Below are 55,646 nucleotides of genomic sequence, written 5' to 3' on the forward strand. Positions count from 1 at the left end.
TCCGGCATCGTCCTGCCGCCGCTGAAGATCGAGGGCCGCATCGACCCCCGGCTCTTCATTGGCGACGATGTGTCACCTGAGGGAGAGGGTCCGTTCAAGGCGTCGGACTACAAGATCTCGCCGTTCGAGCTGGAGAGCGCCCTGCTGGAGCACGAGGCGGTGGCCGAGGCCGCGGTGGTCCCGGCCCCCGATCCGGTACGGCTCGCGGTACCGAAGGCGTACGTCGTGCTCGCGGAGGGCTGGGAGCCCGGACCCGACACGGCGAAGGTGCTGTTCGAGCACTCCCGCGCGGTTCTCGCCCCGTACAAGCGGATCCGGCGGCTGGAGTTCGCCGAGCTGCCCAAGACCGTCTCCGGCAAGATCCGCCGCATCGAGCTGCGCGAGCGCACGGCCCGCGGCACCGGCACCGAGTACGACGAGGGGGATCTGCGATGAGCGAGCTGTCCTACGCGCACGGCACCGGGACCACGGAGCTGCTCGACGACACCATCGGACGCAATCTCGACCGCGCCGTCGAGGCGTTCGGCGAGCGTGAGGCGCTCGTCGACGTCGTGTCCGGACGGCGTTGGACGTACTCGGAATTCGGCGCGGCCGTCGGCGAGCTGGCCCGTGCGTTGATGGCGTCGGGGGTGGCCAAGGGGGACCGGGTCGGCATATGGGCGATCAACTGCCCCGAGTGGGTGCTGATGCAGTACGCCACCGCCCGCGTCGGAGCCGTCATGGTCAACGTCAACCCGGCCTACCGGGCGCACGAGCTGGAGTACGTCCTGAAGCAGGCCGGGATCTCGATCCTGGTCGCCTCGCTCTCGCACCGCAGCAGTGACTACCGCGCGCTGGTCGGGCAGGTCCGTGCCAACTGCCCCGCCCTGCGCGCCGTGCACTACATCGGCGACCCGAGCTGGGACGAGCTGCTGGCCACGGCGGGATCGGTCACGGTCGAACAACTCGCCGCCAGGGAAGCAGAGCTGTCCTGCGACGACCCGATCAACATCCAGTACACCTCCGGTACCACCGGCTTCCCGAAGGGTGCCACCCTCTCCCACCACAACATCCTCAACAACGGCTACTTCGTGGGGGAGCTGGTCGCCTACACCGAACAGGACCGGGTCTGTCTGCCCGTCCCCTTCTACCACTGCTTCGGCATGGTCATGGGCAACCTCGGCATCACCTCGCACGGTGCCTGCATCGTGATCCCGGCCCCGGCCTTCGAGGCAGCCGCCGTGCTCGCAGCCGTTCAGCAGGAGCGCTGCACCTCGCTGTACGGCGTCCCCACCATGTTCATCGCGGAGCTGAACCTCCCCGACTTCGCCTCCTACGACCTCTCCTCGCTGCGCACCGGCATCATGGCCGGGTCGCCGTGCCCGGTCGAGGTGATGAAGCGGGTCGTCGCCGAGATGCACATGGACGAGGTGTCCATCTGTTACGGCATGACGGAGACCTCGCCGGTCTCCACCCAGACCCGTCGCGACGACGACCTGGAGCGCCGCACCGGCACCGTCGGCCGGGTCATGCCGCACCTGGAGGTCAAGGTCGTCGACCCGGTGACCGGCGTGACCCTGGAGCGTGGTTCGGCGGGCGAACTCTGCACCCGCGGCTACAGCGTGATGCTCGGTTACTGGGAGGAGCCCGAGCGCACGGCGGAGGCGATCGACGCGGGCCGCTGGATGCACACCGGGGATCTCGCGGTGATGCGGGAGGACGGCTATGTGCAGATCGTCGGCCGGATCAAGGACATGATCATCCGCGGGGGCGAGAACGTGTACCCGAGGGAGGTCGAGGAGTTCCTCCACCGGCACCCGAAGGTCGCGGACGTGCAGGTGGTGGGTGTACCGGACGACACGTACGGCGAGGAGGTCCTGGCCTGCGTCATCCCGAGGGACCCGGCGAACCCGCCGACCCTGGAGGAGGTGAGGGACCACTGCCACGGACAGTTGGCGCACTACAAGATCCCGCGCCGCCTGCGGATCCTGGAGAGCTTCCCGATGACGGTCAGCGGGAAGGTCCGGAAGATCGAACTGCGGGAGGTCTACGGCCGCCAGGCCCCACCGCCCGGATCAGGGCAAATCAACGAGGGGCACGAGAGCCCGGCCCGACCCTGACGGCGGGCCCCGGGACTGGGCCATGCGCGCGGAGATCCCCCCGCCGCATCGTCAGGCGGCCTCGATGATGTCGCCGGCGACGCCCCGGGTCGCCGCCGCCCATTCGATCAGCAGTACCTCGTAGGCGGCGGACTCCACGGAGGACCAGTCCTGGCCGGCTCGCGCGTCGACCAACGCCCGTATCGCCTCGTTCGCCTGGGCGGCGGACGGGGACACAGGTCGGGTGGTGTGCAACGGGTCGGTGGGTGGCATATGCCGTGGAGTTAAAGCCATGCCCCTACCTTAAGGCCCGCCACCGACAACCGACCGAACATTTGTGGCCCCCGGCCCGAACGTGACCGATCGCACTCACTGTTGCCGGTCGGTTCCGCTGGGGAGCGGTCCGTGCGCGGCGTGCGGGATCTCGCGCCGCATGCAGACCCTGGGCCAGCGGTCCAGGCCGTGTTCGGCCTCCTCCGCCCTGATCTTCCGCAGGCCGTCGGTGAGTTCGGCGTCCATGAGCACGCGGAAGCCGAGCCGGGTGTAGTACGGGGCGTTCCACGGGACGTGGGAGAAGGTCGTCAGTGTGAGCGCGTCCAGTTGCCGGGCGGCGGCCCACCCGGCGAGGTGGTCGATGAGTGTGCTGCCCAGACCGCGTCGTGCGGCGGAGGGATGGACGGACACCTGCTCGATGTGGGCCGCGCCCTCGACCGGGTCGGCGATCAGATAGCCGACCGGGCGGTCGCCGGCGTCGACGGCCACCCAGGCGCGACCGGCCCGGCGGTAGTCGTCCAGCAGGTCGAGCGCCGGCGGGTCGTCGTCCGCGATGGCGGACATGCCGAGCGCGCGGAACGGTTCACCGGCGGCGCGCTCGATGTCCTGCAGCAGTGGAAGATCGGAGCGGCGGGCGGTACGGATACGCATGCGGCCAGTATGGCGCTCCGGAGAGGGCGCGGACCCACCGGCGCATGGGGGGTGGTGCGCCCGGTGCCGATGGGTCTCAGGCGCCGGTGCTGATCAGCTCGTCCGCGGGGCTGTTGACCGGCCGCGGCGTTCCCGCGGGGTCCAGCGCGAAGAGCGGCATGCCGAGGCCGTCCGCGCGTGCCCGGGCGTCCTGTGCGTAGCCGGCGAGTGAGAAGAACACGCTGGTGACGGACGCGGTGAGTGCGTTCAGCCAGAGGCACTCGACATCGCGCAGAGCGGTCGGGAGGGGGGCGGTGTCGACCTGGACGATCAGCCCGGTGGCCCGCAGGTCTATCCGGTCCGGGGAGCGGTCCGCGGGCCGCAGGACATCGTGGTAGCCCAGCCACTTCAGGTACCGGGCGGCGCTCGCGACCGCCTCGTGCGCCGTACGGATGGGCAGGGGCCGGAACGCCGGCCGGGGCGGCGGCGCCGTACGCGGCAGCGGAATGTGTGCGGGACGGCAGGGCCGGGACCGGTCGTCGGGGGCGGGGCCGTCGCCCTCGGCCGCCGGACGCACCGGTATCCGCAGCACGGCCCCGCACGGGCAGCACAGCTCCGGCTGCGGCCACTGGTCGTGGCGCCCGCAGGTACGACAGCGCACCGTCACCCAGTCGTCGATCCACGTGCGGTGCGTGATCGGTACGACCGGGGCGCCGTGCAGCACGGGCGGTGAGGTCGGCGCACCGCACGGGCAGGGGTAGGCCGGCGGGCCGTACGTGTGGTCGCGGCGGCAGGCCGGGCAGCGTACCGGCACCGACTCCACCATGTCTCCCTCCGGCCCGCGCGCCCCTGCGACCGGGCACCTCGGCACACCGGAACGCGCCGACGGCGACCGATACGGGCCGGCTCCGCTCCGTCCCCCCATGGTCCACCAGGAGCGAGGTCCCGGGGAGCGACTTGGGCGACTTCGCTGCTCTGCGCGCGCACGGGTCCCGCCGTCCGGACTCCCTTGACGGTCGCCCGACCGCGCTTTAGATTTACTTCCGTATAACAGAATCAAATTTCCGCAATGCGGAATTCACGCGGAATTGGTGCTCTCAGGTGGCGCGACAGAGCCCGAATCCACCAGGTCCGAGCAGGAGCACTCAATGCCTCGAATGACCGCTGCCCGAGCGGCAGTTGAGATCCTCAAGCGCGAAGGCGTCAGCAACGCCTTCGGTGTGCCGGGTGCGGCGATCAACCCCTTCTACGCGGCCCTCAAGGCCTCCGGCGGGGTTCATCACACGCTCGCCCGCCACGTCGAGGGCGCCTCCCACATGGCGGAGGGCTACACCCGCGCGCGGCCGGGCAACATCGGCGTCTGCATCGGCACGTCGGGACCGGCCGGCACCGACATGATCACCGGCCTCTACTCCGCCATCGCCGACTCCGTCCCGATCCTCTGCATCACCGGCCAGGCCCCGACCGCCGTCCTTCACAAGGAGGACTTCCAGGCGGTCGACATCGCCTCGATCGCGGCGCCCGTGACCAAGGCCGCGACGACCGTCCTCGAAGCCGCCCAGGTCCCGGGCGTCTTCCAGCGGGCCTTCCATCTGATGCGCTCCGGCCGTCCCGGCCCGGTCCTCATCGACCTGCCCATCGATGTCCAGCTCACCGAGATCGAGTTCGATCCCGATCTGTACGAGCCGCTGCCGGTGCACAAGCCCGCCGCTACCCGCAAGCAGATCGAGCGCGCGGTGGAGATGCTGAACGCGTCCGAGCGTCCGCTGCTCGTCGCGGGCGGCGGCGTCATCAACGCCGACGCGTCCGAACTCCTCGTGGAATTCGCCGAATTGACCGGAGTGCCGGTCGTCCCGACCCTGATGGGCTGGGGCATCGTCGCCGACGACCACGAGCTGAACGCGGGCATGGTCGGCCTGCAGACCTCGCACCGCTACGGCAACGCGAACTTCCTGGAGTCCGACTTCGTCCTCGGCATCGGCAACCGCTGGGCCAACCGCCACACCGGCAAGCTCGACGTCTACACCCGGGGCCGCACCTTCGTCCACGTGGACATCGAGCCGACCCAGCTCGGCAAGATCTTCGCGCCCGATCTCGGCATCGCCTCCGACGCCAAGGCCGCGCTGGAGCTGTTCGTCGAGGTGGCGCGCGAGCTGAAGGCGGCCGGACGGCTCAAGGACCGCTCGGAGTGGGCCGCTTCCACCCAGGAACGCCGGGCCACGCTGCAGCGCCGCACGCACTTCGACGACGTGCCGCTGAAGCCGCAGCGGGTGTACGAGGAGATGAACCGGGCCTTCGGCCCCGAGACCCGGTACGTCACCACGATCGGCCTCTCCCAGATCGCCGGTGCGCAGATGCTGCACGTCTACCGGCCGCGTCACTGGATCAACTGCGGCCAGGCGGGCCCGCTCGGATGGACCATCCCGGCCGCGCTCGGCGTCGCCACCGCGGATCCGGACGGGTCCGTCGTCGCACTCTCCGGCGACTACGACTTCCAGTTCATGCTGGAGGAACTGGCGGTCGGCGCGCAGCACCGGATCCCGTACGTCCATGTCCTGGTGAACAACTCCTACCTGGGGCTGATCCGCCAGGCACAGCGCAACTTCGACATCGACTTCCAGGTCAACCTGGAGTTCGAGAACCTCAACTCGCCGGAGCTCGGTGTCTACGGCGTCGACCACGTCAAGGTCGTCGAGGGCCTGGGATGCAAGGCCATCCGCGTCACCGAGCCGGACCAGCTGCTCCCGGCCTTCGAGGAGGCGAAGAAGCTGGCCGCGGAGTTCCGGGTGCCGGTGGTGGTCGAGGCGATCCTGGAGCGCGTGACGAACATCGCGATGAGCGGTACGGACATCGCGTCCGTCAACGAGTTCGAGGACATCGCGACGGAGCCGTCCCACGCCCCGACCGCGATCCGCCCGCTCGCGGCCTCCTGACCGCACGCCGGTCCGTCTGTGGCCCCCGCCCCCGGGACTCGGGGACGGGGGCCACAGGCATGAGACCCGGCTCGTCGGCCGGCGCGCGGGAACGGAACCCGCCGCGGGCGGGGGCCGGCGGGCCGGGGGACCGGGAAGTGAACGGGCGTGCGGGGTACGGGACCGGGGCGTGGCCGAGTCCGAGTCCGAGTCCGGGGCCGGCACGTGGAGAAGGGCGCGTGGCCGGCGGATCGGAACACGAGGAAGGGCGCGGAGTACGGGACCGTATCCGTACTCCGCGCCCTGGCACGGGTGGAGCGAAACAGGGGTCGCGGCGGCGGCGATCGGGCCGGAGGGCCTCGTCTCCTTCAGGTCAGGAGGCGGGACACCCCTGCCCTCACCACCGCACTGGCATCGCACGGCCGCCGCGACCTCGTCCTGCCCGCACCGTACGAGACCCCTCATCCAGGTACGCGGCGCGAGCAGGGCTCAGTGGGAGGCTCAGTCCTCGCGCAGGGCGCGGACGGCCTCCTCCACGCGCTTGCCGTAGTCGGCGTCGGCGGCGTGGAAGTGGGCGAGGTTCTTCTCGATCACGTCGTCGCGGGTCACCTGGGACAGTCCCCCGGCGATGTTGGCGACCAGTCGGCCCTTCTCGTCCTCGGACATCAGCCGGTACAGCTCACCGGCCTGGAAGAAGTCGTCGTCCTTGGTGTGGGCGGGTGCCGCGTGGGTGCCGGTCCAGCCGTGGATCGCGAGCGGGGCGGAGAGCGCCGCGTCGGTCTGGGCGGGGCCCGCGTACGAGTTGGGCTCGTAGTTCTTGTCGTGGCGCCGCCCGTTGCGCGTGGCGTGCAGCCCGTCCCGGCCGTAGTTGTCGACGACCGCGGTGCGCGGCGCGTTCACCGGGAGCTGGGTGTGGTTGACGCCCAGCCGGTAGCGGTGCGCGTCCGCGTAGGCGAACAGCCGGCCCTGGAGCATCTTGTCCGGGGACGGGCCGATGCCGGGCACGAAGTTGTTCGGGGAGAACGCGGCCTGCTCGACCTCGGCGAAGACGTTGTCCGGGTTGCGGTCGAGAACCAGTCGGCCCACCCGCCGCAGCGGGTAGTCCGCGTGCGGCCACACCTTGGTCAGGTCGAACGGGTTGAAGCGGTAGTCGGCGGCCTCGGCGGCCGGCATGACCTGCACGTACAGGGTCCAGGACGGGTTCACCCCGCGCTCGATGGCCTGCAGCAGGTCCGTCTGGTGCGAATTGCCGTCCTTGCCCGCGAGTTCGGCGGCCTGCTCGCTGGAGAGGGAGCGCACCCCCTGGTTCGTCTTGAAGTGGTACTTGACGAAGAAGGCCTCGCCCTCGGCGTTCGTCCACTGGTAGGTGTGCGAGCCGTAGCCGTTCATGTGGCGGTACGAGGCGGGGATGCCCCGGTCACCCATCAGCCAGGTGACCTGGTGCGTGGCCTCGGGGGCGTGGGCCCAGAAGTCCCAGACGTTGTCCGGCTCCTGACGGCCCGTGAACGGGTCGCGTTTCTGCGAGTGGATGAAGTCGGGGAACTTGATCGGGTCCTTGATGAAGAACACCGGGGTGTTGTTGCCGACCAGGTCGTAATTGCCCTCGTCCGTGTAGAACTTGAGGGCGAAGCCGCGCGGGTCGCGCACCGCGTCCGCGCCGCCCAGCGAGTCGGCGACGGTCGAGAAGCGGATGAACGTCTCGGTGCGCCTGCCCACCGCGGAGAGGAAGTCGGCGCGGGTGAAGGCCGTGATGTCGTCGGTCACTTCGAAGTAGCCGTACGCGCCGGAACCGCGGGCGTGGACCACGCGCTCCGGAATGCGCTCCCGGTTGAAGCGCGCCAGCTTCTCCAGGAGGTGCTGGTCCTGGAGGAGGATCGGGCCACCGACGCCGGCGGTGGCGGAGTTCTGATTGTCGGCGACCGGGGCGCCTGACTCGGTCGTAAGCACACGCTGCGTCATGGTGTCGGGGCGACCTTCCGTACGGGAGCTGCTGAACTGCGACGGTTCAGGGCTCCAGGAGCGTAGGTACGCCCCGAACCCGACGTCAACAGTTTGTTGAAAATAGGGGTCTGGTGTTCCGGATGGCGTCGACGCCTGGGCGCGACAGGACAGGTGTCAGCGCCGACGCCATCCGGAAGTCTCTGGTTGCCGGGCCCGGCGGGGCCCGGCCGGTCAGGCCTGGACCGGCCGACCCGACAGGCGCTCGACCGAGCGCAGCAGTGCCGAGTGGTCCAGGCCGCCGTCGCCCTGGGCGCGCAGCGAGGCGACCAGTTGGGCGACCACGGCGCCGACGGGCAGCGCGGCGCCGACGTTGCGAGCGGCGTCCGTGACGATGCCCATGTCCTTGTGGTGCAGGTCGATCCGGAAGCCCGGCGCGAAGTCCCGCTTCAGGAAGTTGTCCTTCTTACGGGTCAGGACCGTCGAACCGGCCAGTCCGCCGTTGAGTACATCCAGTGCGGCGCCGAGGTCCACGCCGGACTTCTGAAGGAAGACGACCGCCTCGGCGCACGCCTGGATGTTGACCGCGACGATCAGCTGGTTGGCGGCCTTCACCGTCTGGCCCGAGCCGTGCGGACCGCACAGCACGATGGTCTTGCCGAGTGCCTGGAGGATCGGCTGCGCGGCGTCGAAGTCGGCCTGCTCGCCGCCGACCATGATCGACAGCACGGCCTCGATCGCGCCGGCCTCACCACCGGAGACCGGGGCGTCCAGCACCCGGATGCCCTTGTCCTTCGCGTTCTTCGCCAGATCCACGGAGGTCTGCGGCGTGATCGACGACATGTCGACCAGCAGCGCCCCGCGCTTCGCGTTCTCCAGGATGCCGCCGGGGCCGTACGCGATGGCCTCGACCTGAGGGGAGGCGGGCACCATCGTGATGACGACATCGGCGTCCCGGACCGCCTCGGCGATCGAGCCCGCGCCCGTGCCGCCGGCCGCGACCAGCCGGTCGATCTTGTCCTGCTCCAGGGTGTGACCGGTGACGTCGTACCCGGCCTTGATCAGGTTCTCGGACATGGGGGAGCCCATGATGCCGAGTCCGATCCACGCAACCTTGGGGAGGTTGTTGCTCATGAGGGTGCCTTCCGATAAGCGTGTGTACGAGGGAGAGTTCGCCGCCCTCAGCGGGCGGCCCGCGCGGTGACCGGCAGCCACTCGAAGGCCTCGGCGCTCGGCCGGTCGCCCGGCTTGTACTCCAGGCCGATCCAGCCGTCGTAACCGGCCTTCGTCAGCTCGTCGAGGAGCTGCTCCAGCGGGAGCGAGCCGGTGCCTGGCGCGCCGCGCCCCGGGTTGTCGGCGATCTGGACGTGGCCGGTCCGGTCGGCGTATTCCGTGATGACCCGGCCGAGGTCCTCGCCGTTCATCGACAGGTGGTACAGGTCGAGCAGGAACTTCGCGTTCCCGAGCCCTGTCGCCGCGTTGACCTTGTCGACGACCTCGATGCCGGCGGGCGCGCTGACCAGGGGGTAGCGCGGCGATTCCGGCTTGTTGAGGGTCTCGATCAGCAGGATCGCCCCGATCCGGTCGGCCGCGCGGGCGGCGACGACCAGGTTCTCCAGGGCGAGTTCGTCCTGCGTGGCCGGGTCCACGCCGTCGACGCGGTTGCCGTAGAGCGCGTTGAGCGCCTTGCAGCCGACCGAGGCGGCGAAGTCGGCCGCCACCTCGATGTTGGCGCGGAAGCGGTCCGACTCCGTGCCGGGCACGGAGAGCGCGCCGCGGTCGGGGCCGGGCAGCTGCCCGGCGTAGAAGTTCAGTCCCACCAACTGCGTGCCCGCGTCGTCGAGCGCCTTCTTGAGGGCGTCGAGCTCGGCCTGCGGCGGAGTGGGGGTCTCGATCCAGGGCCACCACAGCTCGACCGCCGTGAAGCCCGCCGCGGCGGCGGCCGCGGGACGCTCCAGGAGCGGGAGTTCCGTGAAGAGGATCGAAAGGTTCACATCGAAGCGCTGGTCCGGGTAGCCCATGAGGGTTTCGGCGCTCCTTCCGTATTGCGGAAGTTAGTTTCTACGTAACGGAAGATTGCCTGGCGTTGAGAGGCCTGTCAAGGGGGTGCCCGGAATTCGGGCCGGGTGACTTCGTGCGGGTTCTGCGAGGTGGGGCCGGAATTGCGCCGGTTGCCGACGGGGCCCGGGGCGGGCCAGGGTGGCAGGTGCGTCCGATGCAGCCGACCCCCCCCACACGAGGTGCCTCGCATGAACCACGCCACCAGCCGGCGCACCGTCCTCGGAGCCCTGATCGCCGGTGCCGCGCTGTCCGTGGCCCCCGCCCCACCCGCCCCGCCCGGCTCCTCCAGGCCTCCGGGGGCCGCGCCGGATCCCGCGCCCGCGGTCGGTTCGCGCCCGGGCGCCGTCCGGCGGCTGCTGCTCGGCACGTACACCTCGGCCGAGGGCGGGGGCAGGGGAATCGGCACGGCCTCGTACGACGCCACCACCGGAGCGATTTCTGCCGGCCCCGTCATCACCGGCGTCGACAACCCCTCCTACCTGGCGATGCATCCCTCGGGAGCCACCGTCTACGCGGTCGACGAGCAGGACCGGGGCGGGGTGACGGCCGTCGCCCTGTCGGCGGATGGCACCCATCGGGTGCTCGGAACCCACGGCACGGGCGGGGCGGGCCCCACCCACCTCTCCGTACACCCCACGGGAAGGTGGCTGCTCACCGCGAACTACACCTCCGGCAGTGTCGCGGTGCACCCCATCGGGGACGACGGCTCACTGGGGGAGCGCACGGACCTGATCGCCCACACGGCGCCACAGCCGGGCCCCGGCCAGGACGGGCCGCACGCCCATCAGATCGTCACCACCCCCGACGGCGGCCACGTCCTCGCCGTGGACCTCGGCAACGACGCCGTGTACACGTACCGGCTGGACGAGGAACGCGGCACGCTCGCCCAGGTCTCGTACGCGGCCCTGCGCCCCGGAGCCGGGCCGCGGCACCTCACGTTCCACCCGGGTGGCCGCCATGCCTACCTGGCCTGCGAGGTCGACAACACCGCCGTCGTCTGCGGGTACGACCCGGCCACCGGCACCCTGTCCCCGGGTGCCCCGCAGTCCACCGGGACCGGTGACGGGAGCAGCTATCCGGCGCAGTTCCTGGTCACCGGCGACGGCCGGTTCGCCTACCTGGCCAATCGGGGGCACAACAGTCTGACGCGCTACGCCGTCGAGGACGACGGGGCCGCGCTGAGGCTGCTCGGCACCGTGCCGGTGGGCGGCGACTTCCCTCGGCAGATCGCCTTCTCGCCGGACGGAGGGCTGCTCTTCGCGGCCAACCAGAAGTCGAGCACGGTGACGGTCTTCCGGGTCGGCGGGAAGGACGGGAAGCTGACCCGCACCGGTGGCGCCTTCCCCGCGCCGGTGGCCGTCTGTGTGCTGCCGTACCCGGGGCCGGGCCCGTCCCGCGGCTGAGAGCCTGTCGGGTGACCTCCGACCGGGCGGCCACGCCCCGGTGCGCACGTTTCCCGCGTTGTCGTCGGTCGCCGACGCTCCGCGTCGACTCCCTCCTCCGCCTGGGAATCGCACGCACCGGACCGCGCCCGCCATCCGATCCGAGGTCACCCAGGCTCTGAGGCGCATCGTCACCGGACGCCCCCCGCCCCTGTCCGTTAAGGTCGGCCCCGAGTCGTGGCCTCACCCGGGCGCGGCGAGAACATGAGGGAGGCACAGTGCGCTTGAGAGTGGAGTTCACCACCGAGCCCTTCGATCTCGACGAGGCGCCCGCCCACGCGGTCGTGGCCCGCGAGGTCATCCAGTCGGCCGACCTGGACGCCGTGGACGTCGGTCCCTTCGGCAACACGGCGGAGGGCGGCGCGGACCAGGTGCTCACCGCGGTGGACTCCCTGCTGCGCAGCGCGCTGGCATCGGGTGCCACCCGGGTGTCGCTCCAGGTCAACGTCATTGGGGAGGAGTCGAAGTGACCGAACCGGCGGACCACCCCCTCGTCACCGCGGTCAAGCCGCTCGTCGACGCCATGGGCGCCGAGCTGCTCGGGCCCGATCAGGCGCAGGCCGACGACATCGTGCTGGCCTGGGAGGGTGAGGACGTCATAGCCGTCCGGCTGCCCCAGCTCTCGGAGTCGCTCGACCACATCCTGGCCGCCATGGAACGCCGCCTCGGCATGCCGCTCGCCGAGCTCGACCGCAAGACCAAACAGTCGGTGGTGCGGACCCTGGAGGCACGCGGTGCCTTTTCCGTACGGCACGGTGTGGAGACCGTGGCGGGTGCGCTGGGGGTCAGCCGCTTCACCGTCTACAACTACCTCAACAGGGAAAATGCCGCCAAGGGCGAGTAGTTGAGGCCGTAGGCGAGCGAAGGCCGTGGAAGCTCGCCGGGGCCGTCGCCCGGATCACCGGGTGGCGGCTCTTTGTATTCGCGTAATTTCAACAAAGTGTTGACGTGGTGTTGCGGAGGGCGTTAGCTATCCGCAGCCCGACCGACGCGACGCGAAGCACGCACAGCGAAATCAGCCACGGAGGTTCCCGTGACTTCGAGTTCCACACCGGGCCTCGCCCGGTTCAACACCCTGGCGGACGACGAGGCCACCACCGCGTTGCACGAGGTGTGTGCCAGTGCGGCGTGGGGGAGAGCGATCCTCTCCCGGCGCCCGTACGCCACCGCGGAAGCCCTTCTCTCGGCCAGTGACGCCGCCACGGCCGCACTGACCCCGGAGGATCTGGCCGACGCGATGGCCGGCCACCCGCCGATCGGCCGCCCGAAGCCCGGAGACCCGACCTCCTCCCGTGAACAGCGGGGGATGGCCGGTGCCACCGAGGAACTCAAGGCCGAGATGCTCGAACTGAACCTGGCCTACCAGGAACGGTTCGGACACGTCTTCCTGATCTGTGCCACCGGAGCCACCGGTGAGCAGATGCGCGACGCGGTGAGGTCCCGGATCGGGAACTCGCCCGAGCAGGAGCGCGGACACGTGCGCACCGAACTCGGGAAGATCAACCGAATCCGGCTGACCCGTCTCGTGGAAGAGGACAAGGACTGATGAGTACCGAAACCACCGCATCGGTGTCCACGCACATCCTGGACACCAGCGTCGGACGCCCCGCCGAGGGCGTTGCCATCACGCTCGCGGCCCGCTCGGGCCGCGAAGCCGAGTGGGTGACGCTCGGTGGCTCCGCGACCGACGCGGACGGGCGTTGCAAGGACCTGCCGGCCCTGCCGGAAGGCACCACCCACGTACGGCTCGACTTCGAGGTCGAGACGTACTTCTCCAAGAGGCAAGCCGAGGCGCAGCAGGACGCCCCCCGCGTAAGGGACAGCGGTGCGTTCTTCCCGGAGGTGGCGATCACTTTCGCCGTCGAGCCGGGCGAGCACTATCACGTACCGCTGCTGCTCAACCCGTTCGGCTACTCCGTTTACCGAGGGAGCTAGCAGACATGACAGTCCATTCCCACCAGCCCCGCCCGGTGATCCTCGGCCAGAACCAGTACGGCAAAGCAGAGAACCGCGTCGTCAGGATCACGCGGGACGGCGACACCCACCACATCAAGGACCTGAACGTCTCGGTCGCCCTCTCCGGCGACATGGAAGACGTGCACTACTCCGGCTCCAACGCCAACGTCCTGCCGACGGACACCACCAAGAACACGGTGTTCGCGTTCGCCAAGGAGTACGGCATCGAGTCCGCCGAGCAGTTCGGCATCCACCTCGCCCGTCACTTCGTGACGTCGCAGGAGCCGATCAAGGTCGCGCGCGTCCGGATCCAGGAGTACTCCTGGGAGCGCATCGCGACCTCGGACAACAACTCCAGGTTCATCGGCTCGGACGAGGTCAACCACTCCTTCGTCCGCAAGGGACAGGAACTGCGCACCACGCAGATCACCTTCGACGGCGAGAAGTGGCAGGTCGTCTCCGGCCTCAAGGACCTCACGGTCATGAACTCCACCAACTCGGAGTTCTGGGGCTACGTCAAGGACAAGTACACGACGCTGAAGGAGGCGTACGACCGCATCCTGTGCACCGACGTCTCCACCGTCTGGCGCTACAACTGGACCAGCGACGCCGACCGGATGCCCAACTGGGAGAAGTCGTACGAGCAGGCCAAGAAGCACATCCTGCAGGCCTTCGCCGAGACGTACTCCCTCTCGCTGCAGCAGACCCTCTACCAGATGGGTTCGCGCGTCATCAACAGCCGCAGCGAGATCGACGAGATCCGCTTCTCACTGCCGAACAACCACCACTTCCTCGTGGATCTGGAGCCGTTCGGGCTCAAGAACGACAACGAGGTCTACTTCGCGGCGGACCGCCCGTACGGCCTGATCGAGGCCACTGTCCTCCGGGACGGCGTCGAGCCGCAGATCCCGGTCGACATGACCAACCTCTGACGCGGCGCTGAGCCGGTCCCCGCCCGCACACAGCCGGGCGGGGACCGGCCGGACCGGAGGGAACTCCCATGGCACAGCCTGCACTCGGGCCGGCAGAAGCAGAAGGCCCGTGTCCCACCCCACCGGGGACCTCGGTCCATCCGGTGGACGAAAAGCTCCGCCCCTCGCGGCTGGTCCCCGCCGCGCTCCAGCACATTGCCGCCATGTACGCGGGCGTCGTCACCCCTCCGCTCATCATCGGCCAGGCCGTCGGCCTCGGTACGGCGGGCATGACCCGCTTGATCGCGGCGAGCCTCCTGATCGCCGGATGCGCCACCATCCTGCAGACCCTCGGCATCGGCGGCTTCGCGGGGAACCGGCTGCCGTTCGTCAACGCGGCGTCCTCCGCCGGAATCGCCCCGATGCTCGCCATCGCCGAGACCAGCGCGCCGGGCCACCAACTCCCCGCGATCCACGGGGCGGTGCTCGTCGCCGGAGGCTTCTGCCTGGCCGTCGGACCGTTCTTCGGCCGCCTGCTGCGCTTCTTCCCGCCGTTGGTCACCGGCGTCGTCATCACCCTCATCGGTGTCACCCTGATGCCCGTCCCGGTCTCCTGGGCCCAGGGGGGCGACAGGAACGCCACCGACTTCGGCGCGATGAAGTACCTCGCGCTGGCCGCCTTCACTCTCGTCGTCATTCTGCTGATCCAGCGCTTCGGACGCGGCTTCCTCAAGCAGGTAGCCCTGCTGGTGGGTCTGTCGATCGGCACTCTGGCCGCGATCCCGTTCGGGCTGGCCGACTTCTCCGCGCTGAAGTCCGCACCGGTCGCCGCGCTTCCCACGCCCTTCGCGTTCGGTGCCCCGGAGTTCCGGCCCGCCGCGATCCTCTCGCTCTGCATCGTCATGCTCGTCCTGATGACCGAGTCGTCCGCCGGGATGCTGGCGCTCGGCGAGATCTGCGACCGGCGCACCGACGGCCGGACCATCACCCGAGGACTGCGCACCGACGGCATCGCCACCCTGCTCGGCCCGGTCTTCGGCGGCTTCCCGACGAGCGCCTTCGCGCAGAACGTCGGCGTGGTGTCCCTGACGAAGGTGCGCAGCCGCTACGTCGTCGCGGCGGCGGGCGGAGCGCTGCTGGTCCTGGGCGCCTTCCCGGTGCTCGGCGCGGTCGTCTCGCTCGTGCCGATGCCCGTGCTCGGCGGCGCCGGGATCGTTCTGTTCGGCTCGATCGCGGTGAGCGGCATCCGTACGCTCTCCGAGGCCGGCCTCGACGACAGCTCCAACATCATCCTGGTCGCCGTGGCGCTCGGCGCGGGCATCATCCCGCTCGCCGCGCCCGGCTTCTACGCGGGATTCCCGTCCTGGGCGCAGACCGTGCTGGGCTCCGGAATCAGTGCCGGCGCGCTCGTCGCGGTCCTGCTCAACCTGTTCTTCCACCATCTCGGCACCCACGGCCGCCAGGCCGTGGCACTCAAATCCTCCTAGGGTCCTGCCGTGCCCGCATCGCCGGAAAAGAGAAGGAAGCACCATGGCAGCATCGGCAGCTCATGAGTACGCGGAACGCATCGTCATCGAGAACTGTTCGATCGCGACCGTCGACGCCGACGACACCGAGTACGCCTCGGGCCATGTCGTCGTCGCGGGCAACCGCATCGAGTCCATCGGTGCGGGCCGGGCACCCGAGGGCCTGGAGAACGTCGTACGCCGCATCGACGGCACCGGACATCTGGTCACGCCGGGCCTGATCAACACCCATCACCACTTCTACCAGTGGATCACCCGCGGTCTGGCCACCGACCACAATCTGTTCGACTGGCTGGTCGCGCTGTACCCGACGTGGGCGCGCATCGACGAGCCGATGGTCCGCGCCGCCGCGCAGGGCTCTCTCGCCATGATGGCCCGCGGCGGTGTCACCACCGCCATGGACCACCACTACGTCTACCCGCAGGGCTGCGGCGATCTGTCCGGTGCCGTCATCGGGGCCGCCCGCGACATGGGGGTACGGTTCACCCTCGCCCGGGGCTCCATGGACCGCAGCGTGAAGGACGGCGGGCTGCCGCCGGACTTCGCCGTCGAGACGCTCGACGGTGCGCTCGCCGGCACCGAGGCGACCATCGACGCACACCACGACGCCTCCTTCGACTCGATGACCCAGGTCGCCGCCGCGCCCTGCTCGCCGTTCTCCATTTCCACCGAACTCCTGCGTCAGGGCGCCGAGTTGGCGCGCCGCAAGGGAGTGCGCATGCACACCCACGGTTCGGAGACCGTGGAGGAGGAGAAGTTCTGCCACGAGCTGTTCGGGATGGGCCCGACCGACTACTTCGAGTCGACCGGCTGGCTCGGCGAGGACGTGTGGATGGCGCATTGCGTCCATATGAACGACTCCGACATCGCCGCCTTCGCCCGCACCGGAACCGGCGTCGCGCACTGCCCCTCGTCCAACGCCCGGCTCGCCGCGGGCATCGCCCGGGTGCCCGACATGCTCGCCGCGGGGGTCCCGGTCGGCCTGGGCGTCGACGGCACCGCCTCCAACGAGTCCGGCGAACTCCACACCGAACTGCGCAACGCCCTCCTCATCAACCGCCTCGGCGCCCACCGCGAGAAGGCGCTGAACGCCCGCCAGGCCCTGCGCCTGGGAACGTACGGCGGCGCCCAGGTACTGGGCCGCGCCGACCAGATCGGCTCCCTGGAGCCCGGCAAGCTCGCCGACCTGGTGCTCTGGAGGCTCGACACCCTCGCCCACGCCTCCATCGCCGACCCGGTGACCGCACTCGTCTTCGGCGCCGCGGCCCCCGTCACCCTCTCGCTCGTCGACGGCAAGCCGGTCGTCGAGGACAACCACCTCATCACCGCGGACGAGGACGCCATCGCCCGCGCCACCCGCGACGAGGCCCGCCGCCTCGCGCAGATCGCCGCCGGAGCCTGACCCTCCGGAGCACCCCCGATACCGGTCGGCCGAGGGGGACGGCCCTCGGCCGGCCGCCGTGGACCCGAGCGGGGTCCGCGGCAGCCGGTGCAGGGGGCGCGTGCTCGCACGCACGCGTCCCCCGTGCCGGTGAATAAAGCTGCCGCACCAGCTGCACGACCTGCCCCTCCTGCACCAACGCACCACTTGCACCACCTCCCTGACACCCACGTCACCGCAGACGTGTACCCGACCGGAGGAACCGCCGTGGCAGCTACGCCCAGGTTTCGCAACGACGCAGTCGCAGCACCCGCCGACCCCCTCACCGAACCGGCCTCGGCCGACCGGAAACACCCGGTCGACGAAACGCTCCCCCCACTGAAGATGTTCACCAGCGGCCTCCAGCACGTGGCTGCGATGTACGCGGGTGTGGTGGCCCCGCCGATGATCGTGGGCCCCGCCGTGGGACTCGGCGCCGAGGAGACCGCCTTCCTGATGGGGGCGAGCCTGTTCACCGCAGGTCTGGCCACCCTGCTCCAGACGCTCGGCATCTGGCGCATCGGCGCCCGGCTGCCGTTCGTCAACGGGGTCTCCTTCGCCGGTGTCACCCCGATGGTGGCGATCGGAAAGGACCGCGGGCACGACGGCATCGCCGTCATCTTCGGTGCGATCATCGTCGCCGGGCTGCTCGGCTTCCTGCTCGCCCCGTACTTCTGCAAGCTGGTCCGCTTCTTCCCGCCCGTCGTCACCGGCACCGTGATCACCCTGATCGGCGTCTCGCTGCTGCCGGTCGCCTTCAACTGGTCGCAGGGCGGCAACGCCAGGGCCGACGACTACGGTTCGACGACCAACATCACCATGGCGGCGGTCACACTGGTGATCGTGCTCGCCCTGCGCAAACTGCTGCGCGGCTTCCTCCAGCAGATCGCCATCCTGCTCGGGCTGGTCGCCGGTACGCTGATCGCGATACCGGTCGGCATCACCGACTTCGGCGCCATCAAGAACGCCGACCTGGTCGGCTTCCCGACGCCGTTCCACTTCGGGGCGCCGCAGTTCGAGGCCGCCGCGATCGTCTCCATGTGCATCGTGATGCTGGTCTGCATGACCGAGTCCACCGCGGACATGCTGGCCCTTGGCCGGATCGTGGGCCGTCCGGCGGACGAGCGGACCATCGAGGGCGGCCTGCGCGCCGACACCCTGGGCAGTGCCGTCAGCCCGCTCTTCAACGGCTTCATGTGCAGCGCGTTCGCCCAGAACATCGGGCTGGTCGCGATGACCAAGGTCCGCAGCCGCTTCGTGGTGGCAGTGGGCGGCGGCATCCTGATCGTGCTCGGGCTGGTCCCCGTCGCCGCGTCCGTCATCGCGCTCGTCCCGCTGCCGGTCCTCGGTGGCGCGGGCATCGTGCTCTTCGGCTCGGTCGCCGCGAGCGGCATCCAGACGCTGGCGACCGCCGCGCTGGAGAAGGGCGAGAACGCGCTGATCGTGGCGGCGGCCGTGGGCGTCGGGCTGATCCCGATCGCCGCGCCGGACTTCTACCATGCGTTCCCGAAGGATCTGCTCGTCGTGCTGGACTCCGGGATATCCACCGGTTGCGTCGTGGCGATCCTGCTCAACCTGGCCTTCAACCACCTCGGCAGGAAGCCTGATCGGGAACCGTCGGAGCCGCAGACGAGCCCGGCGGCCCCGGCCCCGGTGGCCGCACACTGACGAGAAGAGCACCGTCCGGCACGGCACCGTGGCGCGTACGGCGACCCTCGCGGGTGCTGCCGTACGCGCCACGGCCGTGACCGGGGCGGGTCAGCCGATGTGGAAGCTGTCGCCGTACACCTTCCAGTCGAGCGGCGGGTTCAGGCCGAGGTTGCCCTTCTTCAGGAAGACCCGCTGGGCGGTGTCCACCCGGCTGGTGTCCGAGTGGGCCTCCTCCTGCTGCATCGCCCAGACCCTGGCGTCCAGGAAGGCGTTGAGGTACGTCACCTCGTTGCCGCCCTGGGCCGGCGGCTTCGCCTTGGCGAGGGCCCGCTTGCGGATGGAGCCGAAGCCGGTGCTGTCGCCGCCGTCACCGTGCATGACGATGGCGTCGTAGTACGCGAACTGGCCCAGCGTGCCGATGCCGTCCGCCTTGCCCTGCTTGACGGCGGGGTTGAAGTACACCCGGTCCCGCTCGTCGTTCTGGGCCTGCTTGAACGCCGAGTCGGACGCCGCGGTCGCCCAGTCCTTCTTGAAGTTCGGGTCGAGACCGCTGTGCGAGTCGGTGCCGTTGACCTTCCGCAGCGCGGGGAGGTACTTCGCGAGGACGTTGCCCGGCTTGCGCTGGGTGTACAGCTCGACGAGGTCGAGCATGTCGCCGGTGCCGGAGCAGAAGCCGATGATGCCCGCGGTGTAGCCGCGGCCGTCGTCGATGTCCTCGATGTACTTGTACTGCGCCTTCCAGTCGAGCGAGGAGTTCTCGGCGCTGGAGACCAACCGCATGGCGATCTCCTTCTTCGCCGGGTCGTCGAGCCCGGTCGCGGCGGCCTGCCGGGCGACCGCCGTCCGCTGGGGCACCGCATGGTGCGAGGGGCCACCGGCGTGGGCGCTGACGGGTATCGCCGTGAGGGCCAGTCCGACCGTGATGACAGCGATGCGTACGGAGCGGGTGTTGCGACGTGCGGTGCGCTCATGTGGGGTGTGCACCAGTCCTCCAAAGGGAGTTCGTCGTTCCATCACCTGTTAGGAAGCTTTCCTATCAGGGTGGAAGGGCGTCGTACACCCATACGACACAGGGGAGTTGAGAACATTCCGCCGGAACGCGGGAAGGCCCCGCACCGCGCGGCAGGAGCGGTGCGGGGCCGAGACGTGCGGGCCTCAGCAGTTCAGGTACGCCACGTGGATCCAGACGCCCGTGGGGCCGCCCCACAGGTCACCCATGACCCAGTTGCCCTGCTTGCCGCGGTAGTTGAGGTTCTGGCCCCGGTTCACCTGGCCGAGGACCGGGTAGTCGTTGCCCGGCCCGCCGCGGAAGTTCACCCCGTTGTCGTTGACGGTGCAGACCGCGGCCGGTGCCTTCGCGGCCGGTGCGGCCGCGGGGCTCTGCACGGCCTGGGCGGTGGGGCTCACGGCCAGCCCGATACCGGCAATCAGCACCAACGCGGCCGGCATCATCTTCTTCATCATGCGGTTCTCTCCTCCGTTTTCCGGCCCACATCCGCGTGTGCCGTTCGTCGGCCTCAACGGCGCTGCCGACCACCGGGTCACGGGTCCGGATCACCCTCTGCGCAGGAGTGAAAGCGCAGGTCGTGCCATGTGCGCACCGGCGTGCGCAGTCAACGCTCCGGATGCTTCCCGTGCCCGTCGATCGCAGGTTTAGCGGGCGTCGATCCGGTAGCTGTCGCCGTACACCCGCCATCGCAGCGGCGTCTCCAGCCCGAGCCTGCCCTCCTTCACGAACACCCGCTGGGCCGTCTCGACCCGGCTGGTGTCGGAGTGCGCGGCCTCCTTCCGCATCGTCGTGACACGGGCGTCGAGAAAGGCGTTCAGACAGGCCGTCTCGTCCCCGCCGCGCGCCGGGGGAGCAGCCGCGGAGAGCGCCTCGCGCCGGATCGTGCGGAAGCCGGCCGCGCCGTCCGAGTCGCCGTACCCGTGCATCACATACGTGTCGTAGTAGACGAACTGCCCCAGGGCGCCGAGTCCATCCGCCTCGGCGCGGGCGACCGCGGGGTCGAAGTAGGACCGGTCGCGCTCGGCGTCCTGTGCCGACCGGAAGGCGGGGTCGGCGGCGGCCTCGGCCCAGGCCTCGGTGAACGGGCGGCCGAGACCGTCGTGCGCGTCACTGCCCCGCACGGCCCGCAGGGCGGGCACGAACCGTGCCAGCGGACTGCCCGGACGCGCCTTCGCGTACCGTTCGACGACCCTCAGCATGTCGCCGGTGCCGGAGCAGAAGCCGATGATGCCCGCGGTGTAGCCGCGGCCGTCGTCGATGTCCTCGATGTACTTGTACTGGGCCTTCCAGTCGAGCGAGGAGTTCTCGGCGCTGGAGACCAACCGCATGGCGATCTCCTTCTTCGCCGGATCGTCGAGCCCGTCGTCCGATCCCCCGTCGGCGGACCCGCCCGTCGAGCATCCGGAGAGCACGGAGACGGCCAGCACGGCGGCGGCGACCGCGGCGGTGGAGGCGACGGGCAGCGGGCGCGGAACGATCTTCATGCCCCAACCCTGCCAGGCCGCGCGTCATGGTCCTCACCGATTCGGCGGTAGCGTCATGGGTATGGAAGATCAGTCTGTTGTGGATGTCGGCGATGTACGGCTGGCGTATCGGACCTGGGGCGATCCCTTCGGTTCGCCGGTGGTCCTGCTGCACGGCCTCGGCGGCTCGGCCGCGAGCTGGGAGGCGACCGGGAGCCTGCTCGGCGAGGAGTGGCGGGTGTACGCCCTCGACCTGCGCGGCCACGGCGAGAGCGACTGGCCGGACGAGTACTCCTTCGAGTTGATGCGGGACGACGTGATCGGCTTCCTCGACGAGTGCGAACTCGACCGGGTGGGTCTGGTCGGCCACTCGATGGGCGGCGTCGTCGCCCACCTGCTCGCCCAGGAGCACGCGGACCGGGTGGAGCGTCTGGTGCTGGTGGAGACCCCGCCGCCGTTCCCGAGCGAGCCGAAGCCGGCCGCCGAGCCGGAGGGGCCGGTGGACTACGACTGGGCCGTCGTCGCCCCCATCAGGGCCGAAGTGGCCGACCCCGATCCGGAGTGGGCGGCGGGACTCGGCGAGATCGTCGCGCCGACGCTGATGATCGCCGGCGGCCCGGAGTCCACCATGCCCCAGGGACGGCTGCAGGACATGGCCTCGCTGATCCCCGACTGCCGGCTGATCACGATCGCGGGCGGTCATCGGGTGCACGAGGTCCACCCCGACCAGGTGGCCCAGCAGATCACTGAGTTCTTCACCAGCTGACGGGCCGCGGCGGCCGAGCGCTGTCCTGTGGGTCCTTGGCCGTCGGCCGGGGGCGTTGTCAGTGCCGGGTGCCATGATCCGTTTCATGGAACTCGCACTGTTCTTCGCCGATGTCGACGCCCAGCCGTGGGCCGAGCTGCAGCATGCGTACGGCAGCGCCGCAGACGTGCCGGACTGCCTGCGGGCGCTCGCCGGGGACGACGGGGAAGCCGCGTCCGAGGCGGTCTCCGAGCTGTACGGCAGCATCCTGCACCAGGGGTCGGTCTATGAGGCCACGGCCCGAGCCGTGCCGTATCTGGCACGGCTCGCCGGGGCCGGGTACCGCACAAAGGATCTCCTGGCCCTGCTCGGCGGAATAGCGGAGGGCGGCGACGACCGGGGCGACACCGACGAGGCCGCGTGCCGGGCGGCCGTCATCGGCCAACTGCCCCTGATTCTCGCGGCGGTCGACGCCGAGGAGGCCGGGACGCGGCAGGCCGCCGTGTGGGCCGCGGCGATGACCGGGGCGGCCGGTCAGGTGCTTCCGGTGCTCCGACGGCGCCGGGAGGCGGAGAAGGATCCCCTCGTGCGGGCCGAGATCCTGGGGGCCATGGCCCATCTGGATCCGGCGGGAACAGCCGCCGAGGTGAGCGGAGCCATGGGCGCGGCCGAGCCCGCCGAGGTGCGGATCGCGGCACTGCTCGCGCTCGTGGACGCCGCACTGCCCTGGGACCCTGCGCACCATCGGGCGATGCTGTCCCTCCTGCCCGCGGACGGACTGGTCGAGGGCCGTCTGGACCTGACGCGGAACGAACCATTGCGGTACGTCGTCGAAGCACTGCTGCTCCGCGACACCGACGCGGACCGCGAAGCGGCGTACGCCCTGCTCGATGCCGCGCTGCGCAGCCGGCTGCCCGAGGTGCGCGAGGAGGCGCTGTGGGCGGCCGAGACCGCCTGCCGGCTCTCGCGGTGTGCACCGGAGCGGCTGGTCGCCCCCGTGGAGGCGTTGGCCGCCGACCCGGCCTGCGCACCGACGACGTACTCGCTCCTCAAGAAACTGGGCCCCCACGCCGCGGCGACCGCTCCGGTGCTGGCCCGGCTCGCCGCGGGCGAGGGCGACCGGGCGGACCGCGCCCTGGAAGCGCTCGTCGCCGTGGCCCCGGAGCGGGCCGCGCCGCTCCTGGCGCGCGACCTGGGACGGCGTCCGCGCGCGCTCGGCGAGGCGTGCGGCTTTCCCACCGCGCGTACGGCCGACGCCTCGTTCCCGTACGACTGCGCACTGTTGGACGCGATCCGTACCAGGCTCGGGGCGGACGACCTCGACGCGAACGAGCCGTTCCTGCTCGTGTCCCTCCTCGCCGCCTGGGGGAGCCGGGCGTCCGCCGCCCTGCCCGAACTGCGCTCCGCGCTGCCGAGGTTCCCGAAAGCCGTCCCGAAGGCGCTGGCCGCGGTCTGCCCACCGGATCAGCGCGCGGCGACGGCGGAACTCCTGACCGCCGCGGCTCGCTCCGGGACGGGGGACGAACGGCTCGCCGCGGCGAGGGCCGTGCGCGAACTGACCGGGGAGACCGGCCCGCTGCTGACGGCGGTCTCCGCCCAGCTCGCCCACGGCGGCCATGGCATCCGGGAGGCCGCGGGCCTGGCCGCCGAGCTGGGCCCGGAGGCGGCCGGCCTGGTGCCGGCTCTGCGGTCCGCGCTCAGCGCACCGGAGGGTGACCGCACCATCCCGCAGCTGGACGGCGACGTCGAGATCGCCGCGGCCCTGTGGCGGATCACCGGCGGGGCGCAGGAAGCGGTGCCGGTGCTGGCCGGAGTCTTCGCGCAGGCCGAACAGCCTTGGATGCGCTGGACGTTCACGCGTGCCTCGCGAGTGGCGGCCCGCATCGGAGCCGAGGCCCGCCCACTGGTCCCCGCGCTGGAAGGCCTGCTGACGGATCCGCTGCAGACCCCGGCCGCGGTGCTCGCGCTGCACGCGATCGCGCCCGAGCCCCTCGACGGCCCCCGCCTGGCCGGACTCCTCCTGGACTCCGCGGAGGAGGACGCCGACGCGGTGACCGCGCTGGAAGCGCTCGTCGCTCTCGGCCGCACGGCCCTCACCGAGGACCACCACCGCCGCCTGAGGGCCCTTGCCGAGCGGGATCTGCGGGTGGTGTCCTCAGGCCTGGAACCGGGGGTGGCTCCGGCCGACGAGCGACTGCGCGAGCAGGCGCGGGAGGCGGCGCGCGTGCTCGGTTGAACCCGGGCCGCGCCCGCTAACGGCCTCGCCCACGATGGGCAGCGGCGTCGCGGCGTCCGGGACCTCCGCCTCCGACGTTGTCGTCAGTCGCCGACGCTCCGCGTCGACTCCCTCCTCCGCCTTGGATTCGAAGGCCCCGGACGCCGCTCCTTCTCCCACTGCCCATCGGGGGCGAGACCGTTACGGCCTGATCCACTCTCCATCGTGCACCAGGCCGTCAGGGCGCGGCCCGCCCACCGGCGTCCGGCCGGGCCGCGCCCGGCCACCGCGTCCGAGGCCACCGCCCCCCTTGCACCTGGCCTCGGACGCGCCGCCGGCGGCGTGGCGGCCCATCGGCCTCGGCGGCCGGCCGCCGCCCGTCCGTCAGTCGCCAGGCTGCCAGTCCGGGCGACGGCCGCTCATGGCGACGGCCCGGTCGACCAGCGGGGCGTCGGCCGCCACCGGGATCGGCGGACCGAAGATGCTCTCCGACCGGGGGACGGCGTCACTGGGGGTCAGCATGGCCAGCGAGACACGAAGGCTCCCCTCGTCCGGCTCGTACTTCTGGCCGGTGGACCGGGCCAGGTCCCAGCCGTGGATCACCAACTCGTCCAGCGCGATCACCGCGGCCACGTCGCCCGGCAGGTCCACGCCGCCGGCCCTGGTCATCCCCTGCCGGGCGGTGGGGGCGCGCCAGGCCGTCACCAGTTCGTCCAGCAGCGTCGGCAACGTCTCGCGCCAGCCCTCGGCGAGGACCGGAAGCGCGGCGTCCGGGGCGGTGTCGGTCGTCGGCCCGAATTCCTTGCGCGCCGCGTCGCGGAAGGCCGTGGCCAGCCCGGCCACGTGGGCGAGCAGCTCCCGTACCGTGTAGTCGGGGCAGGGCGTCGGGCCGGCCAGTTGCTGCTCATGGATACCGGGAAGCAGGTCGGCGATCTGCCGGGCCGCGGGCTCCAGGTCGACTGCGGGAATCGTCGGGGTCGTCCCCGTGTGCTTGTTCATGCAGTGCAGACCGCTCCGGCGCCCGGAACTCATCGCTCATCGCACGACGCGTCCCCGGAGCACGATCCGGCCGGGACGATTCAGCACGGCGGGGTCCTGGGTCGGGTCGTCGGCGTACGCGACGAGATCGGCGGGCGCGCCGTCGACGAGGCCCGGCAGGCCCAGCCAGGCCCGCGCCGTCCAGGACGCCGCGCCCAGTGCCGCGTGGGCCGGCAGACCGGCCCGTACCAGCCAGTCCATCTCGCCCGCGACCGTTCCGCACGGGAAGGAGTCCGTTCCCGCCAATACCGTCACCCCCGCTTCGTGGGCGGCGCGCACATTGCTGAACATGGTGTCCCAGCCCGCCAGCCACAGATCGCGGCGCAGGCTCGGCTCCCGCGCCCGCATGGCGTCCGCCTTCGAGCCGAAGACGCTCAGCGTCGGGACGAACGCCGTGCCCTGTGCGGCCATCCGGTCCAGCAGCGCAGGGTCCAGATGCATACCGTGCTCCAGGCTGTCGGCGCCGGCCAGTACGGCGTTGCGGGTGCCCTCGGCGGTCTGGCAGTGCACCGCCACCTTGCCGCCGGCCGCGTGCACCGCCTCCACCACCGAGGTCAACAGGGCCTGCGGAACGGCAGGTTCGTCAAGCGCCCAGTCGCCGACGACCTTGCACCACCCGGAAGAGGCCGCCGCCTCCTCCACGGCCGCCCGCACCAACTCGGCCTCGCTCACATCACGTCCGAAGCCGGGGAAGAAGCGGCCGGGTGTGGCCAGCCATCGTCCCGCCGATGTCACGCGCGGCAGTTCGGGTTCCTCCTCCACCCACGCGGGCATCCGCTGCGAGGTGCCCGGGGTGCGCACCGCGAGCACCCCGGCGTCCCGGTGCTCGCCCAACTGCCTGCGCAGCAGCCCCTCGTCGAAGGGCGCACCGGGATCCGGCGCTCCGGGGTGGGTGTGCACGTCGACGAGTCCGGGCAGCAGCCACCCGCCGTCGACGACCGTCTCCGCGTCCCTGCCCGCGGTGCCGCCCGGGGGACCGCCCGCACGGAGCACCTCGCCATCGATCCAGAAGACCCGTTCCTCGCGTTCCGGCAGCACGACCCCACGTATGCACAACATCGTCCGACGGTATGTCAACCCCGGTCCCGGTCCCCGGGCCTCGGCCGGCGGACCGCGGTACACGCCGGCACCCGGTCCGGGTCGGCCGACGAATCGCCCGAGCACACCGGCACATTGCGGAACGTTCCGATCCACCCCCTTGTCGGCGACCCCCGCGCCATGCGATACAGGTCTGGACCATTGCCGCCGGATGGAAGGCACGACCGTGCAACGCCCCCACGCAACCACCGCTGCGGTCTGCTCCGCCGCCCTGCTCCTCGCCGCGCTCACCGCCTGCGGCTCCACCCCCGAGGCGGACACCCGCGCACCCACGGTGCCGGGCCATGTGACGGCGCAGGCCGGCAGCGCCACTTCCGTGCACGTCATGTGGGAGCGGGCCTCGGACGACAGGGCGGTCACCGGCTACGAGGTCTACAACAAGGGCGAGAGGGTCACATCCGTCCCGGCGGCCAAGGTGATGACCGACGTCGACGGGCTGACCGCCTCGACCGCCTACACCTTCACCGTCCGGGCCCGTGACGCCGCCGGAAACCTCTCCGCCCCGAGCGCCGCCGCGACCGTCACCACGCCCGCCCCGACCCCGACCGACCACGAGCCGCCGACACGCCCGGTGAAGCTGCGCGGCACCGCGGACGGCAGCCGGGCGGTGAACCTCTCCTGGGGCGGCTCGACGGACGACGTCGGCGTCACCGCGTACGACATCTACCAGGAGGACTCCCGGATCCACAGCGTGTCCGGCACCAGGACGACGGCACATCTGACCGGACTGCGCCCCGGCACCGTCTACACCTTCACCGTCCGGGCCCGCGACGCCGCCGACACCTCCTCGCCGGACAGCAACGCCATCGACCTCACCACCGCGTCCGCTCCGGGCGCACCTGCCGGCACCGCCCCCACCGACCTGCGGATCAGCAACCATGTGCAGGGCAAGGAGTACGCCGTCGCCCTGAACTGGAAGCAGCCCGAGACGGGCGGCGAGATCCCCGCGTACCAGCTCTTCATGGACGGGAGGCCGACCACCACGATCGTGTGGGGCGCCACCCCGCCCGCGGGCCGGGCGAGTTACCGGCTCACCGTCGGCGACCCGCGCGGTACCCGCTACTCCATGAAGATCCGCGCCAAGCTCCCGGACGGGAAATGGGGGGACTTCTCCGCCCAGCGGACGGTCGTGCTCGGCGACTGAGCCCGTGGAAGGCCCATCGGTCCCCCCGGGGTGCGGGCGGCGGTGACGGGACGTCGCCCACCGGATCAGCCGGTGACGCGCACGGTCTCCACCCACCTCGGGGGCTGCGGGGCGTCCGCGCCGATGAGCGCCGCGACGAGCCGGCACGAGGGGGCCTCGTCCGGCCAGGGGGTGCAGCCGTCGGTCAGGACGACGACGATGTTCGGGCGGTCCCGCGCAGCGAGAGCGGCGGCGATACCCACGCGCATGTCGGTGCCGCCACCCCCGCCCAGGGTGATCTGCTCGGCGGCCGTCACCCGGGACACGCTGCGCACATCGGCGTCGCAGGCCAGGACAGTGACGCGATTGCCCCGGACGCCCACCTCCCGCAGCACCCCGGTGACCTCCGCCAGAGCCGAGGCGAGCTCCTCGTCACCCATCGACCCCGAGGTGTCGATGACGACGGCGACCCGGGGCAGCGGACGGCGCAGGCTGGGCAGCACGACGCCCTGGAGCGCCGCACTGCGGCGGGACGGGCGACGGTAGGTGTAGTCGATCGCCCCGGCGGCCCACGCCGCGGCCTCCTGGACCGCGCCCGCGAGCGCCTGCCGCCAGTCGACGGTGGGCTCCAGGATCTGGTCCGCCCAGCGTTCCCAGCCCGCCGGGAGGGTGCCCCGGCTGCGCCGGTGCGCCCGCATGGCCTCCGCGGTGTGGCGCCGCAGCGCCTCCGCCTCGACCGGACCGAGACGGGTCGGCCCGTCGGCCCCGGCCAGCTCCCAGGGCGCCGGTCGCCCATGGGCGCCCGACCCGCAGTCGAGCGAGTCGGGGCCCGGTGGCAGACCGGGGAGATACGCCTCGAAGAGCTGCCCGGTCGGCAGCCCGAAGAGCCGGGGCTCCATCCGGCCGGCCGGCAGGGGCAGCCCGTCGGAGAGCAGGTCGTCGTTGATCTCGCAGTCCTGGGCCACGTTGAGGCGGTGATGGTCGCGCTGGTCGGCGGCGGGCAGCCGTTCGGCGCGTCCATGGTGGTCGCGCAGCAGATGCGCCACCTCGTGCAGCCACACCGCCGCCAGTTCCGCCACCGGTGTCGCGTCGACGAACGCGGGTGACACGTAGCAGCGCCAGTGCCGGTCCACGCCCATGGTCGGGACACCGGTGCTCGAAACCACCGTCAGGGCATAGAGGGCCGACGCCAGGTAGGGGCGGTCGGTCGCCGCCCGGTAGCGGGCGGCGAGCAGCTTGGTCATGTCCAACTGGGGCCGCTCCGGGGCGGTTTCCGGTTCCGGCACCGGTGTTCCCGACTCAGCCGCTCTGCGGCAGCGCGCCGGACAGCTGCAGCAGTTCCACGAAGGCGTCGATGCCCTCCGGCACCGGCCAGTCGGTGTCCCGCATCGTCGCCAGGTCCACCGCCGCCCTGGCCGCCACATCGGGCACACCCGCGTCGACGGCCTTCGCCAGCACCGCCCAGCCCGCCTCCCAGCGAGGCATGGTGAGATCGCCCTGGACTGCCGCGACGACCGCGATGAGGAAGGCCAGCTGCCGGTCGCCGCGTTCGGGCAGGGCGAACGCGTCGGGGTTCGCCAGCACGCGGTCGGGATCGGGCAGGTCGAGGTTCTCCAGGTAGGACAGCAGCTCGATGCCCGCGCCGTCCCCGACGGCCCCGGTCAGCGCGGCGGCCAGCGCCTCCCGTCCGGCGCCCGTCGCGTATCCGGTGGCGAGCAGCCGCAGCGCCATGTCCCAGGTCCGGGGGGACGGCCAGGCCCGGCCCCGGCTCTCCGCGTCGGCCGGAATGTGGTGGACGAGCCCCGGCCGCGCGGTCAGGAAACCGGATACCGCGCCGCGGGCCCGCGCCGCGGAACCCGCGACCCTCGTGGCATCGACGACGGGGACGGCCACCTCGGGCCAGGTGCCGGCCATGCCGCGCGCGACGGTGCGCGGGTCGTGCGTCCACTGGAGGTGCACGAAACGGTTGGCGAGCGGCGGGCTGAGGTGCCAGCCGTCCGCCGCGCTCGACGGCGGATTCGCCGCCGCCACGATGCGTACGGACTCCGGCAAGGTCAGGCTGCCCACACGGCGTTCGAGCACCACGCGCAGCAAGGCCGCCTGCACGGCCGGGGGAGCGGAGGACAACTCGTCGAAGAACAGCAGACCCCGGCCCGCGCGGGCGAGCCGGACCGCCCAGTCCGGCGGGGCCATCGGTACGCCGGTCACCGCCGGGTCGTCACCGACGACGGGCAGCCCCGCGAAGTCGGAGGGTTCGTGCACACTGGCGATGACCGTTTCGAGACCGAGGCCGAGCCCGGCGGCGAGCTGCTCCATGCCGGCCGACTTGCCGATGCCCGGCTCACCCCAGAGCAACACGGGCTGATTGGCCGTCACCGCCAGTGCCAGTGCCTCCAGTTGAGGGTTGACGGCGGCTTCGGTCCGGGTGGTGCGCAGTCGGCGATTCAGTTCGTCGGCGGCGTCCAGCGGTCCCGCCGCGGAGCTCGGGTGCGGCGGTGCGGGCGGCTGTCCCGGTACGGCGGGAGGCTGTGGCGCAAGGGGCTGTCCGGGTGTGCCCGGCGCGATGGTGCTCACCCGTCCTCACCTTCTTCGTCCTCGTCGTCCTTCTCCGCCTGCCACTCGTCCCACCAGTCGGCCCCGATGTCCGGATGCTCCTTCTCCACCCGTTCCCGGAGGAAGTCCAGGTCCGTCCGGCGGTATCTGCGGATCAGCTGGCCCAGGGAGAGTTCCATCTGGTCGAGGACGTCGATCCGGGCCCCGGCCCCGACCAGCGCCGACACCAGTTCCGCCGAGCCGCCGTCGCTGACGGCCACACAGAGCGGGGTGCGTTCCCGGTGGTCGAGGGCCTCCAGATCGAGACCGGCTGCCAGCAGCCTGGGAAGCAGGGGCTCGTGGTCGAGGAGGTGCAGCACATGGAGCAGACTGCGCTGCCCGCCGTCCCGCACCCGGGGGTCGACGCCCGCGTCCAGGAGTTCCAGGACCGCCGGTGTGTCCCCGTGCTGGGCGCGCAGGAACAGATCCCGTCGCTGCGCCCGCAGGGCCTTGGGCAGCCGGCCGGTGCCGGTGGTGCAGGAGTGTTCCACGGCGAAGCAGCCGGTGACCGCGCCGCCGAAGGCCCGCAGGGCTTGCTCGCGCTGTCGTTCCTGCGGGCTGTGCGGGGAGTCGAGCCTCCCGTCACGGAAGACGACCTGATGCCATTCGCCCCGGCACCTGACCCGCACCGGCGCGGGAGGCGTCGGCCCCGGCGGTCCCCCTGCCGTGTCGAGGCCGGGGAAGAGGGCCCCGGCGACCAGCGGATGCAGGTCCGCGGGAGACACGGCGCCGGCCCGCAGCAGGTCGAGGTCCGGCAGGCGCTGCCGGAGCGCGGGGGGAAGGAAAAGGGCGTCCCCGGCGGCGTCCCGTTCGACGAGCCTTATGCGCAGCCCGCTGTCGCGGCCCGTGAGCTCCAGCAGGACGCGGGCACGCCAGTCCTCACCGATCTGGACGCGCGCCGCCGAGTACAGCTCCGCGAACCGCCGGGCCTCCGACTCCAGCCGGGGAACATCGAGACCCAGCTGGGCCAGGACCGTTGGCGGATCCGCCCGGTGCCACCGCGGCGTAGCCGGCTCGGCCGGATCCAGTTCGATGCCCACCGCCGCCAGGGCGTCGGCCACCCGGCCCCGCTGGTACAGCAGCGTCACCCACTCGTCGCGGGCCACCGGGTCACCGGCGCCCGGGTCCGCGTCGGGCAGTTCGTCCGGCCCGAGCGGGGTGCCGTCGGCGCGGAGGAACGGCAACCGGTCCGCCCCGCCGGCCCGCGGGCGCAGTTCGTCGATGCGGCGCGCGTCCCACAGGTACCGGCAGGCCCGCCAGTCCGTGCCCCCGACACGGAAGGTACCGGGCGAGCCGCCATGACGCAGCGGTCCGAACCGGAGCGAGATCCGCTGCGGACCGTCGACCATCGGGGGAGTGCGCAGATACAGATACGGGGCGCCGGCCCCGGGCGCGTCCGTCGTGACGCCGTACCCCGCCAGGATCACGATCAGGTCGGTGGCGAGCGTCGAGCGCCCGCCCAGCACGCGCGGCAGGTGCCAACGCACCAGGTCCGGCACCAGGTGAAGGAGATCGGACTCAAGAGCCCTGACCACGTCCGGACCGTACCGCGCGGTGATCTCCGGCCGATCGAATGTCACATCGAACCGGGCCGCCTCGCAGGCGCCCCGCCAGTCCCCGGCCGCGCGCCGCTCGGCGGACGCAGCGATCATCCACCGGGGCACCGCGTACCGGCGGACCTGCCGCAGACTCGACATCTCCTCCGGATCGAAGAGCTCCGCCATCGCGTCCCGGCTCACCGGTAGAGGCTCCTGACCGCGCGCAGGTCGGCATGGGTTCCGTGGTCCGGACGCAGCCGCGCCGCGAAGGACCGCTTCACCTTGCGGGGCAGACCGGGGCCCAACCCCACGTACTCCAGACGGGAATCGGCGTCGACGGCGGCGAGGAGCGTCTTCGCGCCCCGTCCGGTGAGCCCGGTGTGGCGCAGCTCCAGCCTCCGCAGCGGACTGCCGCGCAGCGCACCGGCCAGCGCGTCGGCCCCGATGTCACCGGTGACATTGGACCGGGCCCCGAGGCTGCGCTCCGAGGGCGGCCGGCCGAGGTCGAGCGCCTCGATCCCGTCGAGCGCGTCGGCCAGCGCCCGTGCCCCGGCGGGCCCGATCCCGTTGCCGCCGAGACCGAGCCGGATCGGGCGGGCGGGGTCGGCGGTGGCCGCGAGCACGGCTGCCCCCGCGTCGCCGAGGTGGTTGGAGGGCAGGTACAGCTCCCGCACCCCCGCGTCCCGGATCAGCGCGGCCAGCAGTGGCGCGGCCTCGGCACCGAGGCCGTTGCCCCCGAGGAACAGCCGCTCGACCGGCCGGGACCGCTCGGCGAGCACGGCGAGCAGTGCGCCGAGTCCGTCGGTGGTGAGGCCGGTGTTCACCAGATCGAGGGTGCGCAGCACGGTGTTGCGGCGCAGCATCGGGACGAGGGCCCGGACACCGGTGTCCGTCACGGGGTTGCGTTTCAGCCACAGCGCCCTGACGGTGTCGTCCTCGCTCAGTGCCTGTGCGAGTGCCGTGACCCCGTCGGCGCCGATGCGGTTGCAGCCGAGATAGACCGTCCGCAGCCCGTGGCCGCCCCGGCTCAGGGAATCGGCGACGGCCCGCGCCCCTTCGTCGCCGAGCGAGTTGGTGCCGAGCAGGACATGTGTGGCGTACGGGGAGCGGGCGACCGCGGGCATCACCCTGACCGCGCCTGCCGCGCCGAGTCCCTGCTTGCAGAGATCGACCCGTCCGTCCGCCCGCAGCGCGCCGAGCGCGAAGGTCTCGTCGGACTCGACGGGGTGCGCCGCTCCCAGTCGCTCCAGCAGCGGATCCAGCAGGGCCGGGTCGGCGAGCGGAATGTCCGGGTGCTCGATCGCGGGACAACGCACGGGCATCGGCTGCAACATCACTACTCCCCAGGTCCCCCGCCGGCACCCGGCCGGGAGGGGACGACCGCGTCCGCCCGCTCAGGACGAACCGACGCCATCGACTCTCCTCCACGAAAAGGCGGCAAGACCGGTCGGATTCGAACCGACGTCCTCCAGCTTGATGCTAGGGCGCGACGACCTCTGCGCTACAGCCTTGCCGCGCGTGATCATAGCCGCACCGGCGTCAAATTCGCACACCAGTACCTCGGTTGGTCTCCGGGGGCGGCTTCGCGACCGGGGTGGCCGGTGCCGGAGCCGGACGGCTCCCGCAGGCTGCGGGTGGTCGACAAATGGTCTGTACCTATTGACGAGTTGGTCCAGACCATTTAGTTTCCCCTGTGCTCCATGGCACCAAGGAATCCCACTCCCCCTCAGGACCGCCTCACCGGTCCCTGCCCCAAGGGAGAACCATGTTCGAGCACATGACCTCCGGAAGGAGAACGGCGACCACCCTCGTCGCCGTCCTCGGACTCCTCCTCGCGCTGCTGTCCTTGCAGACCGCCCCCGCACACGCGGCGGGCAAGCTCACCGCCACGTTCACCTCCGCCGACAACGGCTCGTGGTGGAAGGGGACCTATGTCCTGCACAACGACACCGACACCGCCGTCACCGGCTGGAGCCTCGAATTCGACCTCCCTGCCGGGGTCACGATCGACACCTCCTACAACGGCACCGTCACCACGCAGGGCAGCCACGTCACCGCGGTCAACGCCCACTACAACGGCACGGTCGCCGCGCACGGCACCACCGAGCCGTACAGCTTCTGGTTCGTGGCCACCGGACCGATCACCGCACCGACCGGCTGCCGGATCAACGGTGACAAGTGCGACGGCTCCGCGGACGTGCCGCCGGGCGCGCCGAGCGGGCTGAAGCAGACCGACGTCACCGCCCGCACCGCCTCGCTGTCCTGGACGGCGGCCACCGCGGGCGACTTCCCCGTGGCGTCGTACGACATCCTGGCCGGCGGCAAGGTGGTCGGCACGGCCACCGCGGCTACCTCGGCCACCGTCACCGGGCTGACCCCGGCCACCGCCTACTCCTTCACCGTCCGGGCCAGGGACACCCGCGGCAACACCTCCGCCGAGAGCGCCCCGTCGGCGGTCACCACCGTCGACCCGGCCACCGACACCTCCCCGCCCACCGCACCGGGCTCGCTCCACTCCACGGCGGCCGACTCCTCGTCCGTCACCCTGGCCTGGACCGCCGCGACGGACAACCAGCGCGTCGCGGCGTACGACATCTACCGGGGCGGCGCACTGGCGGCCACGGTCTCCGGCACGACGACCACCGCCACCATCGGCGGGCTCTCGCCCTCGACCTCCTACACCTTCACGGTCAAGGCCCGTGACGCGGCGGACAACGCCTCTTCGGCCAGCAACGCGCTCACCGTGAAGACCGACGACATCGTCGGCGCGGGCAACTACGCCAAGGTCGGCTACTTCGTCCAGTGGGGCATCTACGGCCGCCAGTACTTCGTCAAGAACCTCCATGACTCCGGCGCCGCCGACAAGCTCGACATCGTCAACTACGCCTTCGCCAACATCGACCCGACCAACCTGACCTGCCTGAACGGTGTCACCAAGGGCACCACCGCCGACCCCGAGGACCCGGATCAGGGCACCGGCGCCGGAGACGCCGACGCCGACTACGCCCGCCCGTTCGGCGCCGCCCAGTCCGTCGACGGCGTCGCGGACGACGGCTGGGGCAAACTGCGCGGCAACTTCAATCAGTTGAAGAAGCTCAAGAAGCTCCATCCGAACCTGAGGATCGTGGTCTCGCTCGGCGGCTGGACGTACTCCAAGTACTTCTCCGACGTGGCGGCCACCGACGCCTCCCGCAAGAAGTTCGTCTCCTCCTGCATCGACATGTACATCAAGGGCAATCTGCCCGAGTACGGCGGCGCGGGCGGTCCCGGCACCGCGGCGGGAATCTTCGACGGCTTCGACATCGACTGGGAATGGCCGGGCACCGGCACCGGACACCCCGGCAACCACTACTCGCCGAACGACAAGGACAACCTGACCCTGCTGCTCGCCGAATTCCGCAAGCAGATGGACGCCCTCGGAGGCGGCCACCGCCTGCTCACCGCCTTCACCCCCGCCGACCCGCAGAAGATCGACGACGGCTGGGACCTGGGCAAGGTCTTCGACTCCCTCGACGTGGCCAACGTCCAGGGCTACGACTTCCACGGCTCCGGCAGCGACAACTCCTGGGAGCCCGACCGCACCGGCCACCAGGCCAATCTCTACACGGACGACCAGGACCCGTACGACTTCCACTTCAGCGCGGACGCGGCCATCGAGGCCTACACCGACGCGGGCGTCGAACCCCGGAAACTGACCCTCGGCATCCCCTTCTACGGCCGCGGCTGGCAGAACGTCACCGACGGCGGCGTCGCGGGCGAATGGCAGTCCGCGCAGGGCGCCGCCCCCGGCCAGTTCGCGGAGGAGGCCGGAACCCGCGGCTACGCCAACCTGATCGGCGCCTACCCGACCATGACGGTCCACCACGACGAGCAGTCGGTGTCCACGTACGGCTACACCGGCAACCAGTGGTGGTCCTTCGACGACACCTGGTCCATCGGCAAGAAGACGGAGTACGTGAAGTCCAAGGGGCTGCTGGGGGTGATGGTCTGGGAGATGTCCGGTGACACGGCCCAGGGCACCTTGCTCAACGCGCTGGACACCGGACTGAAGTAACGGCACGGAACGTCCGGCCCCACGGAGAGCGCAGGCTCCGCGGGGCCGTCGCCGCGCCGGTGGAGCGGCGATGGCGGCAGCGCGTACAGCCGCGTACAGAAGGCCGCCCCGCGGGGGGCGGCCGTGTTCCGACGGGTCAGCCCCGGGCGGCGAACTCGACGAAGGCGGACCAGCCCCGCGCGGTCAGCGAGAGAACCGGTCCCGTGCGGTCCTTGGAGTCGCGGACGTGGACGACGCCGGGACGGGTGGCGGCTTCAAGGCAGTCGCCACCTTCGGCGCCGCTGTAACTGCTCTTGAACCAGCGCAGCGCGGTGGCGGAATCAGTGGTCTCTTCGACGTTCATACCTCTCCCAGCAACTTTTCGATGAAGGCCAGGGACTCGCGCGGAGTGAGAGCCTGCGATCGGATGATCCCATAGCGGGCCGCCAGCGCGCGGACCTCCTCCCGGTCGGTCATCAGTGTGCTCCTGCCCTGCACCTCCAGGTAGCCGATCTGGTCGCCGTTCTGCCGGGTGATGACGGTGAACGGGCCGTCGACTCCCGCGTTGTCCTCACGGTCCGCGGGCATGACCTGGAGCTCCACATTGCGCTTCTGGCCGATCAGCAGGAGCTGTTCGAGCTGGCCCCGGCGGACCGCGCGGCCGCCGAGCCCGCGCGTGAGCACCCATTCCTCCATCACGAAGCTGAGCAGCGGGGCCGGCCAGCGGCCGAAGATCTCCTGCCGGGCCTGCCTGGCCGCGATCCGCTGCTCGATGGTCGCCTCGTCCAGCAGCGGACGCCGCTCGACCAGCAGGGAACGTGTGTACTCCTCGGTCTGGAGCAGCCCTTTGACGACCAGGGTGTCGTACGCGCACAGCTCCACCGCCTCCGCCTCCAGGCGTGCCGCGTCGCGGAAGAACGCCGGGTACTGGGCGCGGGCCACCTCTTCCTTGGCCGCCTTCAGCACCCCGTGCGCGTTCAGCAGCTCGTCCGCCTGGTCGATGAACCTCGGCGGCGGAATCCGGCGCCCCTGCTCGAAGGACGCGACGGTCGAGGCGGAGTAGCCGGTCATGGTCCCGAACGCCGCCCGCTCCAGACCCGCCGCCACCCGGAACAGCTTCAACTGCCGTCCGAAGAAGGCCAGAATGCCCGCCCCCGGCTCGTACGTCTGCTCCGGCCGCTCCTGCTCCGGCATGTCCCACACCTCCGCGCTCGCCCGCACCGCCGCACCCGGTCACGCGGCGTGCCGTGTACAGCCCACGCCGCACTCGCGTACAGCCGATCGCCGTCCGCGCGTCCGTCCTGGCCAACGCTACGCACGCGCCGCGAGGGTTTTCCTCATGAACGAAGCAATTGACCCGTCCGTGCGAGGCGCGGAACCAGGCGTGCGGGTACGGGAGTTCGCCATGTGTTTCACCGCCACCGCGCGCGGGGCACGGCTCGCCCGCAGGCTCGTCTCGCTCCGGCTGGACGAATGGGGGTACCCCTACACCTCGGAGCCGAACGAGACGATGACCCTCATCGCGGCCGAACTGGCCGCGAACGCGGTGCGTCATGGCCGCGTGCCGGGGCGCGACTTCCATCTGCGGCTGACGGAAACGGGTGGGCGCACGCTGCGGATCGAGGTGACCGACACGCGCACCGAAAGCCTCCCCCCGGCCGGGGTGCCGCAGTGCCCGGCGGCGGACGAGGAGTCCGGGCGCGGCCTGCTCCTGGTCTCGCGGCTCGCGGACCGCTGGTGTGCCGTGCCGCGTACCGGAGCCCCGGGCAAGTGCGTCCGGGCGGAGGTCGGCCTGGACACCGGAACGGACTGAGGACCCCTCCTCGCGGGGCGGCCCGACCGCATTCGGGAAAGCCCCGGCACTGCGCCCCCGGTGCTGTGCGGTACCGGGGGCGGAGCTCGTCGGCGGGACGGCGCGGGACTCAGCCCAGCTGCTCGTACGCGGGCAGTGTCAGGAAGTCCGCGTAGTCCTGGTCCAGGGAGACCTGGAGCAGGAGGTCGTGGGCCTGCTGCCACTTGCCGGACGCGAAGGCCTCGGCGCCGAGCTCGGCACGGATCGCGGCGAGTTCCTCGGCGGCGACCTCGCGGGCCAGGTCCGCCGTGGCGTGTTCGCCGTTCTCGAAGACCACGTCCGCGTTGATCCACTGCCAGATCTGCGAGCGCGAGATCTCCGCGGTGGCCGCGTCCTCCATCAGATTGAAGATGGCGACCGCGCCCATGCCGCGCAGCCAGGCCTCGATGTAGCGGATGCCGACCGCGACGGCGTTGCGCAGGCCGTCGTACGTGGGCTTGGCGTTCAGGGTGTCGATGGCGATCAGGTCGCCCGCCGCCACCGAGACGTCCTCGCGCAGGCGTTCCTTCTGGTTCGGCTTCTCGCCGAGGACCGCGTCGAAGGAGGCCATGGCGATCGGGACCAGGTCCGGGTGGGCGACCCAGGAGCCGTCGAAGCCGTCGTGGGCCTCGCGGTCCTTGTCGGCCTTGACCTTCTCGAAGGCGACCTTGTTGACCTCGGCGTCGCGGCGGGACGGGATGAAGGCCGCCATGCCGCCGATGGCGTGCGCGCCGCGCTTGTGGCAGGTACGGACGAGGAGTTCGGTGTACGCGCGCATGAACGGGGCGGTCATCGTCACCGTGTTGCGGTCGGGGAGGACGAACTTGGCCCCGCCGTCACGGAAGTTCTTGACGATGGAGAAGAGGTAGTCCCAACGGCCCGCGTTCAGCCCGGAGGCGTGGTCGCGGAGCTCGTACAGGATCTCCTCCATCTCGTACGCGGCGGTGATCGTCTCGATGAGGACGGTCGCGCGGACCGTGCCCCGCGGGATGCCGAGACGGTCCTGTGCGAAGACGAAGATGTCGTTCCAGAGACGGGCCTCCAGGTGCGACTCCGTCTTCGGCAGGTAGAAGTACGGGCCCTTGCCGAGGTCGATGAGGCGCTGGGCGTTGTGGAAGAAGTAGAGGCCGAAGTCGACCAGCGCGCCCGGCACCGGGGTGCCGTCGAGCTGGAGGTGACGCTCGTTCAGGTGCCAGCCGCGGGGGCGGGTGACGACCGTCGCGAGCTCCTCGGCCGGCCTGAGGGCGTACGACTTGCCGGTCCCGGGGTCGGTGAAGTCGATGTTCCGGGTGTACGCGTCGATCAGATTGAGCTGGCCGAGGATCACGTTCTCCCAGGTGGGGGCGGACGCGTCCTCGAAGTCGGCGAGCCAGACCCTGGCGCCCGAGTTCAGGGCGTTGATGGTCATCTTGCGGTCGGTCGGACCGGTGATCTCCACCCGGCGGTCGTCGAGCGCGGCCGGGGCCGGCGCGACCTTCCAGGAGTCGTCCGCGCGGATCGCCGCCGTCTCGGGCAGGAAGTCCAGCGTGGACGTACGGGCGATCTCGGCGCGGCGCTCGGCACGGCGGGCGAGCAGTTCGTCACGGCGGGGCGTGAACTGCCGGTGCAGCTCGGCCACGAACGCGAGGGCCGCGTCGGTCAAGACCTCATCCTGCCGGGGCAGGGGCTCGGCATCGACGATGGCCAGCGGGGACGGCGCTGGTGCGGACATGAGCTGTCACTCCTTCAGCGGGCGGTGCGGGCGGCGTCCCACAGCCGCCGGGTCGCCTGAAATGGCACGGCGTGCCAGGGCTCCGGGATACGGCCGTGGGCGCCGTCTGAGGTGCAGAGGGCTTCTGACCAGTGGATAGTAGTTTCCTCATGGTGGAAGTTCAATGGTTTGTTGATGTCGAGATTCTCCGGGTCGACAGAAGTGGGGCAACGTCGGCGCAGCGTGCCGGCCCGTTCACTCAAGGTGCTTCAGGTCCTCCGCCGTGTCGATGTCGTACGCCTGAGCCACATCGGAACACTCGACGAGCGTGATCGCATCGCGGTGCGCCCGCAGATACGCCCGAGCGCCCTGGTCGCCCACCGCTCCCGCCGAGATGTCCGGCCACCGGTCCGCACCGAAGAGCACCGGATGGCCGCGTTCCCCGTCGTACGAGGCGGCCACCAGACTCGTCCGGGAGCGGTACGCCGATCGCACCCGCGCCACCGCGTCCGCGCCGATGCCCGGCTGGTCGACCAGGAGGACGAGCGCCGCGTCCGCCCCCGTACCGGACAGCGCCCCCAGTCCCGCCCGCAGCGACGAGCCCATGCCCTCGGTCCACCCGGGGTTGACGGTCACCGTGCAGCCGGTGAGGTCGGCACGTGCCACCACCTCCTCGGCCGCGGCCCCCAGGACCACATGGACGTGGTGGCAGCCGCCCTCCCGCAGCATGCGTACCGCGTGCTCCACCAGCGGCCGGCCGCGGTGTTCGAGCAGTGCCTTGGGCTGTCCGCCGAGCCGCCGCCCGCCGCCCGCGGCGAGCAGCAGCCCGGCGACCGCCGGTGCCTGTGTTGTTCGAGTCATGCGGACTGGATACCTCGGACGCACCCCGTTCGCGCAAGCGGGAACCGGCGGGTGAGGGCGTGACCGTCGGGCGGCGACGTCCACGGAACGATCCGCGCATCACCCGTACGGGACCCCTGATTTCCGTCCGCGGAGTGGCGCTCGACACCTTTCATGGCGTTAACTTGCGGGCATCTCCGGACACTTGACCACGGTCCGGGAAACGGTCGGAAATCTGGCACAAGGATGTGCGAGGGGGAGTGCTTTGTTGCGAAGCGTGGGGCAGACGCGAGTGACCTGCAGTGGTGAGGACCCGAGGGTGACGGAGCTGCGTACGGCGGTCTCCCGACTCCGCCGTGAGCTCGCGGGGCACCCCGCGGAGTTCCCGGACCGGGGGATCGCCGAGGACGAGTTGGCCGCGCTGGACGAGATGGCGACCGGCGGCGCACCCGAGATTCCGCGCCTGCGCCGTTCGCTGCTGCTGATCGCGGGGGCGATCGGCTCGGTCAGCGCACTGGCCTCCGCGCTCAGGGACGTACGGGTCGCCGTGGACCTCTTCGGCGAGCCGCCGCGCGGCTGACGGCGGGACGAGCGGCGGATCAGCGGCGGATCAGCCGGCGGGCCGTCGCCGCCGCCACCGCCGAGGTCCGGGAGTCGACGCCCAGCTTGGCGTAGATGTGCACCAGGTGGGACTTCACCGTCGCCTGGCTGAGAAAGAGCTTCTTGCTGATCTGCAGGTTCGACAGGCCCTCGCCGACCAGTTGCAGGACTTCCAGTTCCCGCTTGGTCAGGGCCTGTGCCGGGGTCCGCATGCGGTCCATCAGACGGTGGGCGACGGCCGGCGCGAGCGCCGACCGGCCGTCCGCGGCCGTGCGTACCGCCGCCGCCAGCTCCTCCGGCGGGGCGTCCTTCAGCAGATAGCCGGCCGCGCCCGCCTCGACCGCGGCGAGGATGTCCGCGTCCGAGTCGTACGTGGTGAGGATCAGCACTCTGGGCGCGCCCGCCTCCGCCGTGATGGCCGCGGTCGCGCGGGAGCCGTGCATGCCCGCGCCGAACTGCAGGTCCATGAGGACGACATCGAACCCACCGGTCGCGGCGAGCGCCACGGCCCGCTCGGCGGTGGCCGCCTCGGCGACCACCTGGAAGTCGGGTTCGGCGTCGAGCACGGCCCGCAGCCCCGCCCGTACCACCGGGTGGTCGTCGGCGAGCAGCAGCCTGATGGGGGTGGTCATGCGGCGTCCTGTCCTGGCCGGCCGTCGGGCAGCGGAAGCGGAAGGGTCAGGGCGACGGCCGTGCCCTGACCGGGCGCCGATTCGACGCTGAGCGTGCCGCCCAGCGAACGGGCCCGTGAACGCATCGCGGGCAGGCCGAAGCCGCCGGTGTCGGTCTCCGTGGCGACCGGCCCGCTCCCGGGGGCGAACCCACGGCCGTCGTCGACGACGTCCAGAGACACCGAGGTGTCCATGAAGCTGAGAGTGATCTCCGCGCGCCGCGCCCCGGCGTGCCGCACCGTGTTGGCCAACGCGGACTGGGCGGTGCGCAGCAGCGCCACTTCGTACGGGGTCGGCAGCTCCACCGGGCTGCCGCTGACCGCGAACTGCACCGTGAGGCCGGGGCCCGTCGTGCGGGACGAGAGCCGTTCCAGGGCCGCTGCGAGGGAGCCGTTCTCCAGATCGGGCGGCGACAGGGCACGGACGAAGCGGCGGGCCTCGGCGAGATTCTCCTGCGCGGCCTCCCGGGCCCGGCGGACGTGCGCGGTGGCGGGAGCGTCGGCGGACAGGGTGCGTTCGGCGGCGCGCAGCAGCAGCTGGATGCTGGACAGGCCCTGCGCCAGGGTGTCGTGGATCTCGCGGGCCAGCCGCTCACGCTCGGCGAGCGTGCCCGCCGTGCGCTCCGCCTCTGCCAGTTCCGCCCTGGTCGACATCAGCTCCTCGATGAGTTCGCGGCGCCGTTCGCTCTCCCGGAACAGCGCTTCGTACCCGAGAACCGTCGCGACCGCGACCGCCGCGCCGAGCAGTGGACCGATGAAGGTGCCGGGATTGACGGCCTGGCCGTGCAGCACGAAGCTCGCGATGGCCGCGACGGCGGTGATCACGACGGCCGGCAGGGCCCAGCGCGTCGGCAGCAGATGCAGCTGCAGGAAGTAGAGCGGGAACGCCACCCACAGGGCGTCGGGCGACAGGACGAGCAGCACCAGCCACAGGGCGCACAACAGCGCCAGCCACAGGGCGGCCGCGCGGCTGTGCGGCCGTACGACGGGAGCGAGCGCGCCCGCCGCGTACCCGGCGGCCATCACACAGGTGACCACGACGACCGCGGCGGCGTGCGGCGTCCCGTCGCCGACGGCCCGTAGCGCCGCGAGAGCGAGCAGTCCCACCAGCAGCGCGTGCAGACAGAGCCGCAGCGCGGCGGTGACAGGGGGGTGGGCACGGGAATCCATGATTCCTCCAGCGTAGACGGGCGGCGCCCGCGCCCGGTCAATCGAAAGTTTGATGTCGGGCCCCACCGCCGCGCGATGTTTCCGGGCGGTCGGCGTCCGAGGCTGGAAGCATGTTCGTCGCATGGAGAGATCTCCGGTTCGCCAAGGGCCGGTTCGCGCTCATGGGCACGGTCGTGGTTCTGATCACGCTGCTCGTGGGCCTGCTGTCCGGTCTCACGGCCGGTCTGGCCAGGGAGAACACCTCGGCCGTCACGGGGCTGAACGCAGACCATCTCGCGTTCGCCGCCCCGCCCGACGGCCGGTCGGTGTCCTTCACCGATTCGATCGTCGAGGAGAGTGCCTGGCGCAGCTGGGCGGAGCGGCCCGGTGTGAGCCACGCGGAGCCGCTCGGTATCCGCACCCTCAACGCCGTCGCCGTCGAGGGCGGGCGCACGGCCGCCGTCTCGGCGTTCGGCGTCGAGCCCGGCGCGGGACCGGCACCCGAGGGTGCCAGGGCCGTCGGTACGGGGAAGGTGGTGCTGTCCCGAGGGGCCGCGGACGACCTGGCCGCCGGGGCCGGAGACCGGCTGCGCCTCGGCGGCACCGAAGTCACCGTCGCCGCGGTCGCGACGGACGCCTCGTACAGCCATACACCGGTGGTGTGGACCTCGCTCCACGACTGGCAGCGCTTCGGGGCCGACGGTGCCGGCCGGACCCCGCACGCCACGGTGATCGCCCTGACCACCACCAACGGCGCCGACCTCGCCGCGGGCGACAAGGCGGCGGGCACCAGTACGCTCTCCCTCGGGGACTCCCTCACCGCGATCGGCTCGTACCAGGCGGAGAACAGCTCGCTCCAGCTGATGCGCGGCTTCCTGTTCGCCATCTCGGCCCTGGTCATCGGCGCCTTCTTCACGGTCTGGACGATCCAGCGCAGCGGTGATGTCGCCGTCCTCAAGGCGCTGGGCGCCTCCACCCCGTATCTGCTGCGCGACGCGCTCGGACAGGCCGTGGTGATGCTCGCGATCGGTACCGCAGTGGGCACCGCGCTCGCCTCCGGCATCGGCGCGGTGGTCAGCGGTGGTGCCGTGCCGTTCGTCCTCGACGCGGCGACCGTCCTCGTGCCGGCGGCCGTCATGATCGTCCTCGGTGCCGTCGGGGCGGCGCTGTCCATCCGGCGGATCACCGCCGTCGACCCGCTCACCGCACTCGGGAGTGCCCGATGACCCTGACCCTCGCCGATGTCACCCTCACCTACCCCGACGGCGACGGCCGGCTCACCGCCCTGGACCGGGTCTCGCTGGACGTGCCCGCCGGCTCGCTCACCGCGGTCGTCGGACCGTCCGGCTCCGGCAAGTCCAGCCTTCTCGCGGTGGCGGCGACCCTGGTCACGCCGGACGAGGGGCGGGTCGTCGTCGCCGGTACGGACACCGCGGCCCTCGGCCGTGCGGAAAAGGCGGCGCTGCGCCGCGAGAGCGTCGGCATCGTCTTCCAGCAGCCCAATCTGCTGCCCTCCCTCACCGCGGCCGAACAGCTCCAGGTGATGACCCATCTGTCGGGCGGGGCCGTGCGCGGCGCCCGCGGCCGGGCGCTGGAGCTGCTGGACGCGGTCGGCCTCGCGGACAAGGCCGACCGCAGGCCCCATCAGCTCTCGGGCGGGCAGCGCCAGCGGATCAACATCGCGCGGGCCCTGATGAACGAGCCGGCGGTGCTGCTCGTCGACGAACCGACCAGCGCGCTCGATCACGAGCGGGGGGCCGCCGTGCTCGAACTGCTGGTCACACTGACCCGGCAGCGGTCGACGGCGACGGTGATGGTCACCCACGACCGGGCCCATCTGGACCGGACGGACCGCGTCGTCACGATGGACGACGGCCGTCTGACGGTGCCCGCACCGGCCTGAGAAACGCGTGGAGGGGCGGCCCGGCCGCCCCTCCACGCGTTTCGGTGGTGTCTCAGCCGGTGGTCCCGCTGCTGGCCAGCGCGTCGGACAGCTCTTTCGCGGCCTGCTGCAGAATCGGCACGATCCGCTCCGTGGCCGCCTCCGTCACCCGGCCGGCCGGCCCCGAGATCGAAATCGCGGCGGAGGTGGGGGAGTCGGGCACCGAGACCGCCAGGCAGCGCACACCGACCTCCTGCTCGTTGTCGTCCACCGCGTAACCGACCCTGCGGACCTGTTCCAGCGCTTCGAGGAAACCGTCGGGAGTGGTGATCGTCTTCTCGGTGGCGGCAGGCATGCCGGTACGGGCGAGCAGCGCCCGCACCTCCTCCGGCGGCGTGTGCGCGAGCAGCGCCTTGCCGACCCCCGTGGAGTGGGGGAGCACCCGTCGGCCCACCTCGGTGAACATGCGCATCGAGTGCTTGGACGGAACCTGTGCCACGTACACGATCTCGTCGCCGTCGAGCAGCGCCATGTTCGCGGTCTCGCCGGTCTCCTCGACCAGGCGCGCGAGATACGGGCGGGCCCAGGTGCCGAGCAGCCGCGACGCGGACTCGCCGAGCCGGATCAGACGCGGGCCGAGTGCGTAGCGGCGGTTCGGCTGCTGGCGTACGTATCCGCAGATCACCAGTGTGCGCATCAGACGGTGAATGGTCGGCAGCGGAAGCCCGCTGCTCGCGGAGAGTTCGCTGAGGCCGACCTCGCCCCCGGCGTCCGCCATCCGTTCCAGCAGGTCGAATGCACGCTCAAGGGACTGCACACCACCGCTCGACGCGGCGGGCTTGGAGTCGGATGTGCTGGCGTGGGACGGCGGCACGTCAACGGTCCTTTCGAGGCGGAAGTGCGGGTGCCCCGCCCGGCGAGGCACCCCGCAGCCTACCGGGCGGTTCCCGATCGGCCCACTGCTCAGGGTGCGGCGTCCTGGCCGGTCAGAGCCCGTTTGTCCCGGTGTCGGCAGTCCGGGGGGCGGTTCTGCGATGCCGCACTGGTTCCATGTTACGTTCCGCTCTTCGGAATTTATCTTTTACTTTGCGGAAATCTCTAGTTGTGGGCGCGGGTGGTCCGTCGGTCGTCCCGCGAGGAGAGTGGGGTCTTGACGGGTCCGAATCCCGAGTGAAGACTCCTTCAACAGTTCGTTGAATTCGTAGTGGTCGAAAGTCCGAATTGAGGAGCACGGGTGTCCGGTGCGGACGTGAATCTGGTATTGCGCTCGACGCGTGTCGTCACCCCGGACGGGACGCGCCCCGCAGCGGTCGCCGTCGCCGACGGGAGAATCGACGCCGTCCTGCCGTACGACAGCGGGATGCCGGCCGGTGCCCGGCTGGAGGATTTCGGCGACGACGTCCTGCTGCCCGGACTCGTCGACACCCACGTCCATGTGAACGACCCCGGTCGCACCGAGTGGGAAGGCTTCCACACCGCCACCCGCGCGGCGGCGGCGGGCGGCATCACCACCCTGCTCGACATGCCCCTCAACTCCCTTCCGCCGACCACCACCGTCGGCCACCTGCGCACCAAGCAGCAGGTGGCGGCCCCCAAGGCGCACATCGACACCGGATTCTGGGGCGGCGCCGTCCCGTCCAACGTCAAGGACCTGAGGCCGCTGCACGAGGCCGGGGTCTTCGGTTTCAAGTGTTTCCTCTCGCCCTCCGGCGTCGATGAGTTCCCGGAGCTCGACCAGGAGCAGCTGGCCCGGTCCATGGCCGAGATAGCCGGCTTCGGCGGGCTGCTGATCGTGCACGCCGAGGACCCGCGCCATCTGGCGTCCGCCCCGCAGCGCAGCGGGCCCGCTTACGCCGACTTCCTCGCCTCCCGGCCCCGTGACGCCGAGAACACCGCGATCGAGGGACTCATCGCACACGCCCGGCGGCTGAACGCCCGGGTCCATGTGCTGCATCTGTCCTCCAGTGACGCCCTGCCGGTGATCGCCGCCGCCAAGCGCGAGGGCGTACGGGTCACCGTCGAGTCCTGCCCGCACTTCCTCACCCTCACCGCCGAGGAGGTCCCGGACGGCGCGACGGAGTTCAAGTGCTGCCCACCGATCCGGGAGGCCGCCAATCAGGACACGTTGTGGGAGGGGCTGGCCGACGGGACGATCGACTGCATCGTCTCCGACCACTCGCCGTGCACCACCGACCTCAAGACGCCGGACTTCGCCTCCGCCTGGGGCGGCATCTCCTCCCTCCAACTGGGCCTTCCCGCCGTCTGGACCGAGGCCCGCAGGCGCGGCCGCTCGCTCGACGACGTCGTCCGCTGGATGTCGGCCGCCCCCGCGGAACTGGCCGGACTGACCCGCAAAGGTGCCATCGAGGCCGGCCGGGACGCCGACTTCGCGGTCCTCGCCCCCGACGAGACCTTCACCGTCGACCCCGCGGAGCTCTTCCACCGCAACCAGGTCACCGCCTACGCGGGCAAGACCCTGCACGGCGTCGTGAAGTCGACCTGGCTGCGCGGTGTACGGATCGCGGCCGACGGCGGCGTCGCCGGACCCACCGGGCGCCTTCTCGAAAGGGAGCACTGACCATGACGGCGACGGCCCGCTTCACCGGCGACGCGAACCCGTACGGCGGCGGCGACCCGTACGCCGACTACCGCACGGCCGACTTCCCCTTCACCGGCCTCGTCGACCTCGCCGACCGGCGGCTCGGCGCGGGGGTGATCGCCGCCAACGACGAGTTCTTCGCCGAGCGCGAGAACCTTCTGAAGCCGGAGCCCGCGGAGTTCGACCCCGAGCGCTTCGGTCACAAGGGCAAGATCATGGACGGCTGGGAGACCCGCCGCCGACGCGGTGCGGGCGCCGACCGGCCGCACCCCGCCGACGAGGACCACGACTGGGCACTGGTACGGCTCGGTGCGCCCGGAGTCGTACGCGGCATCGTCGTCGACACGGCCCACTTCCGCGGCAACTACCCGCAGGCGGTCTCCGTCGAGGCGGCCTGTGTCCCCGGCTCCCCGTCACCCGAGGACCTCCTCGCGCCCGAGGTGAAGTGGACAACGCTCCTGCCGCGTACGGCCGTCGGCGGACACGCCGCCAATGGCTTCGCCGTCGCGGCCGGGCAGCGCGTCACCCACCTGCGGGTCAATCAGCACCCCGACGGCGGGATAGCCCGGCTGCGGGTCTACGGCGAGGTCACCCCCGACCCCGGCTGGCTGGCCGCCCTCGGCACCTTCGACCTGGTCGCCCTGGAGAACGGCGGCACGGTCGAGGATGCCTCCGACCGGTTCTACTCACCGGCCACCAACACCATCCAGCCGGGCAGGTCCCGCAAGATGGACGACGGCTGGGAGACCCGCCGACGACGCGACCGGGACAACGACTGGATCCGCTACCGCCTCGTCGAGCAGGCGGAGATCCGCGCCGTCGAGATCGACACCGCGTATCTCAAGGGCAACTCGGCGGGCTGGGCGAGCCTTTCCGCCCGCGACGGGGAGAGCGGCGACTGGACCGAGGTGCTGCCCCGGACCCGGCTCCAGCCCGACACGAACCACCGCTTCGTTCTGCCCGCGGCGGTGCGGGCCACGCACATCCGGATCGACATCTTTCCCGACGGCGGCATCTCCCGGCTGCGGGTCTTCGGCTCACCGACCGAGGAGGGGGCCGCGCGACTGGCCGCGCGCCACCGCGAGCTCGGCGGGTAGGGCCTCTCGTCCGGATCACCGGCCGGGCCGGCCGGACCGGAACGCGGACCGGTCGGCCTCGTCCTGGTGTGCCCGACATATTCATGTTCGGGGCTTGTGGGACTCTGATGGCATGATCTTCATCGTCGTCAAATTCACCGTCCACAGCGCCGACCGCGACAACTGGCTCCCGGCCGTCGAGGACTTCACCCTCGCCACCCGGAAGGAGCCGGGCAACCTGTTCTTCGAGTGGTCCTACAGCGTCGAGAACCCGGATGAATTCGTCCTGCTGGAGGCGTTCGCCTCCCCCGAGGCCGGTCAGGCCCATGTGAAGTCGCAGCACTTCGCCGCGGCGATGGACCGGATGGCGGATCTCGTCTCCGAGACGCCGGAGATCATCAACGTCGAGGTGCCGGGTGACGGCTGGTCCCGGATGACGGAGCTCACCCCGCGCTCGCGGTGATCCGCGCGCCGGTGGATCCGCGTCGCCCGACTGGGACGCACCGACGGGACGGATGCCGACGGGGCCGACCCCCGGCCGGTTCCCCATGGCCCTCGGGCCGTCGGGATCCGGCCGGGGTCCGGGGTGTCGGCCGGAACGTCTCCGTCGCGCAGCGGATCAGGCCGCGTGGCCTTCGTCCACCGTCACCTCCGTACCCGTGATGTACGTCGCTTCGGCACTGGCCAAGTAGGCGATCAGTGAGGCCACTTCGTCCGGCGTACCGAACCGGTCCGGCGTCGTGCTGCCCGTGCTGGCCGTGGCCGGCGGGCGCGGCCTGCGGGCACTGAGCGCGGCGCAGTGGCGGGGAGCGGGTCTGCTGGGCCTGGTCCTCAGCGGGATCTTCTCGGTGGAGACGTACGGAGTCGTGCACACTTCGGCCACCAACGCCGGGCTCGTCATCAGCCTCACGATGATCTTCACCCCGCTCGCCGAGGCCGCCGTGACCCGTGTCCGGCCGTCCCGGGCGTTTCTCGGCGCCGCCGGGCTGTCGGTGGCCGGTGTGGCGCTGCTGACCCGGGGCGGCGGATTCACCAGCCCGTCGGCGCGCGACCTGCTGATGCTCGTGGCCGCCCGTACCGTGCACGTGCTGCTCATGGCCCGCATGAAGACGGTGCGGGGGCGGACTCGCTGTCGCTGACGACGGTCCGGCTCGGCAGTGCCGTCGCCGTCTTCCGTGCTCGCGGCCGCGCCCGGCACCGGTCAGGCGCCGTGGACGGTGGCCGCGGGCTTCGGGGTCCGGGAATGGGGCGGGCCGCTCTTCCTCTCCGTCTTCTGCACGCTCTTCGCCTTCTTCGTGCAGATGTGGTCGGTGCGCCGCACCTCGCCGTCCAGGGGTCGGGTCGGTCTGCTGCTCGGTACGGAACCGTTGTGGGCCGCCGCCGTGGGCATCGCGATCGGCGGTGAACGGCTCGGCGTCCTCGGTGCGGTGGGCGCTGTGCTGGTGCGGGTGGGCACCGGCTGGGGACGCCGGGCGGTGAACCCCACTACTCCTTGAGCCGGTCGGCCGCCACCATCACCGCCGCACCCGCCACGGCGAGCACGATGTTCACGAAGGTCGCGTAGGGACCGACGAAGTCCAGCCGCCGTACCAGCGTCCAGAACCGGAACCATCCCGTCCATTCGTTGATGAGTCCGGCGACCCCCTGGACGAAGACGAGGAAGCCGACCGACTCGCAGATTTTCTTCATGGCAGGAGCCTCCCGGCTCCCGTCCGCCCGCCGCGTCGGCCACCGGACTGCCGCGCCGCGCCGAAGGTCTCGCGTTCGGCGACTTTGGTGTCTCGCTGCGCCGGGATCGTCGGCACCCGTGCCTGACCTGGGTAGTTTTGTCGTATGACGCGTACGGAGTACCCCTGGCTGCTGCCCTCGGCGATGGCCGACCCGGAGCTGCCCGGTGACCAGGCAGGCCGCTCACGACGCACCGTGCGGGACTGGATCGTCGACCTCACCGCCTTCCTCTGCGCCGCCGGCATCGGTCTGCTCGCCGCGTCGGCCCTCGACGCCGACCGCACCACCCCGGACGGCGTCGTCTTCGTCGACTGCCTGATCGGGGCCGCCGCCTGCTGCGCCCTGTGGGTGCGACGGCGGTGGCCGGTCGGCCTCGCAGTGGGCCTGATCCTGGTCTCCACCGTCGAACCGGTCGCCGCGGGCGCCCTGCTCGTGGCGCTGTTCAGCGTGGCCGTGCACCGGCCGTTCCGCCCCGTGGCGGTCATCGGGGCACTCGCTCTGATCACGACCCCCGTACAGCCGTATCTGCGGCCCGACCCGGGCACCTCGTTCACCGCGGCCACGGTCGTCGGCGTGCTGCTGTCGCTGCTGGTGCTCAGCTGGGGCATGGTCGTACGGTCCAGACGCCAGCTCGTCGTCACGCTGCGCGAGCGCGCCCGCCGGGCCGAGACCGAGGCGGAGCTCCGCGCCGAACAGGCACAGCGGCTGGCCCGCGAAGCCATCGCCCGGGAGATGCACGATGTGCTCGCCCACCGGCTGACCCTCCTCAGCGTCCACGCCGGTGCCCTCGAATTCCGCCCCGACGCGCCCCCGGCCCAGGTGGCGCGGGCCGCCGGGGTCATCCGGGACAGCGCGCACGAGGCGCTCCAGGACCTCCGCGAGATCATCGGAGTCCTGCGCAGCCCGGGGGAGAGCGACGACAACCGGCCGCAGCCCACCCTCGCCACCCTGGACTCCCTGATCGACGAGTCCCGGCTGGCCGGTATGAGGGTCACCCTCGACAGCCGCATCGCCGACCCCGCCGCGGCCCCCGCCGCCTCCGGCCGCACGGTCTACCGCATCGCCCAGGAGGGCCTGACCAACGCCCGTAAACACGCACCGGGCGCCGAGGTCGGTGTGACCGTCGCCGGCGGTCCGGGGGACGGGCTCACCATCGAGGTGCGCAATCCGGCGCCCACCGAACCGTTCGAGCAGGTCCCCGGCTCGGGCCAGGGGCTCATCGGCCTCACGGAACGCGCCACCCTGGCCGGGGGCCGTCTCGATCACGGGCCGGCGCCGGACGGCGGCTTCGGCATCCGGGCCTGGCTGCCGTGGCCGGCCTGAGCGGCGCACGGTCCGCCGGGGTCTTCCGTTCGGATCGGGCCGGATCGGCGGGGCGCGGTGCCGGGGCACACGAACCGTGCCCGATCCGGACGAGAGGCCCCGAGGCCGCCGCGGACCGGGACACGTCAGGGGCCGGGGTCTGGCTACGGTTGTCGTCATGACCACCCCGACGCCCATGGATCCCGTGGCGCAGCCCGTCCGGCTGCTCATCGTCGACGACGACCCGCTCGTACGGGCCGGGCTCACCCTCATGCTCGGCGGCGCCGACGACATCGACATCGTGGGGGAGGGGGCCGACGGCACCGAGGCCGTGGATCTCGTCGACCGGCTCCGCCCCGATGTGGTGCTGATGGACATCCGGATGCCGACCATGGACGGGCTGACGGCGACCGAGGCGCTGCGGTCCCGCCCCGACCCACCGGAGGTCATCGTCCTGACGACGTTCCATGCCGACGACCAGGTGCTGCGGGCCATCCGTGCCGGAGCCGCGGGATTTGTCCTGAAGGACACCCCTCCGGCCCGGATCGTCGACTCGGTGCGGAGGGTGGCGGCCGGTGATCCGGTGCTGTCGCCCGCGGTGACCCGCCGGCTGATGGCCCGTGCCGCCGGTACCGGCCCCGGGTCCGGCCGAGGCGACCGGGTGGACCGCACCGACCGGGCGAGGCAGCGGATCGCGGCCCTCGCCGAACGGGAACGCGAGGTCGCGATCGCCGTCGGGCAGGGCCGTTCCAACGCCGAGATCGCCGCCACGCTCTATCTCAGCGTGGCGACCGTGAAGACCCAGGTGTCCCGGATCCTGGCCAAATTCGATTTCAACAACCGTGTCCAGATCGCGCTGTTGGTGCACGACGCGGGCCTGCTCGACGAGGACGGCGCAGACCGGGCCACATAGGCTGAAGCGGTCGATCGCCAGCGATCGAGCCGATCAGACCGGGAGAGGCGACCCCATGTCCGATGCCAGTGTCCATGTCGATTTCGATCTGCGCGGGGTCAAGGACTTCACCGCGAACCCCTATCCGCACTACGAGAAGTTGCGCGCCGCCGGTCCCGTGCACACCGTCCGTACCGACGACTTCGACCGGGTCTGGCTCGTGGTGGGGTACGACGAGGGCCGCGCCGTCCTCGCCGACCAGCGGTTCGGCAAGGAGTGGCAAGGGCTGGTGGACCGGCCCGACGGGAACGATCCGATCTTCGCCAACATGCTGGAGCTCGACGCACCCCACCACACCCGGCTGCGCAAGCTCGTCACCCGGGAGTTCACCGCACGCCGGGTCGAGGCCCTGCGCCCCCGCGTCCAGCAGATCACCGATGAACTCCTCGACGCGATGGTGCCGGCCGGGCGGGCCGATCTCGTGGACGCGCTCGCCTTCCCGCTGCCGATGACCGTCATCTGCGAACTGATCGGTGTGCCGGACCTGGACCGGAACGCCTTCCGTCGGCTGTCGAACGGCGTCGTCACCCCGGCCACACCGGAGCAGGAGCGCGAGGCCGTGGCCGCCATGGGGGCCTACCTCGGCGAACTCATCGAGGACAAGCGGTCCTCGCCCGGTGACGACCTGATGAGCGCGCTGGTCAGGGCACGTGACGAGGAAGGGGACGGACTGTCGCCCGACGAGCTCGTGGGCATGGCTTTCCTGCTGCTCGTCGCCGGGCACGAGACCACGGTCAACCTGATCTCCAACGGGGTGCGGGCGTTGCTCGACCATCCGGGCCAACTGGCCTTGCTCCGTGCGGACTTCGATTTGATCGACGGGGCCGTCGAGGAAATGCTGCGGTACGACGGACCGGTGGAGACCGCCACGTTCCGCTTCCCCCGCGAAACGGTCCGGGTCGGGCGGCGGGTCATTCCGGCGGGCGAGCCGGTCCTGGTCTCCCTGGCGGGCGCCGACCGCGACGCCGGCCGCTATCCGGAAGCGGACCGCTTCGACATCCGCCGCGACGCCCAGGGGCATCTGGCCTTCGGACACGGCATCCATTTCTGCCTGGGTGCGCCGCTGGCCCGGATGGAGGGCCGGATCGCGATCCGGTCGCTGCTGGAGCGGTGCCCCGGTCTCGTACTGGACACGGACGGCGGGGAGCCGGACTGGCTCCCCGGCATGCTGATCCGTGGGGTGCGTGGGCTGCCCGTCCGCTGGTGAGGTAAAAAGCTCTGCCATGACGGGACTTGATTTGCAGATGGCACAGAAGGTGCTCGACAGTCAGCCGTTCAGCGGGCTGGTCGGGGCGAGGATCACCGCCTTCGGGGACGGTGCGGCCACCCTGGAGGTGGACATCCGTCAGGAGCTGCAGCAGCAGAACGGCTTCGTGCACGGCGGGGTCCTGGCCTACGCCGCCGACAACTCGATCACCTTCGCCGCCGGGACGACCCTCGGCCCGGCCGTGCTGACCGGCGGCTTCTCCATCCAGTACGTCCGGCCCGCCACCGGCCGCACACTCGTCGCCCGCGCCGAAGTCGTGCACACCGGCCGCCGCCAGGCCGTGGTCCGCTGCGAGCTGTTCGCCACGGGGGAGGAGGGGGCGCGGACGCTCTGCGCGGTGGCCCAGGGCACCGTACTGTCCGCCACACCGTCCTGAGACGCCTCCGTCCCGCTCCCGGCCGCCGGGAGCGGGGCGCCGTGGGACTCACCCCGCGGCATGAGCGCCGGACCGGGCGGCCGCCCCGTCGGCGATCTCGGCGATCGCCACGGGGCGCCGCTCCCGCCGGGACACCTCGCACGCCTCGGCGATCAGCAGCGCGTACCACGCCTCCCGGCCGTCGCACGGATTGGGCAGCTCGCCCCGCACCACCCGTACGAACGCGTCCAGTTCCGCCTCGTACGCCGGGGCGAACCGCTCCAGGAAGCCCGGCCAGGGGCGGCGCGGCGCGGCCGGGCCCCGCGGCTCCGCCGAGGTGACCGGAGTGCGGTCGTCCAGGCCGACCGTGAGCTGGCCGAGCTCGCCCGCCAGCTCCATCCGCACGTCGTAACCGGCGCCGTTGCAGCGAGTGGCCGTCGCCGTGGCCAGGGTGCCGTCGTCGAGAGTCAGCAGGGCCGCCGCCGTGTCGACGTCACCCGCCGCCCGGAACATCCCAGGTCCGGCATCCGACCCGGTGGCGTACACCTCGGTCACCTCACGGCCCGTCACCCACCGCAGCATGTCGAAGTCATGGACCAGACAGTCCCGGTACAGCCCTCCGGAGAGCGGCAGATACGCGGCGGGCGGCGGTGCGGGGTCCATGGTCATGGCCCGTACGGTGTGCAGCCTGCCCAGCGCCCCGGCCCGCACCGCGGTGCGGGCCGCCTCGTACCCGGCGTCGAATCTGCGCATGAAGCCCAGTTGGAGGACGCTGCCCGCCCGGTCGACCTCGGACAGCGCGCCCAGCGTCCCCGGCAGGTCCAGCGCGATCGGCTTCTCGCAGAACGCCGGCAGCCCCGCGCGCGCGGCCTGCCCGATCAGATCCGCGTGCGTCGAGGTGGCCGAGGCGATCACCACGGCGTCCACGCCCGCGCCGAACACCTCGGCGGCGCTGTCCGCGGCCCGCGCACCGAGGCGGTCCGCGACCTCGGCCGCCCGTGCCCTGTCGGTGTCCGTCACCACCAGGGCGTCGACCGCGGGATGGCGGGCCAGCACGCCCGCGTGGAAGGAACCGATCCGGCCGGTGCCGATGAGTCCGATGCGCATGGACCCAACGTGCCGCCCACCGACTGCGCTGTCAACCATATGTCCTGACAAGGCGAGGCTTGTTCGATGTTCATGCTGTCCGGACAACAGGACGACCGGACTACCGGAGGTTCTGACGTGAGGGATACCCTCCACGCGTGCCCAAACCCACCACCGACCCCGCCGCGCTCGACCTCGGTGTGGACCGCACCAGTCCGGTTCCGCTGTACTACCAGCTGGCCCAGCAGCTGGAGGCGGCCGTCGAGCAGGGCCGGCTGGCCCCCGGCAGCCTCCTCGGCAACGAGATCGAGCTCGCGGCCCGGCTCGGGCTGTCCCGCCCCACCGTCCGCCAGGCCATCCAGTCACTGGTCGACAAGGGACTGATGGTCCGCCGCCGAGGCGTCGGCACCCAGGTCGTGCACAGCCGGGTCCGGCGCCCCCTCGAACTGAGCAGCCTGTACGACGACCTGGAAGCGGCGGGCGGACACCCCACCACCCGTGTCCTGCGCAACACCGTCGAGCCCGCCGGTGCCGCAGTCGCCGACGCGCTCGGAATCACCGAGGGCACCGACGTGCACCTCGTCGAGCGACTGCGGTACGCGCACGACGAGCCGCTGGCACTCCTGCGCAACCACCTGCCTCTCGGGATCGTCGGCCTGGAGACCGAACGGCTGGAGACCACCGGCCTCTACCGGATGATGCGCGGCGCCGGCATCACCCTGCACAGTGCCCGCCAGGCCGTGGGTGCCCGGCTCGCCACCGCCCAGGAAGCGGCCGCACTCGCCGAGACCGAGGGTGCCGCGCTGCTGACGATGGAACGCACCACCTTCGACGACACCGGGCGCGCGGTCGAGTTCGGTTCCCACATCTACCGGGCCTCGCGCTATTCCTTCGACTTCCAGTTGCTCGTACGGTGACGGGGGTCACCCTGGCCCGCGACGGATGCGGACCCGGGGGGAGGGATGTGG

Annotated in this window: 51 protein-coding genes and 3 pseudogenes; 29 read left to right on the forward strand and 25 right to left on the reverse strand. The window is 71.4% G+C overall.

The window, feature by feature from the left end:
* Together ACIOHC_RS36930 and ACIOHC_RS36935 are read left to right on the forward strand one after the other, a co-directional pair.
* Window positions 1–435, forward strand: a pseudogene (locus ACIOHC_RS36930) (hypothetical protein); the annotation flags it as partial.
* Window positions 432–2,099 (forward strand): AMP-binding protein, encoded by a 1,668-nt coding sequence (locus ACIOHC_RS36935; protein ID WP_365691074.1) that lies wholly within the window; start codon window positions 432–434, stop codon window positions 2,097–2,099. The pseudogene ACIOHC_RS36930 and the gene ACIOHC_RS36935, both read left to right, overlap by 4 nt.
* 51 nt (window positions 2,100–2,150) lie before the next feature.
* On the opposite strand, the gene ACIOHC_RS36940 is transcribed toward ACIOHC_RS36935, so the two are convergent.
* The 3 genes from ACIOHC_RS36940 to ACIOHC_RS36950 all read right to left on the reverse strand — a co-directional run bounded on the left by ACIOHC_RS36940 (window position 2,151) and on the right by ACIOHC_RS36950 (window position 3,804).
* On the reverse strand, window positions 2,151–2,372 hold the full coding sequence (locus ACIOHC_RS36940) for a hypothetical protein (protein ID WP_376216526.1): 222 nt from the start codon (window positions 2,370–2,372) through the stop codon (window positions 2,151–2,153).
* Between the two features lie 75 nt (window positions 2,373–2,447).
* The gene (locus tag ACIOHC_RS36945; protein ID WP_351073650.1) at window positions 2,448–3,002 is read right to left on the reverse strand and encodes a GNAT family N-acetyltransferase; all 555 of its coding nucleotides are present in this window, start codon (window positions 3,000–3,002) and stop codon (window positions 2,448–2,450) included.
* A gap of 76 nt (window positions 3,003–3,078) precedes the next feature.
* A complete protein-coding gene (locus ACIOHC_RS36950) occupies window positions 3,079–3,804 on the reverse strand; it encodes a hypothetical protein (RefSeq protein WP_351073888.1) in 726 nt (241 codons plus the stop codon).
* A gap of 334 nt (window positions 3,805–4,138) precedes the next feature.
* Here ACIOHC_RS36950 and gcl point away from each other — a divergent pair, with 334 nt between their 5' ends.
* Window positions 4,139–5,914, forward strand: a complete 1,776-nt coding sequence (gene gcl, locus ACIOHC_RS36955) for a glyoxylate carboligase (protein WP_365691070.1) — start codon at window positions 4,139–4,141, stop codon at window positions 5,912–5,914.
* Between the two features lie 480 nt (window positions 5,915–6,394).
* Here the strand turns inward: gcl and ACIOHC_RS36960 are convergent, their stop codons facing one another.
* From ACIOHC_RS36960 to ACIOHC_RS36970, 3 genes are all read right to left on the reverse strand, one after another.
* Window positions 6,395–7,852 carry a catalase gene (locus ACIOHC_RS36960; RefSeq protein WP_351073646.1) on the reverse strand — a complete coding sequence of 486 codons (1,458 nt, stop codon included), beginning with the start codon at window positions 7,850–7,852 and terminating at the stop codon, window positions 6,395–6,397.
* 213 nt (window positions 7,853–8,065) lie between these two features.
* Complete coding sequence (locus tag ACIOHC_RS36965) at window positions 8,066–8,965, reverse strand: 2-hydroxy-3-oxopropionate reductase (RefSeq protein WP_351073644.1); 900 nt, start codon at window positions 8,963–8,965, stop codon at window positions 8,066–8,068.
* A gap of 47 nt (window positions 8,966–9,012) precedes the next feature.
* A complete protein-coding gene (locus ACIOHC_RS36970) occupies window positions 9,013–9,852 on the reverse strand; it encodes a TIM barrel protein (protein WP_351073642.1) in 840 nt (279 codons plus the stop codon).
* A gap of 228 nt (window positions 9,853–10,080) precedes the next feature.
* Here ACIOHC_RS36970 and ACIOHC_RS36975 point away from each other — a divergent pair, with 228 nt between their 5' ends.
* The 9 genes from ACIOHC_RS36975 (at window position 10,081) to ACIOHC_RS37015 (ending at window position 18,815) form a co-directional block, all read left to right on the forward strand.
* Window positions 10,081–11,295 (forward strand): lactonase family protein, encoded by a 1,215-nt coding sequence (locus ACIOHC_RS36975; RefSeq protein ID WP_401845963.1) that lies wholly within the window; start codon window positions 10,081–10,083, stop codon window positions 11,293–11,295.
* 269 nt (window positions 11,296–11,564) lie between these two features.
* Entirely contained in the window at window positions 11,565–11,804 is a 240-nt protein-coding gene (locus ACIOHC_RS36980; RefSeq protein ID WP_351073887.1) for a hypothetical protein, read from the forward strand.
* The gene (locus ACIOHC_RS36985) at window positions 11,801–12,178 is read left to right on the forward strand and encodes a helix-turn-helix domain-containing protein (protein WP_351073638.1); all 378 of its coding nucleotides are present in this window, start codon (window positions 11,801–11,803) and stop codon (window positions 12,176–12,178) included. The genes ACIOHC_RS36980 and ACIOHC_RS36985 overlap by 4 nt, the downstream gene beginning before the upstream one ends.
* A 189-nt stretch (window positions 12,179–12,367) precedes the next feature.
* Window positions 12,368–12,880, forward strand: coding sequence for a 2-oxo-4-hydroxy-4-carboxy-5-ureidoimidazoline decarboxylase (gene uraD / locus ACIOHC_RS36990; protein ID WP_351073636.1), 513 nt, complete (start codon window positions 12,368–12,370; stop codon window positions 12,878–12,880).
* Window positions 12,880–13,269, forward strand: a complete 390-nt coding sequence (gene uraH, locus ACIOHC_RS36995) for a hydroxyisourate hydrolase (protein WP_351073634.1) — start codon at window positions 12,880–12,882, stop codon at window positions 13,267–13,269. The genes uraD and uraH overlap by 1 nt, the downstream gene beginning before the upstream one ends.
* 5 nt (window positions 13,270–13,274) lie before the next feature.
* Complete coding sequence (pucL, locus tag ACIOHC_RS37000) at window positions 13,275–14,222, forward strand: factor-independent urate hydroxylase (protein WP_365691067.1); 948 nt, start codon at window positions 13,275–13,277, stop codon at window positions 14,220–14,222.
* Between the two features lie 68 nt (window positions 14,223–14,290).
* On the forward strand, window positions 14,291–15,688 hold the full coding sequence (locus ACIOHC_RS37005; RefSeq protein ID WP_389636388.1) for a nucleobase:cation symporter-2 family protein: 1,398 nt from the start codon (window positions 14,291–14,293) through the stop codon (window positions 15,686–15,688).
* Between the two features lie 43 nt (window positions 15,689–15,731).
* Complete coding sequence (locus tag ACIOHC_RS37010) at window positions 15,732–17,129, forward strand: 8-oxoguanine deaminase (protein WP_401845966.1); 1,398 nt, start codon at window positions 15,732–15,734, stop codon at window positions 17,127–17,129.
* Between the two features lie 246 nt (window positions 17,130–17,375).
* Entirely contained in the window at window positions 17,376–18,815 is a 1,440-nt protein-coding gene (locus ACIOHC_RS37015; protein WP_365691062.1) for a nucleobase:cation symporter-2 family protein, read from the forward strand.
* Window positions 18,816–18,905: 90 nt separating this feature from the next.
* Here the strand turns inward: ACIOHC_RS37015 and ACIOHC_RS37020 are convergent, their stop codons facing one another.
* From ACIOHC_RS37020 to ACIOHC_RS37030, 3 genes are all read right to left on the reverse strand, one after another.
* Window positions 18,906–19,781 (reverse strand): chitosanase, encoded by an 876-nt coding sequence (locus tag ACIOHC_RS37020; protein ID WP_351073627.1) that lies wholly within the window; start codon window positions 19,779–19,781, stop codon window positions 18,906–18,908.
* Window positions 19,782–19,952: 171 nt separating this feature from the next.
* A complete protein-coding gene (locus ACIOHC_RS37025) occupies window positions 19,953–20,261 on the reverse strand; it encodes an SH3 domain-containing protein (RefSeq protein ID WP_351073625.1) in 309 nt (102 codons plus the stop codon).
* Window positions 20,262–20,450: 189 nt separating this feature from the next.
* The gene (locus ACIOHC_RS37030; RefSeq protein ID WP_401845970.1) at window positions 20,451–21,290 is read right to left on the reverse strand and encodes a chitosanase; all 840 of its coding nucleotides are present in this window, start codon (window positions 21,288–21,290) and stop codon (window positions 20,451–20,453) included.
* Between the two features lie 61 nt (window positions 21,291–21,351).
* Here ACIOHC_RS37030 and ACIOHC_RS37035 point away from each other — a divergent pair, with 61 nt between their 5' ends.
* Both ACIOHC_RS37035 and ACIOHC_RS37040 read left to right on the forward strand, forming a co-directional pair.
* Window positions 21,352–22,035, forward strand: coding sequence for an alpha/beta hydrolase (locus tag ACIOHC_RS37035; RefSeq protein WP_351073621.1), 684 nt, complete (start codon window positions 21,352–21,354; stop codon window positions 22,033–22,035).
* 85 nt (window positions 22,036–22,120) lie between these two features.
* Window positions 22,121–24,250, forward strand: a complete 2,130-nt coding sequence (locus tag ACIOHC_RS37040; RefSeq protein WP_351073619.1) for a hypothetical protein — start codon at window positions 22,121–22,123, stop codon at window positions 24,248–24,250.
* 363 nt (window positions 24,251–24,613) lie between these two features.
* Here ACIOHC_RS37040 and ACIOHC_RS37045 read toward each other — a convergent pair whose 3' ends face one another.
* Window positions 24,614–25,228, reverse strand: a complete 615-nt coding sequence (locus tag ACIOHC_RS37045) for a TIGR03086 family metal-binding protein (RefSeq protein WP_365691057.1) — start codon at window positions 25,226–25,228, stop codon at window positions 24,614–24,616.
* A 36-nt stretch (window positions 25,229–25,264) separates the two neighbouring features.
* Window positions 25,265–26,326, reverse strand: a complete 1,062-nt coding sequence (locus tag ACIOHC_RS37050) for an amidohydrolase family protein (RefSeq protein WP_365691055.1) — start codon at window positions 26,324–26,326, stop codon at window positions 25,265–25,267.
* A 190-nt stretch (window positions 26,327–26,516) separates the two neighbouring features.
* Between ACIOHC_RS37050 and ACIOHC_RS37055 the strand changes: the two genes are divergently transcribed.
* Window positions 26,517–27,509 (forward strand): fibronectin type III domain-containing protein, encoded by a 993-nt coding sequence (locus ACIOHC_RS37055; RefSeq protein ID WP_389636392.1) that lies wholly within the window; start codon window positions 26,517–26,519, stop codon window positions 27,507–27,509.
* A 65-nt stretch (window positions 27,510–27,574) separates the two neighbouring features.
* Here ACIOHC_RS37055 and ACIOHC_RS37060 read toward each other — a convergent pair whose 3' ends face one another.
* The 4 genes from ACIOHC_RS37060 to ACIOHC_RS37075 form a co-directional block, all read right to left on the reverse strand.
* Window positions 27,575–28,732: a DUF2201 family putative metallopeptidase gene (locus ACIOHC_RS37060; protein WP_351080948.1), complete on the reverse strand. Its 1,158-nt coding sequence runs from the start codon at window positions 28,730–28,732 to the stop codon at window positions 27,575–27,577.
* Window positions 28,733–28,787: 55 nt separating this feature from the next.
* Window positions 28,788–29,954, reverse strand: coding sequence for a sigma 54-interacting transcriptional regulator (locus tag ACIOHC_RS37065; RefSeq protein WP_365691109.1), 1,167 nt, complete (start codon window positions 29,952–29,954; stop codon window positions 28,788–28,790).
* 104 nt (window positions 29,955–30,058) lie between these two features.
* The gene (locus ACIOHC_RS37070; RefSeq protein WP_401845975.1) at window positions 30,059–31,819 is read right to left on the reverse strand and encodes an ankyrin repeat domain-containing protein; all 1,761 of its coding nucleotides are present in this window, start codon (window positions 31,817–31,819) and stop codon (window positions 30,059–30,061) included.
* On the reverse strand, window positions 31,816–32,952 hold the full coding sequence (locus ACIOHC_RS37075; protein WP_401845977.1) for a gala protein: 1,137 nt from the start codon (window positions 32,950–32,952) through the stop codon (window positions 31,816–31,818). The genes ACIOHC_RS37070 and ACIOHC_RS37075 overlap by 4 nt, the downstream gene beginning before the upstream one ends.
* Before the next feature lie 431 nt (window positions 32,953–33,383).
* Here ACIOHC_RS37075 and ACIOHC_RS37080 point away from each other — a divergent pair, with 431 nt between their 5' ends.
* Window positions 33,384–35,672 (forward strand): glycosyl hydrolase family 18 protein, encoded by a 2,289-nt coding sequence (locus ACIOHC_RS37080; RefSeq protein WP_351080851.1) that lies wholly within the window; start codon window positions 33,384–33,386, stop codon window positions 35,670–35,672.
* A 136-nt stretch (window positions 35,673–35,808) separates the two neighbouring features.
* Here ACIOHC_RS37080 and ACIOHC_RS37085 read toward each other — a convergent pair whose 3' ends face one another.
* Together ACIOHC_RS37085 and ACIOHC_RS37090 are read right to left on the reverse strand one after the other, a co-directional pair.
* Complete coding sequence (locus ACIOHC_RS37085; RefSeq protein WP_351080853.1) at window positions 35,809–36,015, reverse strand: DUF397 domain-containing protein; 207 nt, start codon at window positions 36,013–36,015, stop codon at window positions 35,809–35,811.
* Window positions 36,012–36,845, reverse strand: a complete 834-nt coding sequence (locus ACIOHC_RS37090; RefSeq protein ID WP_351080855.1) for a helix-turn-helix transcriptional regulator — start codon at window positions 36,843–36,845, stop codon at window positions 36,012–36,014. The genes ACIOHC_RS37085 and ACIOHC_RS37090 overlap by 4 nt, the downstream gene beginning before the upstream one ends.
* Window positions 36,846–36,990: 145 nt before the next feature.
* On the opposite strand from ACIOHC_RS37090, the gene ACIOHC_RS37095 reads away from it, so the two are divergent.
* Window positions 36,991–37,464, forward strand: coding sequence for an ATP-binding protein (locus ACIOHC_RS37095; RefSeq protein ID WP_351080857.1), 474 nt, complete (start codon window positions 36,991–36,993; stop codon window positions 37,462–37,464).
* A 109-nt stretch (window positions 37,465–37,573) separates the two neighbouring features.
* Here ACIOHC_RS37095 and aceB read toward each other — a convergent pair whose 3' ends face one another.
* Window positions 37,574–39,193 carry a malate synthase A gene (gene aceB / locus ACIOHC_RS37100; RefSeq protein ID WP_401845981.1) on the reverse strand — a complete coding sequence of 540 codons (1,620 nt, stop codon included), beginning with the start codon at window positions 39,191–39,193 and terminating at the stop codon, window positions 37,574–37,576.
* A gap of 234 nt (window positions 39,194–39,427) precedes the next feature.
* The gene (locus ACIOHC_RS37105; RefSeq protein WP_351080861.1) at window positions 39,428–40,033 is read right to left on the reverse strand and encodes a nucleotidyltransferase family protein; all 606 of its coding nucleotides are present in this window, start codon (window positions 40,031–40,033) and stop codon (window positions 39,428–39,430) included.
* Window positions 40,034–40,277: 244 nt separating this feature from the next.
* Here ACIOHC_RS37105 and ACIOHC_RS37110 point away from each other — a divergent pair, with 244 nt between their 5' ends.
* Complete coding sequence (locus tag ACIOHC_RS37110; RefSeq protein ID WP_351080863.1) at window positions 40,278–40,592, forward strand: DUF5955 family protein; 315 nt, start codon at window positions 40,278–40,280, stop codon at window positions 40,590–40,592.
* A 19-nt stretch (window positions 40,593–40,611) separates the two neighbouring features.
* Here the strand turns inward: ACIOHC_RS37110 and ACIOHC_RS37115 are convergent, their stop codons facing one another.
* Both ACIOHC_RS37115 and ACIOHC_RS37120 read right to left on the reverse strand, forming a co-directional pair.
* Complete coding sequence (locus ACIOHC_RS37115; RefSeq protein ID WP_351080865.1) at window positions 40,612–41,244, reverse strand: response regulator transcription factor; 633 nt, start codon at window positions 41,242–41,244, stop codon at window positions 40,612–40,614.
* The gene (locus ACIOHC_RS37120; RefSeq protein WP_351080867.1) at window positions 41,241–42,452 is read right to left on the reverse strand and encodes a sensor histidine kinase; all 1,212 of its coding nucleotides are present in this window, start codon (window positions 42,450–42,452) and stop codon (window positions 41,241–41,243) included. Before ACIOHC_RS37120 ends, ACIOHC_RS37115 begins: the two co-directional genes overlap by 4 nt.
* Window positions 42,453–42,562: 110 nt before the next feature.
* Between ACIOHC_RS37120 and ACIOHC_RS37125 the strand changes: the two genes are divergently transcribed.
* Both ACIOHC_RS37125 and ACIOHC_RS37130 read left to right on the forward strand, forming a co-directional pair.
* The gene (locus ACIOHC_RS37125) at window positions 42,563–43,657 is read left to right on the forward strand and encodes an ABC transporter permease (RefSeq protein ID WP_351080869.1); all 1,095 of its coding nucleotides are present in this window, start codon (window positions 42,563–42,565) and stop codon (window positions 43,655–43,657) included.
* Window positions 43,654–44,334, forward strand: coding sequence for an ABC transporter ATP-binding protein (locus tag ACIOHC_RS37130; protein WP_351080871.1), 681 nt, complete (start codon window positions 43,654–43,656; stop codon window positions 44,332–44,334). Before ACIOHC_RS37125 ends, ACIOHC_RS37130 begins: the two co-directional genes overlap by 4 nt.
* A 52-nt stretch (window positions 44,335–44,386) precedes the next feature.
* On the opposite strand, the gene ACIOHC_RS37135 is transcribed toward ACIOHC_RS37130, so the two are convergent.
* Window positions 44,387–45,187 (reverse strand): IclR family transcriptional regulator, encoded by an 801-nt coding sequence (locus tag ACIOHC_RS37135; protein WP_351080873.1) that lies wholly within the window; start codon window positions 45,185–45,187, stop codon window positions 44,387–44,389.
* 360 nt (window positions 45,188–45,547) lie between these two features.
* On the opposite strand from ACIOHC_RS37135, the gene allB reads away from it, so the two are divergent.
* The 3 genes from allB (at window position 45,548) to ACIOHC_RS37150 (ending at window position 48,451) form a co-directional block, all read left to right on the forward strand.
* Window positions 45,548–46,891 (forward strand): allantoinase AllB, encoded by a 1,344-nt coding sequence (gene allB / locus ACIOHC_RS37140; protein ID WP_351080875.1) that lies wholly within the window; start codon window positions 45,548–45,550, stop codon window positions 46,889–46,891.
* Window positions 46,892–46,893: 2 nt separating this feature from the next.
* Window positions 46,894–48,009: an allantoicase gene (alc, locus tag ACIOHC_RS37145; RefSeq protein ID WP_351080877.1), complete on the forward strand. Its 1,116-nt coding sequence runs from the start codon at window positions 46,894–46,896 to the stop codon at window positions 48,007–48,009.
* 112 nt (window positions 48,010–48,121) lie between these two features.
* Window positions 48,122–48,451 carry a putative quinol monooxygenase gene (locus ACIOHC_RS37150; RefSeq protein WP_351080879.1) on the forward strand — a complete coding sequence of 110 codons (330 nt, stop codon included), beginning with the start codon at window positions 48,122–48,124 and terminating at the stop codon, window positions 48,449–48,451.
* Window positions 48,452–48,607: 156 nt separating this feature from the next.
* Here ACIOHC_RS37150 and ACIOHC_RS37155 read toward each other — a convergent pair.
* Window positions 48,608–48,724 (reverse strand): annotated as a pseudogene (locus ACIOHC_RS37155) (SDR family oxidoreductase); the annotation flags it as partial.
* On the opposite strand from ACIOHC_RS37155, the pseudogene ACIOHC_RS37160 reads away from it, so the two are divergent.
* Window positions 48,717–49,484, forward strand: a pseudogene (locus ACIOHC_RS37160) (DMT family transporter); the annotation flags it as partial. The pseudogenes ACIOHC_RS37155 and ACIOHC_RS37160 overlap by 8 nt on opposite strands.
* Here ACIOHC_RS37160 and ACIOHC_RS37165 read toward each other — a convergent pair.
* Window positions 49,474–49,677 (reverse strand): hypothetical protein, encoded by a 204-nt coding sequence (locus tag ACIOHC_RS37165; protein ID WP_351080885.1) that lies wholly within the window; start codon window positions 49,675–49,677, stop codon window positions 49,474–49,476. The pseudogene ACIOHC_RS37160 and the gene ACIOHC_RS37165 overlap by 11 nt on opposite strands.
* Window positions 49,678–49,821: 144 nt before the next feature.
* Here ACIOHC_RS37165 and ACIOHC_RS37170 point away from each other — a divergent pair, with 144 nt between their 5' ends.
* From ACIOHC_RS37170 to ACIOHC_RS37185, 4 genes are all read left to right on the forward strand, one after another.
* Window positions 49,822–51,039: a histidine kinase gene (locus ACIOHC_RS37170; RefSeq protein ID WP_351080887.1), complete on the forward strand. Its 1,218-nt coding sequence runs from the start codon at window positions 49,822–49,824 to the stop codon at window positions 51,037–51,039.
* A gap of 157 nt (window positions 51,040–51,196) precedes the next feature.
* Entirely contained in the window at window positions 51,197–51,931 is a 735-nt protein-coding gene (locus tag ACIOHC_RS37175) for a response regulator transcription factor (protein ID WP_351080889.1), read from the forward strand.
* Window positions 51,932–51,986: 55 nt separating this feature from the next.
* Window positions 51,987–53,177 (forward strand): cytochrome P450, encoded by a 1,191-nt coding sequence (locus ACIOHC_RS37180; protein WP_351080891.1) that lies wholly within the window; start codon window positions 51,987–51,989, stop codon window positions 53,175–53,177.
* A 16-nt stretch (window positions 53,178–53,193) separates the two neighbouring features.
* The gene (locus ACIOHC_RS37185) at window positions 53,194–53,613 is read left to right on the forward strand and encodes a PaaI family thioesterase (RefSeq protein ID WP_351080893.1); all 420 of its coding nucleotides are present in this window, start codon (window positions 53,194–53,196) and stop codon (window positions 53,611–53,613) included.
* 48 nt (window positions 53,614–53,661) lie between these two features.
* Here ACIOHC_RS37185 and ACIOHC_RS37190 read toward each other — a convergent pair whose 3' ends face one another.
* Window positions 53,662–54,699, reverse strand: coding sequence for a Gfo/Idh/MocA family oxidoreductase (locus ACIOHC_RS37190; RefSeq protein WP_365691042.1), 1,038 nt, complete (start codon window positions 54,697–54,699; stop codon window positions 53,662–53,664).
* A 137-nt stretch (window positions 54,700–54,836) separates the two neighbouring features.
* Here ACIOHC_RS37190 and ACIOHC_RS37195 point away from each other — a divergent pair, with 137 nt between their 5' ends.
* The gene (locus ACIOHC_RS37195) at window positions 54,837–55,595 is read left to right on the forward strand and encodes a GntR family transcriptional regulator (RefSeq protein ID WP_351080896.1); all 759 of its coding nucleotides are present in this window, start codon (window positions 54,837–54,839) and stop codon (window positions 55,593–55,595) included.
* The last annotated feature ends 51 nt before the right edge of the window (window positions 55,596–55,646 follow it).

The sequence above is a fragment of the Streptomyces sp. NPDC088252 genome (assembly GCF_044740965.1).
Lineage (GTDB): Bacteria > Actinomycetota > Actinomycetes > Streptomycetales > Streptomycetaceae > Streptomyces.

Coding starts and splice junctions, on each gene's coding strand:
- ACIOHC_RS37115 (WP_351080865.1), bottom strand. CDS start 41,244: ATGACCACCCCCATCAGGCTGCTGCTCGCCGACGACCACCCGGTGGTA.
- ACIOHC_RS37080 (WP_351080851.1), top strand. CDS start 33,384: ATGTTCGAGCACATGACCTCCGGAAGGAGAACGGCGACCACCCTCGTC.
- uraH (WP_351073634.1), top strand. CDS start 12,880: ATGAGTACCGAAACCACCGCATCGGTGTCCACGCACATCCTGGACACC.
- ACIOHC_RS36960 (WP_351073646.1), bottom strand. CDS start 7,852: ATGACGCAGCGTGTGCTTACGACCGAGTCAGGCGCCCCGGTCGCCGAC.
- ACIOHC_RS37090 (WP_351080855.1), bottom strand. CDS start 36,845: ATGCCGGAGCAGGAGCGGCCGGAGCAGACGTACGAGCCGGGGGCGGGC.
- ACIOHC_RS37185 (WP_351080893.1), top strand. CDS start 53,194: ATGACGGGACTTGATTTGCAGATGGCACAGAAGGTGCTCGACAGTCAG.
- ACIOHC_RS36945 (WP_351073650.1), bottom strand. CDS start 3,002: ATGCGTATCCGTACCGCCCGCCGCTCCGATCTTCCACTGCTGCAGGAC.
- ACIOHC_RS37010 (WP_401845966.1), top strand. CDS start 15,732: ATGGCAGCATCGGCAGCTCATGAGTACGCGGAACGCATCGTCATCGAG.
- ACIOHC_RS36975 (WP_401845963.1), top strand. CDS start 10,081: ATGAACCACGCCACCAGCCGGCGCACCGTCCTCGGAGCCCTGATCGCC.
- ACIOHC_RS36970 (WP_351073642.1), bottom strand. CDS start 9,852: ATGGGCTACCCGGACCAGCGCTTCGATGTGAACCTTTCGATCCTCTTC.
- ACIOHC_RS37005 (WP_389636388.1), top strand. CDS start 14,291: ATGGCACAGCCTGCACTCGGGCCGGCAGAAGCAGAAGGCCCGTGTCCC.
- alc (WP_351080877.1), top strand. CDS start 46,894: ATGACGGCGACGGCCCGCTTCACCGGCGACGCGAACCCGTACGGCGGC.
- ACIOHC_RS37045 (WP_365691057.1), bottom strand. CDS start 25,228: ATGAACAAGCACACGGGGACGACCCCGACGATTCCCGCAGTCGACCTG.
- gcl (WP_365691070.1), top strand. CDS start 4,139: ATGACCGCTGCCCGAGCGGCAGTTGAGATCCTCAAGCGCGAAGGCGTC.
- ACIOHC_RS37095 (WP_351080857.1), top strand. CDS start 36,991: ATGAACGAAGCAATTGACCCGTCCGTGCGAGGCGCGGAACCAGGCGTG.
- ACIOHC_RS36965 (WP_351073644.1), bottom strand. CDS start 8,965: ATGAGCAACAACCTCCCCAAGGTTGCGTGGATCGGACTCGGCATCATG.
- ACIOHC_RS36935 (WP_365691074.1), top strand. CDS start 432: ATGAGCGAGCTGTCCTACGCGCACGGCACCGGGACCACGGAGCTGCTC.
- ACIOHC_RS37150 (WP_351080879.1), top strand. CDS start 48,122: ATGATCTTCATCGTCGTCAAATTCACCGTCCACAGCGCCGACCGCGAC.
- ACIOHC_RS37060 (WP_351080948.1), bottom strand. CDS start 28,732: ATGACCAAGCTGCTCGCCGCCCGCTACCGGGCGGCGACCGACCGCCCC.
- ACIOHC_RS36940 (WP_376216526.1), bottom strand. CDS start 2,372: ATGGCTTTAACTCCACGGCATATGCCACCCACCGACCCGTTGCACACC.
- ACIOHC_RS37125 (WP_351080869.1), top strand. CDS start 42,563: ATGTTCGTCGCATGGAGAGATCTCCGGTTCGCCAAGGGCCGGTTCGCG.
- ACIOHC_RS37130 (WP_351080871.1), top strand. CDS start 43,654: ATGACCCTGACCCTCGCCGATGTCACCCTCACCTACCCCGACGGCGAC.
- ACIOHC_RS37050 (WP_365691055.1), bottom strand. CDS start 26,326: ATGTTGTGCATACGTGGGGTCGTGCTGCCGGAACGCGAGGAACGGGTC.
- ACIOHC_RS37085 (WP_351080853.1), bottom strand. CDS start 36,015: ATGAACGTCGAAGAGACCACTGATTCCGCCACCGCGCTGCGCTGGTTC.
- pucL (WP_365691067.1), top strand. CDS start 13,275: ATGACAGTCCATTCCCACCAGCCCCGCCCGGTGATCCTCGGCCAGAAC.
- ACIOHC_RS37055 (WP_389636392.1), top strand. CDS start 26,517: ATGGAAGGCACGACCGTGCAACGCCCCCACGCAACCACCGCTGCGGTC.
- ACIOHC_RS37165 (WP_351080885.1), bottom strand. CDS start 49,677: ATGAAGAAAATCTGCGAGTCGGTCGGCTTCCTCGTCTTCGTCCAGGGG.
- ACIOHC_RS37105 (WP_351080861.1), bottom strand. CDS start 40,033: ATGACTCGAACAACACAGGCACCGGCGGTCGCCGGGCTGCTGCTCGCC.
- ACIOHC_RS37120 (WP_351080867.1), bottom strand. CDS start 42,452: ATGGATTCCCGTGCCCACCCCCCTGTCACCGCCGCGCTGCGGCTCTGT.
- ACIOHC_RS37025 (WP_351073625.1), bottom strand. CDS start 20,261: ATGATGAAGAAGATGATGCCGGCCGCGTTGGTGCTGATTGCCGGTATC.
- ACIOHC_RS37175 (WP_351080889.1), top strand. CDS start 51,197: ATGACCACCCCGACGCCCATGGATCCCGTGGCGCAGCCCGTCCGGCTG.
- aceB (WP_401845981.1), bottom strand. CDS start 39,193: ATGTCCGCACCAGCGCCGTCCCCGCTGGCCATCGTCGATGCCGAGCCC.
- ACIOHC_RS37040 (WP_351073619.1), top strand. CDS start 22,121: ATGGAACTCGCACTGTTCTTCGCCGATGTCGACGCCCAGCCGTGGGCC.
- ACIOHC_RS37030 (WP_401845970.1), bottom strand. CDS start 21,290: ATGAAGATCGTTCCGCGCCCGCTGCCCGTCGCCTCCACCGCCGCGGTC.
- ACIOHC_RS37075 (WP_401845977.1), bottom strand. CDS start 32,952: ATGTTGCAGCCGATGCCCGTGCGTTGTCCCGCGATCGAGCACCCGGAC.
- ACIOHC_RS37170 (WP_351080887.1), top strand. CDS start 49,822: ATGACGCGTACGGAGTACCCCTGGCTGCTGCCCTCGGCGATGGCCGAC.
- ACIOHC_RS37190 (WP_365691042.1), bottom strand. CDS start 54,699: ATGCGCATCGGACTCATCGGCACCGGCCGGATCGGTTCCTTCCACGCG.
- ACIOHC_RS37180 (WP_351080891.1), top strand. CDS start 51,987: ATGTCCGATGCCAGTGTCCATGTCGATTTCGATCTGCGCGGGGTCAAG.
- ACIOHC_RS37035 (WP_351073621.1), top strand. CDS start 21,352: ATGGAAGATCAGTCTGTTGTGGATGTCGGCGATGTACGGCTGGCGTAT.